Below are 52742 nucleotides of genomic sequence, written 5' to 3' on the forward strand. Positions count from 1 at the left end.
CGGGCGGTGCAGTGGTCGCTGGACCGGACGCTGTGGCCGCTGCTGATGGGCGGCTGCCACACCGGCCGGGATCCGCTGGGCGAGATCCGGACCGCCGGATTCGAGGTGCTGCGGGTGCGCCGCCTCAAGGTGCCGGAGCGCGGGCCGACGCTGCCGACGTCACCCGCGGTGCTGGGCGTGGCGCGGCGGCCGGCCGGCTGACCGGGCGCGCCGCGGCGTCACACCGTCCAGGTGCGCAGCTCGTCCGCGATGGTGCGGAGGTCGGCCGTACCCGTCTTGACGAGCCGGGCGAGGTCGCGGACCTGCTCGGGTGCGATGGTGATCTTCAGCCCGCTGGCGACGAGATAGCCGTAGGCCACGGCGGTCGCGAACATGGCGTTCGAGCGCTCCAACGCCGGTACCTGGAGCAGGAGATGCAGGAGGGAGGCGGCCCGGTCCTGGGGGTCGGTGTAGACGGGGACGCCGAATATCTCGGCTTCGTGCCGGCTGACCGCGGCCACCAGCGCGCCCCAGTCGGTGACCTGGGGGTCTCCGGGAGTGTGCTGTTCGGCGATGAGGAGGAGCCAGGCGAGGTCGATGCGCAGCGTCACGTGGTGCCCGGCAGTCCTTTGTGGTGGGTGGGGGCCGCGGCGCCCTCGGCACCGCCCGGCTCCAGGCCGAATTCCTCGGCGAATACGCGCTCGTACTGCTTCATGAAGTCGGAGGCGGCCTCGACGAAGGTCTGGCCCACCTCGCCGGCGTCCTTGAGGACGAGCTCCTCGATATAGCGGTTCATGCTCACTCCCCGCTGCAGGGCGCGCTCCCGCGCCGCTTCGGCGGTGGCCTCATCCACGCGGACGTTCAGCTGCGTCTTCGCCACCCCTCCAAGCTAGCGCGCATCCGCTAGCATCGGCAAGCGACGGCCGGAGGCGGCGGGAGCCCGGGGCAGGAGCCCAGCGGCAGGAGTCCGGGGGCGCGGGGCGCCGCCCGCCCGGATGCCGCGCGGTGCGGTCGTCGGGCGGGCGGCGCCCCGCGGGCCGGGTCTACTTGTAGCCGAAGTCCTGGGTCCAGTAGGCCCGGAGCTTGCCGCCCAGGGCGACGCCTATGCCGGTGGCCTTGGAGTGGCAGCTGAGGATGTTGGCCCGGTGGCCGGGGCTGTGCATCCAGGCGTCGAAGGCGCCCTGGGGCGTCCTCGGCCAGGCGTCGATGTTCTCGGCGGAGGCATCGTCGTAGCCCTGAGCCTCCATGCGCGCCTTGGGGTCCTTGCCGTCCCGGTTGGTGTGCGCGTAGAAGCCGTGGGCGGCCATGTCCTGGCTGTGCAGCCGGGCGGCCTTGTCCAGGCGCGGGTCGCGGTGCAGGGGCGCGCAGCCGTGCTGCTTCCTGGCGTTGTTGACGAGCCGGTTGATCTCCGCCTCGTAGCGGTCGACCTTGCTGGTGCCCCGCTGGGTCGCGGCCGGTGTGGCCGCGGGCGCGGAAGGCCGCTCGCCCGGCGTGGCCGTGGCGCTGCCGTGGGGCGAGGCCGGCGGGAAAGCTTCGTCGGCCTTCGCGTCGTCCTGGGAGTGGAAAACAGCCAGCGAGCCGGCGAGCACTCCGGTCGCGGCCACCACGCCGAGCGGAATCATCCTGGCACGGCGTCGGTGCGCACCACGCGTCTCACGCTTCGACGAAGAGAATTTCACGTTCAACTAAATCGTCTCCATGGGGGATACCGGAAGGGAAATGAACAGACCCACGGAGGGGGCCCGTTCACCGCCCACAGGCTCGCCCGGTGAACCGAACTGCCTTTCCGAGAGCCGGATTACCGTAACAAAACAATTGACCTTCGATGCCCGGCCCGAGGAGGTGGACCGGTCCGCCCGGTGCGGCCGGAATGCCGGAACATGCCCGCTTTTCCCCACCCTTCGACCGCCTGGCGTTTCCCCTCTCCCGCACTCCTGCCACCTCACACATATTCCAACTCCGCGACTCTCGGGGTGAGTTCATCGACGACTGCATCTCGGAGATCCGATATGCGCGAACAGTTCATCGAGGTCATCGGTGAAAAACCGCCGCCACCAGGACCCTTGTACCGAAGATCCGACGGCTCCCGGCGCCTGGCCGGAGGAAATCCGCGCACTGCCGAACCGTCTCCACCCGCGTCAGAGAAAGAAATTCGCGGGCCCAGCCACAGAAAAAGTCCGCCTCGGCGGCGACCGGGAACCCCGCGCAGACATCGCGTTTCCTGTGATATCCCGGGGTTCATTTCCCCCGCACCGGACGGGACTTACGGGCGGCGCGACGCATCGACGGTCGGACTCCTCCTCCCCCCGGAACCCGCGTGACGCGCCGACCAGGACCGGCTTCGCGCTTGTGCCTCAGCGACGGGATCCGCCCCGGCACGGCTCCGTGCGGAGAAAGCGGTCGACGCCGCGGCCGGGCCGGTGATGGGATTCGATCATGAGTGATTTCCTGGTCCGGGCCGGAACGCCGGACGATCTCGATACGGTCCTCGCCTTCTGGAAGGGTGCCGCGGAGGGCACCAGCATCAGCGACGACACCGACGGCGTGGCCCGGCTGGTGGCCCGCGATCCCGAGTCCCTGCTCCTCGCCGAGCGGGACGGCGAACTGGTGGGCACGGTGATCGCCGGGTTCGACGGCTGGCGCTGCCACCTCTACCGGCTGGCCGTGCACCCCGGGCACCGCAGGCAGGGCATCGGGGGCGCGCTGCTGGCGGCCGCCGAGGAGCGGTTCCGGGCGCTGGGCGGCCGGCGCGGCGACGCGATGGTGCTGGACCGCAACGAGTCCGCGCAGCACGCTTGGCGCGCCGCGGGGTACGCGCCCGAGCCGCAGTGGAGCCGCTGGGTCAAGCACCTCGACCGCATCGAGGACTGAACGGGGCGCTCGCCGCCGCGCGGAGCCCGTCCCGTGCCCCCCCCCGGCCCGGGGCGGGCTCGCCCCCGACCCGTCCACTTTGCTGATCCTTTACCATGGAGGCTCCCTTCCCCGAGTGAAAGGTGCGTGAGCGTCCAGCCATGGACGAGCCTCCTAGTTGCCGGTCATCCCTCCGGCAGAGCGCGAACCTCCCGATCCTGTTCGATCATGGGACGGAGGTGACCCGATGACCGACCTGCTCTTCCTGGGCGTGGCGCTCCTGCTGACCCTCGCCTGCGGGGTCTTCGTCGCCGCCGAGTTCTCCCTGACCACCGTCGAGCGCAGCGACCTCGAACGTGCCGCCGAGCGCGGCGAGCGGGGCGCGGACAGCGCCCTGAAGGCGGTCCGCGGCCTCACCTTCCAGCTCTCCGGCGCCCAGCTCGGCATCACCGTCACCGGCCTGGTCATCGGCATGCTGTCCAAGCCGGCCATCGCCACTCTGCTGGCGGGTCCGCTGGCCGCGATGGGCCTGTCGCGCGCGGTGGCGGACTCCGCCGCCCTGGTGCTCGGCACGGCGGTCTCGACGGTCGTGCTGATGGTCGTCGGTGAGCTGGTCCCGAAGAACTGGGCCATCTCCCACCCGCTGGGCATCGCCAGGAAGGTGGCCACCGCCCAGCGCGGCTTCAGCGCCGCCTTCCGGCCGCTGATCCGGCATCTCAACAACGCCGCGAACCGGATGGTCCGCCGGATGGGCCTGGAGCCCGCCGAGGAGCTGGCCTCGGCGCGCGGCCCGCAGGAGCTGGTGGCGCTGGCGCGGCACTCCGCCAAGGAAGGCGCCCTGGAGCCCGACACCGCCGAGCTGTTCGTCCGGACCCTCAACCTCGGCGATCTGACCGCGGAGAACGTGATGACACCGCGGGTGCAGGTGATCGCGCTGGAGGTGCAGTCCACCGCGGAGGACGTGGCCAATGCGACCCGGGCGACGGGCCTGTCCCGCTTCCCGGTCTACCGCGGCAGCCTGGACAGCGTCGTCGGGGTGGCGCACATCAAGGACGTCCTGGCCGTCCCGGCCGAGCGCCGGCACCGGTACCCGGTCTCCGAGCTGGTGCGCGAGCCGCTGCTCGTACCCACGACGCTGACCGTGGACCGGCTGCTGGACCGGCTCTCCGGCAGGCGCACGATGGCCGTGGTCATCGACGAGTACGGCGGTACGGCCGGCGTGGTGACGCTGGAGGACATCGTCGAGGAGGTGGTCGGCGAGGTCCGCGACGAGCACGATCCGATGGAGACCCCCGATCTGGCGCCGGCCGGCAGCGACGCCGAGGGCCGCAGCGTCTACCAGGCCGACGGCGCCGCCCGCACCGACCAGCTGGAACGGATCGGCCTGCGGCTGCCGGAGGGCCCGTACGAGACCCTGGCCGGCCTGATCGCCACCGAGCTGGGCCGGATACCGGTCGCCGGCGACACCCTGGAGGTGGCCGGCTGGTGGATGGACGTCCTCGACGCGTCCGGCCATCGCGCGGCGCGGGTGCTGCTGCACGCCCCCCGCCCCGGCAGCACCGGTGAGCAGGAGAAGGAGGCCGGCCGATGACCGCCCTGCAGTTGTTCGTGGGTCTGCTGACGCTGGTCGTCAACGCCTTCTTCGTGGGCGCCGAGTTCGCCCTGATCTCGGTGCGCCGCAGTCAGATCGAGCCGTACGCGGAGCGCGGTGACCGCCGGGCGACCAGCGTGCTGTGGGGTCTGCAGCACGTCTCGGCCCTGCTCGCGGCCGCCCAGCTGGGCATCACGCTGTGCACCCTGGTGCTGGGCGCGGTCGCCGAGCCGGCCATCGCGCACCTCCTGGAGCCGGTGTTCCACGCGGTGGGGATCTCGCCGGCGCTGATCCACCCGATCTCGTTCGTGATCGCGCTGTCGCTGGCGACGTATCTGCACATGCTCTTCGGCGAGATGGTGCCGAAGAACGTCGCGCTGGCGGAGCCGGTCCGCAGCGCCCTGCTGCTCGGGCCGCCGCTGGTCGCGCTGACCCGGGCGCTGCGCCCGGTGATCTTCGCGATCAACGCGCTGGCCAACACGCTGCTCAAGCTGCTGCGGGTGGAGACCCGCGACGAGGTCGCCGCGACGTTCTCGGACGCCCAGCTGGCGAAGATGGTCGAGGACTCGCGGGCGGCCGGGCTGCTCGACGAACGGGCGCAGGAGCGGCTGCGGGACGCCCTGGATCTGGGCCGCCGCCCGGTGCGGGACGTGGTGCTGCCGGTGGAGAAGGTCGTCTCCGCGCGGATGGGGGCCACCCCCGAGGAGCTGGAGCAGCTGGCCGCCGAGTCCGGTTTCTCCCGCTTCCCCGTCGTCGACGACACCCGCCGCATCCTCGGCTACCTGCACGTCAAGGACGCGCTGGACGCCACCCCCCGCACCGAGCCCTTCCCGGTGTCCGCGCTGCGCCCGATCGCCCGGGTCAAGGCGTCGACGCTGCTGGACGACGTACTGACCGCGATGCGCGGATCCCGTACGCACCTGGCCGCGGTGATCGGTGACGACGGGCGGCTGGCCGGGCTGGTGACGATGGAGGACGTCCTGCGCGAGCTGGTGCTGCAGCGGCCCGCGGCCTGACGCGGGACGGGATTCCCGGCCCGCGGCCCGACGGGGGCGGGATTCCCGGGCTCTGACCGATCGGTTAGATTGTTGACCGATCGGTCAGACGCGGTTGCGCGCCGGCCGGTCGTCATCGCATGGGTGCGCGACGAGGGGGGCTGGGGCGTGGACCGTACAACGTGCTGCATCGTGGGCGGCGGGCCGGCGGGGATGATGCTCGGGCTGCTGCTGGCCAGGGCCGGCGTCGAGGTGACCGTCCTGGAGAAGCACCGCGACTTCCTGCGGGACTTCCGCGGGGACACCGTCCATCCGTCGACCCTGCGCCTGCTGGACGAACTCGGCCTCGGCGAGGAGTTCGCGCGGCTGCCGTTCGCGAAGCTGGCGGAGATGCGGGCGCGCATCGGCACCACCGAGGTGGTGATGAGCGATATGCGGCGCATCCCCGGCCGGCACAAGTACTTCGCGATGGTCCCGCAGTGGGACTTCCTCGACCTGCTCGCGCGGGCGGCCGCGGAGGAGCCGGGCTTCACCCTGCGGATGCGCACCGAAGTGACGGGGCTGCTGACCGAGGGCGGCCGCGTCACGGGGGTGCGGTTCCGCGACGAGCACGGCGCCCCCGGCGAGCTGACCGCGGATCTGACGGTCGCCTGCGACGGCCGGCACTCGCGGGTGCGACAGGCGGCCGGGCTGCGGCAACGGCTCTTCGAGGTGCCGATGGACGTCTGGCAGGTACGGGTGGAGGCCCCGGCCGACACGCTCAAGAGCGGCCGGATCTTCGCGCGTTTCGGCGACGGACAGGCCGCGGTCACCATGGACCGCGGCACGTACTTCCAGACCTCCTACCTGATCGGGAAGGGCCGGGACGCGGAGCTGCGCGCCCGGGACGTCCAGTGGCTGCGCGACCGGCTGGGCGCGCTGTTCGACTGGGACGACGCGGTGACCGGCCACATCGGCTCCTGGGACGACGTCAAGCTGCTGGAGGTGACCTTCGGGCGGCTGCGGCGCTGGTATCGCGAAGGTCTGCTGTGCATCGGGGACGCGGCGCACACCATGTCGCCGGTCGGCGGGGTGGGCGTCGGCCTGGCGCTGCAGGACGCGGTCGCGGCGGCCCGGATCCTGGCGGCACCGCTGCGGCGCGGCAGGGTCGGCGTGGCCGACCTGGCGCGGGTGCAGAAGCGTCGGCAGCTGCCGACGGCCGTGCTGCAGCAGGCCCAGCGGGCCGAGCACACGATGATCCGGTCCGCGCTGGCCGGCACCCTCGACGCCGGCCGGCTGCCGGTGCCGATGCGGCTGCTGCGGCGGGTGCCGCCGCTGCGGACGGTGGCCGGCACGCTGGGCGGCTACGGGATCCGCCCCGAGCGGGCCCCCGGTTTCGCCCGGGTCAGGCCCGGCGCCCGATCGCGTTGAGGGTGAACTCCTCCAGCTCGCCGGCCGCGGCGTCCAGGTCGAGTTCCGGGTGGGCCAGCCAGTGCGCGATCACCCCGTCGATCGCCCCGCCGATGGCCAGGGCGACGGTCTGGACATCGAACTCCCGCAGTACCCCCGCCTGCTGACCTGCCGTCAGCAGTTCGGCCAGGTGCTGCCAGCGGCCGTGGGTGTCGTGCGATCCTGGCGTCTTGAGGCGGGTGCCCCCGTCGTCGTCGAGGAGCATCTCGGTGATGACGCGCACCTGGCGGCGGTGGGCCTGCTGATAGCCGATCATCGCCCGCACATAGGCGACGATCGCCGCCCGGGGGCCGTCCGCCCGCACCAGGCACGCGTCCACGTACTCGCGGAACTGCGCCATCACCTGTTCCAGCGCCGCCCGGGTCAGGTTGTCCTTGGAGGAGAAGTGGTAGAGCACCGCGGCCTTGGAGACCCCGGCGCGCTCGGCGATCGCCGAGAGCGAGGTCGCTGGGTAGCCGCGGGTAGAGATCAGGTCGACGGTGGCGTCGATGAGCTGCTGGCGGCGGGCCCGTTCGGTGAAGGTCGGCGCGTCGGGGCCGGCGCCCCGGCGAGGAGTCATCGCGCTGCCACCCGTACCTTTCCTCGCCCTCTCGACGAGATCAGACCGTACACCGGGGGCGCCGGGCGCAGCGGCGGGGACCGGGCCATACCGCGCGGTATGGAGCGCGGTAGGATCACCGCGCCATGGAGATGAATGCTCACTGCACCAGTTTCATCGCGGTCGGCGACAGCTTCACCGAGGGCATGTCGGACGGGCTCCCGGACGGCTCCTACCGCGGCTGGGCCGATCTGCTCGCCGCCCGGCTGGCGGCCGCCGCGCCCGGTTTCCGGTACGCCAACCTCGCGGTGCGCGGCAAGCTCATCGGGCAGATCGCCGACGAGCAGTGCGGTCCCGCGGCCTCGATGGGCGCCGATCTGGTGACACTGGTCGGCGGCCTCAACGACGTCCTGCGGCCGCGCTGCGACGTGGACCGGGTGTGCGCGCGGTTCGAGGAGGCGGCGGCGCTGCTGGCACGCGGCGGCGGGCAACTGGTGCTGATGCGCAGTCCGGGCCGGCAGGGGCCGGTGCTGGAGCGCTTCCGGCCGCGGATGGAGCGGCTCTTCGCCTGGATCGACGAAGTGGCCGCGCGGCACGGCGCGCTGGTCGTGGACCTGTTCGCCTCGCACGCGCTGTCCGACCCGCGCATGTGGGCCGACGACCGGCTGCATCTGAACGCCGAGGGGCACCGCAGGGTGGCGGAGGCCGTGTGCCAGACGCTCGGGCTGCCCGCCGCGGCGGACTGGAACGCGCCGCTGCCGGCCGCCCCGCCGCCGGGCTGGGGTGCCCGTCGCGGCGCGGATCTGCGCTTCGCACGCGAGCATCTGGTGCCGTGGATAGGCCGGCGCCTGTCCGGCCGCTCCTCCGGGGACGACCGGACAGGCGCCCACTTCAGCGCCGAGCTGGGCAAAGCCTTCTGGACCACCCCCGCGGACCACACGAACCCGGGCCCTGTGACGGACTGGCGACGGGTGCAGCCTTGACCCGATCCCCTGCCCGGCGCTGACGCGATCCACGACCAGCTGGCCGGACCCGCTCGAGGCGGATGCCGTAACTCGTGGCCGGCCAGGACCTCAATCCGTTCCCTTGCGTAGCAGCCTGAATATTTGTTGGATGACGTGAACTTAGGCAGGTCGTTGCGGAAAAATAGATGCCCCCCGACTTGCTCCACTACAGATTTCATTAGCGGCTGCCTGAAATAATCAGCTGCATGCCCCCCACCTCCTCGCTTTCCTCCATTCATGCACTATGCCCGTCCCGCTCCGGTCCTCGCTCTCCGGCGGCGCGAGTTGGCCGTCCACGAGCGCACGCACGGGACTCGGACGGAGCAGTCAGCGCGCACTACTGGGCGAACCACCCTTCTAGCGCAGCGTCCGCTACGCCCCACTCGCGCACACCGGACTCCTCGTCCAGGAGAGCCAGGAGAGCGCGGAGGTGGTGGTCGCCAGTTCTCTCTGGCAATTCACCGAGGGACCGGCCGGACAGCCCGGTGCGATATTCCCCCTCGCCGGCGAGATGACGCAGGCCGGCCACACCCAGGAGCTGCTGGTCGCGGCAGAACGGGAACGGGGCGCCGCCGGCGCCTTCGTGGCCTCCGCCGGGTGCAGGGGCTGTCCCGTAATCCCCGGCGGGCGCACGACGAGCTACGACACTCCCCCGGCTAACGCCGGGAGGCACCCCCACGCCGCGTTGTCGGGTCGCCCGAATAAGCCCAGTATGAGAATGCCCCTCCGCCTTGCGATGCAGCTCGGCATCCGTACGGAATGCCAGGTCGGCCGGGAGGCGACATCGCCCGGCCCACCGGCACCAACAGGTATGGAGGCGCGGAGTCCGGCTGCCACTCGATGACTGCGGATATTCTTTTCCAGCGCTGCACAGGAATCCAGCATGCATATATCTCATGCCGCACGCGGTGCGACTTGCTGCGCTGTTCTGACCTGCCTGGTGTCCGCGCTCACCGTTTCCGGCGCCGCCGCCCCTCAGCACCGAAAGAGTGTGTGCCGGACCCCGGACAAGGGCGGAGGCGACAGCGGACCGGATCGGTACCGGTACAAGGTGCGGAACGTCTATCCGCACGATCCGACGGCCTTCACCGAGGGGCTGATAGCTGACCATGGTTCGCTCTACGAAAGCACCGGGCGTTACGGGGAATCCGAGGTCCGCCGGGTGGACGTACATTCCGGCGAGGTGATCCAGCGGAAGGCCCTCGATGCACAGCACTTCGGCGAAGGAATAACTGATTACAAAGGGCAACTCGTCCAGTTGACCTACAAGGGTAAGCAGGGGTTCATCTACGACAAGAGGAGCCTTGAGGAGACCGGCGAGTTCTCCGTCTCGGCCGAGGGATGGGGGCTCACCTCCCTCGACGATCGGTTGATCATGAGTGACGGTAGCTCCACCTTGTACTCGATCGACCCGGAGACGAGCCGCCAAAAGCCGCTGTTCCAGGTTACCGAGAACGGCAGGAAGGTTGACAAAATCAACGAGTTGGAAACCGTGGACGGGTGCATCTATGCCAATATTTTTCATTCGGACAGAATCATCAAGATCGATCCCCGTACGGGAAAAGTGATCTCTTCTGTTGACATGACCGGCCTGAACCCTGACCCTTCACGCCCGTACTCCGCAGTCCTTAACGGCATCGCCTTCGATGCGCGGACCCGAAAGATGTATGTGACCGGAAAACTATGGAATCACGTTTACGAAATAACTCTGAAGAACGTGTCCTCCTCCGGCTCTACGGCACCTTCTCCCCCTGCCCCGGAGCCGCAAGGCGCACGCCGTTGCAAGGTGCAGAGGCATGGGCGGTAGAGATGAGGGCGACGCGGTGGTGCCTACCGGGCCGAGTGCGGCCCTCGAAGCGGGCCAAGCCGCGCGCCCGTTTCATCTCGCGGTGGTCGTGCTCGATACGCCATCTGAGCTTCGCGTTGCAGGCGAGGGTGGCCGGCGGAGCGCAGGTGCGTTGCGAGAGTGACCTTGCCAGTCACCGTTGAACACGGTGTCGCCTGAGGTTCCGTCCGGCGGATCATGTGACCGTCTTGCCCCGGGCCTGTCCTGTTCGTGAGGTGGGGCGGGGGCCCGGGCGGGGCGATCTGACGAACGATGAGTGGGCACGACTCGTACCGCATCTACCGAAGACCGGTCGCCGGGCCGACGGTTGAGCGCCACCGGAACGCTGGTCGGCCACTCGCTGCGCGGCATGAAGTTGCTGTGAGTCGAGGGCCGACGGCAGGCGCCAAGTGCGGCGCCCCGGAACAGAGTTGCCGTGCGCTGAGCGAGTGCGTTGGACCAAGTTATTTTCCGTTCATGCTGCAACCATCTCGGTTCCGTTTCTATCTGTCTCTGCGGCACCTCTTCCGTCCCACCGGGCCCACAGCCCAGGGGGACGGTCGAGGGGCGATCGATGTGTTACCCATTGGAGGATTTGTGCGCAACCGAACCAGGAGCATGGTGGCCGGCGCTCTGGGCGCCGCCGTGGTCGCGGCCGCGGCCGGCGGCGCCATGGCAGCACCGACGGACGGCAACGGGCGGGGCCAGGACCAGCTCTCCACAAGTGCCGCCAAGCGGAGCAATACCACCCAGGGCGACCTCGACGGGGACGGCCGCGCCGACCTCGGAGTGGGCGCGCCCGAGGGCACCGTCTCCGGGAAGTCCAAGGCGGGCTACGTGGGCGTGACCTACGGCGCCACGGGCGGCGTCGACACCAAGCGGCACAGCACGCTGACGCAGGCCAGCCCGGGTGTGCCCGGCACCCCGGAGGCCAAGGACGGCTTCGGCTCGGCCGTGGTGCGTGGCGACGTGGACGGGGACGGTTACGCCGACCTGATCGTCGCCGCGAACAACGAGGCCATCGGCAGCACTGCGCAGGCCGGTTCCGTCACGATCGTCTTCGGCTCCAAGAGCGGCCTGTCCGGCGACGCCATCGCCTTCCACGCGCCGAAGGTCACCGCCAACGCGCACTTCGGCGACCAGATAGCCGTGGGCGACCACAACAAGGACGGCCTCAGCGACCTCGCCATCTCCGACGGCGCGAAGGTGCAGCTCGTCAAGGGCGCGAAGAACCTGCGGCAGACGGCCACCCCGAAAATGACCAGCGTCACCCCGCCCGGCGGCGGGGTCAGCGTCGAGCACCTGGCCTCCGGTGACATCAACGGGGACGGCTACGCCGATCTCGTCACAGTCGCCTCCGAGGACTCGCCCTCCGACGAGGGCACGCTCGGCGTGCTGCCCGGCTCCTCCGGGGGCCTGAAGAGCATGCCGCTGGGCAAGGGCGTCCCGCTGCCGTTCGCGCAGTACCGCCCCGTGGTCGGCGACATCAACGGCGACGGGAAGGACGACGTCGTCACCGACACCGGCTTCTCGGACGGCCCGCAGGAGCAGAAGCTGCGCACCTACCCGGGCACCGCCGGCGGGCTCGACTCCGACAAGCCGGTGGACTGGAAGGGCAAGGAGCAGGAGGGCGAGGCGATCCGGCTCGCCGACTTCGACGGCGACGGCCACGACGACCTGGTGGTCAGCAACACCGGCGCCGAGGCACCGGGGGGCTACAACAACGCCGGTGCCATCACCGTGCTCAAGGGCACCGCGAACTGGCTGACCGACGAGGGGGCGCAGACCTTCTCGCTCGACACCGAGGGCGTCCCCGGCTCCATGGAGGGCAACGACAAGTTCGGTACCTCCGTCTCGCCGGCCGATTACAACGGCGACGGCAAGGCGGACCTGGCCGTGGGCATCCCGAACCGCGCCGAGGGTGTCGGCGCCGTGGCCCTGCTGTACGCGGGCACCGACGGACTGAGCGCCAAGGGCTCGTCCCTCATCGGCCCGAGTGACCTGGGTTCCCCGGCGACGAAGGGCCGCTTCGGCACGGAGCTGACGAACCCGGCGAACTAGGCCGCACGCCAGGGCTGTTCGGCAGATCACGTGCCTGTCGGCCGGCGGGGCGTGCTGATGAGTGCAGCACACCGTGGAGCCGACGCTCAGATGCCAAGTGATCGCACCCTTGGCGTCGACCTGGCACTTGGTACCGGGTAAGAACCCGGTGCCAAGTGCCAGCCCGCCGCCATCGGCGGAAGAGGTCGTGGATCCGGCCCACGGCCCGTACTCGACGGGCCTGTCTGGCCCCGGCACACCGGTACGTACCCGGAACCTTAGGCCGTCGATCAGCTGCCGCCGGGGCCAGACGGGTGGACGCCCCGCCTTCATCCCCTTCGGCAACAACGGCTCCAGCATTGCCCACGGTTCATCCGTGAGGTCTCCCCGACCCATGAACCGTGATCGTCCCGCCCCCAGGCCCGGTCGCGGCGTTCGAACAGCCCGCGGCCACGGACCAAGATGAAGAGGTCGCGTGGCTCCGCCAGGTGGCCAGGGAAAACCGGAAGAGCAGCACGGCCCAAGTGCAGAGCCTGCTCACGACTATGGAGGCAACTGCATGAGCGAAACCACAACGGCCCGGACCGTCACCGACATTCTCCAGCCGCGCAACACGCTCGTGGCCGGCATGGTCGGCATCGGTCTGGCTGCGGCAGGCGACTGGACGGGCATCCCCTGGGGCCTGCTCGGCGCGCTCTGCGCCGGACTGATACCGGCGGGGTACATCGAGTGGGAGCGGTCGCGGGGAACTTGGGGTGACCGGCACGTGGTGGACCGTACGAAGAGGGCGCCGATCTTCTTTGTCATCTTAGGGTCGATCGGCCTTGGCTCGCTCGGCATGGTCCTCGGTGATGCGCCCACCGGCATCCTCGTCGCGATGCTTGCGCTGTGGGCCATGACTGCCGTCCTTCTGGTGGTGAACAGCTTCTGGAAGATCAGTGTCGACTCGGCGGTGGCGTCCGCGGTTCCGGCACTGCTCGCTGTCGTGCACTCGCCCTGGTGGCTGCTCGCCTACGTGTTGACCATCGCGGTGTGCTGGTCCCGGGTGGCGCTGACGTACCACACCGTCGCTCAGACCGTGGCGGGCGCGTCCCTGGGCGCGGCGACCGCGGCGGCCTTCCTGGTGGCGTGAACCGGCCTTTTCTGGCAGGGAGGTGGGCCCGGACTAGGACCACGTCCGGCCGGGTCCGCGGTCTTCCGCGGCGGCGGGGAACACGTAGGCGGGCCATGACATCCGTGAAGGCAGGTGCGTCACCGGCCTGTCCGGCGGTGAGAACGAAGACCAAGGGCCGGCAGCAGTTATCAGCTGCGGGGTGGATCCTTGTGCTCTGTCCGCCGCGGGACCGGCCGATGGCGTGATCGGCCGGTTCTCCGGCCGGGGCCCCTTTTTGCGGGCCCCGGCGGCGTGCTGGTGTGCTCGCACGATTGTTGAGTCCACCGACACGGCCCAGGTCAGGTCCTCGTCGGGCGTCGGCCTGGGTCATCAGCACGGTGAACACTCGCTCCCAGGTGCCGTCGAGGGCCCACGTCCTCAGGCGGTTGTAGACGCCTCTCCAGTTGCCGTATTTCTCCGGCAGGTGGACCCACTGCGTTCCGGTCTGGGACTTGAAGGCGATCGCGTCGATCACCTCCCGATTGTCACGCCAGCGTCCACCCCGCTTCGGTGCCCGGTCCGGGAGCAACGGCTCAATCCGGGCCCACTGCACATCACTTAACGGCACACCCGGACCGACGACCGACTGATCCAAACGAACCTTCCTAGGTCCGGGCTTCAGCAGGGACGTGTCCGGTCTCGCTCACCACGTGGTCGGGTGATCTGGATGCGCACACCAGGACAGCGCACCCCCGCCTCCGCCCCGCCCGGTCCCTGGCGACTTCGCACCGGAGACGCTCGACTTCGGCTGACCGACGACAGCGGGGCCAGACAGGGGCACCCGGCCCGGCCCCGCTGTCCGTTCCCGGCTGCCCACTGGCTGAGGCGGATACGCGGACCTCTGCGAACTCAGAGGTCGTCCAGCAGGACGGCTTCCACAACTTGTGCCACCGGTAGAGCGCTACATCGATGGCCCTGGCGCGGGAAATGCCGAAGCGGGCCTCGGCTGATCATGCTGTTCCTGGGCCGGCAGATTCCCATCGCTGCGGCTGCGTCTTCTGTAGGTCAGATATGCGATGTGAGCCGGTGGCGCACGGCTCTCCCCACCAGGGGATTCATCTGTTGTGTATCGACGGCTGGTGAACTTCTGAACTTCCGCACCAGGGAGCAGCCGCGTGCTGTTCAAGGGGCCGTGAGGCGGCTATGGAGGAAGATGTGTTGACCGAGAGGCTGTTCCGGACTGACGACTTATCGCCGGCCGACCGGTTCGACTGCTGGCGGGATCTGATGGCGCAGACCCTGTGTCCCATGGACATGAGCAGCGATCGCGCGGCGCAGTTTCAGGCTCAGACACGGCTGTTGGAATTGGGACCGGTCAGCGTGTGGCCAACGATTGTCGAGCCGATGAGTTGGCGGAGAACGCCTCTTCTGATTCGGCAGTCCGATCCAGAGAACTACCACGTCACGCTCCCGATCGCCGGGTCGGTCGGCGTCACCCATGCGGGCCGGGAAGCCGTCCACGGCCCCCGGGGGATACATGTGGCGGATACCTCACAGCCGTTCCACTGTGTCACCGGCGCCCTGCACGCGGTGGGCCTGGAGGTGCCCAGAAAACTGGTGCCCCTGCGCAAGGAGCGGGCCGACCTGCTGCTCACCCGGCGGCTGCCGGCAGAGGAGGGTTACGGGAGCCTGCTGGCGCAGTTAGCGAAGGGCACCGGATCGTACGGCCCTGCGGACGGCCCCCGGCTGGGCTCGATCATCGTCGACCTGCTGTCGGCACTGTTCGCCCACGCCCTGGACGCCGACAGGTCGCTCCCACCGGAAACTCACCGGCAGGCCCTCGTGCTGCGTATTCGGGCCTTCGTCCAGCAGCACCTGCACGATCCGCAACTGACCCCACGCAGCGTCGCCACCGCTCACAACATCTCCACCGGCTACCTGCACCGTCTCTTCGGGCACGAAGAGGAGACGATCGCGGCCTGGATTCGCCACCAGCGTCTGGAGCATGCCCGCCGCGACCTTGGTGACCCCGTACTCGTCACTACCCCCATCCGCGCTATCGCCGCCCGCTGGGGCTTTTCTCGCGCTGCCGACTTCACCCGAGTCTTCCGTGCTGCCTATGGCATGCCACCCAGCGACTACCGGAACCACGCACTCACATCGGTCCGAGTAGACGCATCTCTAAGCCATTGATGACCCATTGCTAACGACATCTCATGGTGTGCACCGGCAAGCTGGTGATGTCCTCGCCGCCGACGAAATAGGGCAACGGTGCGGGGCGATCCACATCACGAGCCGAAGGAGCATGTTTTGAAGATGCGTATCGGTCGGGTCGTCGCAGGCACGGTGGCGCTTGCCGCCGCCACCACCATCATGGCGACCTCAGAAAGCGCCGCTGCCGGCGTCACACCCCGCATCGGATCGGATCACACGTATTCCGGGCGGCAGAACACATTATCCGTTCCCCTGCACAAGAGCGGTGTGGCTCAGCACCAATACCGCGTTGCCGTGTACACCGGCAACAAGGCAGGCGCTGGCACCGACGCGAACGTCTACATCACCATCTACGGCACCAGGGGCTCCGTAGGACCGATCAGACTCGACAACTCCGCAAACAACTTCGAGACCGGCAAGACCGATCGCTTCACTCTCGGTCTCCGCGACCTCGGCCGACTCAAGAGCATCAAAATCCGCCACGACAACAGCGGTAAGAAACCAGGCTGGTACCTGAACAAGGTCACGATCGACGGCAACGCCTCGTTCAGCGCCTACCGGTGGCTCGCCAAGGACGAAGATGACCACAGGACCTGGGTGAAGCTTCCACGCCGCTGAGCACCACTTTCCGAGACCCTCACTGCACTGGGGCGTGAGCGACCTCTGCGGATCGGGGGCGCGCCGCCGCAGGCCATGCGGTGTTCTCGTACGGTGCGTAACGCAGTTGGCGGCGGAGCTACGGGAGGACGATAACGATGCCCCCTGGGACCCGATGGCGGCCCCGGGGGGCATCGTTCGTGGTCGGTGACGTAGAGGTGCGCCGTCCAGCCGTCGGTGGCGTTGAAGGACCGTTCGAGGACCAGGAGGCGACCGTCGCCGATCGCCACGATCTCCGAGATGCCGTAGCCGGTGTCACCCATGCACGCGAATTGGCTATTGACGCGGTACTGGCCCCGGTGCCCGCCCTGCCACGTCTGGAAGCGACGGGTGTCGGTGCCGTCCTTCGTCGACCACCCCTCCATGCTCGCGACGAGGGTTCGGCCATCCACCGTCAGGCCCTCGAAAGTCCGGTTGGCGATCTTGTACGCCTTGAGATTTTCGGGGACAGGGAATTGCCCGAGGAGCCGCCCGTGGCGGTCGTACCGCCGCACGGACGTGGCCTCGTCGAGTTCGATGTCGACGAGGCCACCTTGGACGAGGTGACAGCGGATCGTGCCGACGCGGGTGGCATGGGGCATGGGGGCGGTTCCGTCCTTCGGGACGGGGCCGGCGCTCTCCGGCCCCGGGTGCAAACGAGCGCGCCGTCCAAGGCGCCGTTCCCGGGCTGGGCGAGCCGTGTACGGCGCGTGGCAGTGCCTACTGGGAGTCGCGGCTTTGAGGGGCGGCGGGGGCCCGCCGTACGGCCTCCTGCGCCATCGCCCGCACCATGCGGATACCGCTGCCGGCCGCGCCGCCGCCGGGCCGGGGTGCCCGGCGCGGCGCGGATCTGCGCTTCGCGCGCGAGCATCTGGCGCCGTGGATACGCCGGCGGCTGACCGGCCGCCCCTCGGGCGACGGCCGCCCCGCCAAGCGTCCCGAGCTGCTGCCGTAAGAGGGCTGACTCCCCGGCCAGCACCCGCGGCTGCGGCTTGGAGGATCGTACAGCCGGGGCCGGGGCGCTGGCCTGCGTAAATCGCCAGTAGACTCTGACCACGTGACTGCTGTGTCTGCGAAGCCTCGCATCCCCAATGTCCTGGCCGGCCGCTACGCCTCCGCGGAGCTGGCCGTGCTGTGGTCCCCCGAGTACAAGGTCAAGCTGGAGCGGAAGCTGTGGCTCGCCGTGCTGCGCGCGCAGAAGGACCTGGGGGTGGAGGTCCCCGAGCAGGCGCTGGCCGACTACGAGCGGGTCCTGGAGACCGTCGACCTGGCGTCCATCGCCGAGCGCGAGAAGGTCACCCGGCACGACGTCAAGGCCCGCATCGAGGAGTTCAACGCCCTCGCCGGCCATGAGCAGGTCCACAAGGGCATGACCTCCCGCGACCTGACGGAGAACGTCGAGCAGCTGCAGGTGCGGCTGTCCCTGGAACTGATGCGGGACCGTACGGTCGCCGTGCTGGCGCGCCTGGGCTCGCTGGCCGGTCAGCACGCCGAACTGGTGCTGGCGGGCCGCTCGCACAACGTCGCCGCGCAGACCACCACGCTGGGCAAGCGCTTCGCGACCGCGGCCGACGAGCTGCTGGTGGCGTACGGCCGGCTGGAGGACCTGCTCTCCCGCTACCCGCTGCGCGGCATCAAGGGCCCGGTCGGCACCGCTCAGGACATGCTCGACCTGCTCGGCGGGGACGCCGGCAAGCTCGCCGAGCTGGAGCAGCGGATCGCCGGGCACCTCGGCTTCGGCCAGAACTTCACCTCCGTCGGCCAGGTCTACCCGCGCTCGCTGGACTACGACGTGGTGACCTCGCTGGTGCAGCTGGCGGCCGCCCCGTCCTCGCTGGCCAAGACCATCCGGCTGATGGCTGGGCACGAGCTGGTCACCGAGGGCTTCAAGCCCGGCCAGGTCGGCTCCTCGGCGATGCCGCACAAGATGAACACCCGCTCCTGCGAGCGCGTCAACGGCCTGATGGTGATCCTGCGCGGCTACGCCTCGATGACCGGTGAGCTCTCCGGCGACCAGTGGAACGAGGGCGACGTGTCCTGCTCGGTGGTGCGCCGGGTCGCGCTGCCGGACGCGTTCTTCGCGCTGGACGGGCTGCTGGAGACGTTCTTGACCGTGCTCGACGAGTTCGGTGCCTTCCCCGCCGTCATCGCCCGCGAGCTGGACCGCTACCTGCCCTTCCTCGCCACCACCAAGGTGCTGATGGGCGCGGTGCGGGCCGGGGTGGGCCGCGAGGAGGCGCACGAGGCGATCAAGGAGAACGCGGTCGCCTCGGCGCTGGCCATGCGCGAGCAGGGCGTGGAGCGCAACGAGCTGCTGGACAAGCTGGCCGCGGATGCGCGGATCCCGCTGGACAAGGCGCAGCTGGACGCCCTGATGGCGGACAAGCTCTCCTTCACCGGCGCCGCGGCCGACCAGGTGGCGTCCGTCGTCGCCCGGATCGAGGAGATCGCCAAGCAGCACCCGCAGGCCGCGGCGTACACCCCCGGCTCGATCCTCTGACCCGAGGGCCCGTGCGCTTCACCCCCGAAGAGCTGGAAGCCGCTCGCGACCGCCTCGTCCCGGACGTGGCCGCGAGCGGCCTTCACGTGCTCTTCTGCGGCATCAATCAAGACCTAGCGATGCACGCGCGCTGACCTGCACAGGAACACGGTCCGAAAGATCAACTGGGAGAGGACTGGGAACAGGTGGCAGCCACATGTTCCCTTCCTCGCCCACGAAGTTCTCCCACCGCTCCTGCAGCGATTCTGCGATCCGCAGCTCCATCCCCGGTGTCACGTTGGCATACACGCCCTCCACTCCCCCGATCTCGTGCCCCATCCGCGCCTCGGTCGCAACCCGCGGGTGGCCATCCTCGTCGAGCCACTCTTTGTGGCCGTGCCTCGTGAGATAGATCCGCTTCCCGGTCATCTCAGGCACCGCAGGGATCTCCGCCCGCGCATACCGCCCTGTGCGCGCCGGGCTCCCATCCCGGATCGGCTGCCAATACGCCTCCTCGAAGTTCGTTCCGAGCAAGGGCCCTCCGCTGTGCGACCGGAACACCCACTGCGAGTCATGCGAAGCCAGCAGCGCCTTGTGCATCTCATGCAGGAACGGCGGCACCACCAGCGTCCGCCATGAGTCGTATTTCGGATCCACCAGCGTCCGCTCCCCCTCAACCCACTGGTGCTGGTACTGCACCCGGAGCGCCGGCATTCTCGTATACCGATCCAGGTCTGCCTCACGCTTTTCGTCGTGCGGATCAAGCGGGTCTGAGGCTGGCCAGCACGGTGAAGCGAAGCACCGCTGCAGTCCCCACATCTCCTTCGGTCGCATACCGGTGAACGCTGCGGTCCAGATATAGGTCCAGCCGGTGTAGCCCCACACCTGGTAGGCGTTGACCGCGAGGCGATGGAGTGTGGCCATCTCCTGCGGGCGCTTCTTCTCGCGCACCTTCTTCTTGTACTTGCCGCGGCCGCGCTGCTCACGCACCACCGGCGAGGTCGTGCGGAGTTGGTAGCGGGTCACCGAATCGTCCATCATGGCGCCGAAGATCATGAGGATCTGCTTCACGTACCCGGCCGATAGCTCGCCGCGCTCGGCGGCCGCACGCAGGGCCTTCCTCCATGCTTCGTACTCGAATGCGGTGATGTCGCCGACGGCCCGGTTTCCCCAGTAGGGCTCAATCCGTTTGTTGATGACGGCTTTGTAGGACCGCGTTGATGACGGTCGCAGATCCTGCGCCTCGTACCAGTCCCAGCAGTAGGACTTCATGAGGGTCTTGCTGTCACGATGCTTGATCGCAGTGCCGTGACGCACTTCGTACTCGCGGTCGAGGCCGTAGTCGCGTGCCGCATCTTCGTCGTCGAAGCCGGACTTCCACTCGTACTTCTTGCGACCGTTCGGCAGGTACTCGCCGGCCCACCACTTGACTCGACACTTGTTGCCGCGCCACTCGATGTAGGGCATAGGCACTCCTTGGGGTCTCCCGCGACGGCTCAGCAGGTTCGTTCCCTGTCCGGTCACGCCTGCGTGGCCTGCTAATCACGCCCACCTACGGGGCGGTTGCACCGCAACGGGCAGCCGCCCCCTGGTGCTTGATCCTCCCACCGTTCCCCCGACAACGGGTTCATTGCGGCAGAAGCCGGCCCCGGGCCACCCACTTGGGAGGTGGGATGGCGGCCCGGGGCCGGCGTACATGAGGCGCGGCCCGCCTGAATGCGTGCACGCGCCAGCTATCCGTCTTGATATATCAAGCGGACTCTGTCGTTCCTACCCTTGCGATCACATCAGAAACAAGATCGCTAAGGACGGGTTGCGATGGAGGCTGCGCACCGCCGCGTCGCAGCCGACCTCGCCGACCAGATCGCCGCTGGCCTTTGGGCCCCCGGCGACCAGCTCCCCTCACGAGCTGCGTTAGCTCGCCACTACGGAGTTCACGAGCAGACCGTGCGGCTCGCGATGATCCTCCTCCGATCGCGTGGACTCATTGAAGGAGAGCGGCGCAGCCGCCTCTACGTGGCGCATCCTCCCGTCATGCGCGCCCTCATAGCTCCCGACCGCGACTGGCCGTACCAGGCAGAGCGCATCGCCAGCGGCGCCTGGAAGGCGGGCGAGCAGCTCGCCGACCGGCTCGGCGTTCCTGTGGGCGCCACACTCAACCACGAGGTGCTGGAGTGCCTCGACCCGGGCGGTAGGTCGGCTCTCATCGTGTGCACCTGGTGGCGCGGACGCCGCCGACCGCACGCCAGCCATGTTGCCGAAGTTGAGGTCATGCACCTCGACGAGACTCAGGCCCACGCGCTCGGCCTGACGGTCGACAGTCCGGCCTACCGGCTCGTGCGCACCCGCCTCGACGACGCCAGCAGGCCGGTCGAGACCGCGGACCTGATCCTGCCGATGGACCGCTGGACGATCCGCCTCTAACGCCGGCGCCCCGCTCCGGGCGCTGTTCCGGGGCGGGGCGGGGAGTGCAGCGCTACCAGCATGAGCGCACACAGTGAATGTGATGCTTCAACTTTACGGTCGGCCACTGACAAACAGCGGGCCCGCGAGGGGCTACCCGGGATTCGACGCCGACCGGGACGCGGATTGGCCTGGGCTTGCCCCGGGATTCTAGAATCGAACTCATGAGCGAGTTGCCGCCGGACCTACCCCGCCTCCGCACACTGGAGACCTGGCTGCAGCTCACCCTCGAGCAGGTGCGGCAGCACATCGTCATCGCCGAGCAGCAGGAGGCCCAGCAGCAGCGGGCCGTCCCGCCCCCGCCGCCGGACTGGGTGGTGCAGCTCGGCGTCGGCCACGACGCGCATCCCGTCGCAGTACACGTCGGCGGCTGCGGGACTGCTGGCAAGCGCGCCCGCCCCATCAGCCGCCAGGAGGCGATCCGCGCGCTCACCGAGGGCGTCGAGGCGTGCGGCCTCTGCCGGCCCGACAGCGAGCTCGGCATCCTTTGACCTGCAGACCGCGGCCCGGCGACGCACCCTAGAGGGATGCGGGACCACGCACCGATCGTCGTCCACCAGCTGTCCGCCACCGGCGGTCGGCGCGTCACCGCGCGCGGCCAGATCCTCGGGCTCGCCTACAGCGACGACGACGTGATCGAGTTCCTGCGCCGAGCCGGACTGCCCGCGGCCGAAGAGCTCCTCGACGACGACGCGTGGGTCGAATGGCGCGGCGGCCACCCGCACGACTGGGGTGACACGTGACAGCGAAACGCCCCTCCCGAAGGAGGGGCATCTGCGCGGGCCCCGGGGGCCTTGGCCGTCAACGTCCCCTGGACGCTGGGCATCGGCGTGCACGGCCTGCTGTAGCTGCTGCACCTGGACAACGGACAGGTGCAGCAGCAGCTCCAGTGTTCCACGGGGTGCAGTAAACGGGCCCCGCCGCGACGGGGGATGCGCGGCGGGACCCAAGAACAGTGTGGCAGGCGGTGGCGACGGTTTGCGGCAATCAGGCAGAGCGTCGCACGCTCAGTTCCCGTCCTCGGTAAGGCTGTCGAGCATCTTCTGCTTGTCGAATTTCCCGTCCTCGTCGGTCCAACCCAAGCCGTCGATGGCAACGCTCGCCACAAGGGCCGTGTAGTCCTTGCGCTTGAGGCCCTCACACTCCGACGGCTTGGCCTTGTCGCCGTCTGGGCGCGCCTTCAACGCGGCGAGACAGTCGGTGGCCATCTCGTCATAACTCTGCGAGCAGCCGGCGGTGAGCCCGGCCAGCAGGATGACGCCAACAACAGCGGCACGGATACGCATGAATCCCCCAAGGGCTGGTGTGGGGCGACATCATCCCGCGCCGGCCACCGCCGCGGGGGCAGAACAGCGAAGCGCCCCGCCGGCGAGGGCGGGGCGCAGGAGCCGGTGCAACACCTTGGGGAGGTAGCGCCCGACACCCACAGCATGGACCTCGGTGCGCCTCGAGGGGAAGGGGGCGGACGCGGATCATCCGGAACGCAGGTAGCGCATAACGTTCCCTTATGCGCTGACTCCCCGCTGCACCCGGTAGTGCCGGACCTTGCGTCCGACGTCTACCAAGGTGGTATCGCCGACGAGCAACCAATCTCGCCAGTAGGCAGCGCCCCCATGGTTCTCGCCCGCACAGGCGCAAGTGCAGTCGTCGCCCTGGGCGCGCTCGCAGTTGGTATCACATCGCTCCGTGGTCGAGAACTCAAGATAGACGTCGACATCACCGAACCGCTCCGCCAGAGCGGTGGTGATGGCAGCCAGGTGCGGTCTGGCTATCTCCCACCGCCGGGCTTCCCTGTTCCAGTCCGGGCGGATCCGATCCCCCAGCTCGTCCAGGAGCCAGCGCCGGTTCGATCCTCCCTCGAAGGGCATCCAGACCCAGAGGCGTGTCTCGTCGTAGTTCCGGCGAATCCATGGCCTGCTCACAGCCCAATGCCCTCCGATGCAGCGTCGGTCCACCGCTCCTGCTTAGTTTCCGCAGTTCGCGGAGGGGCGTAGTCGTTGATGAACGGATCCCAGTACCGGATGCGAAGCCCCAGCAGGCTAGTCGGATGCCGCCGGCGGTATCGCCCGAACAAGGTGTTGCTGTCTTGGTAGACGCCTTCCTGGGTGTTGCATCCGCGGCACAGGTATCCACGCGTCAGGCCGGTGAAGTGGTCGTGATCCTCCACCAGCTCGCGGCGATGCCCGCAGATGGCACACCGGCCGTCCTGCCAGTGCCTGAGTATCGCGCTGGCCCGAGACTCCGGATTCCCCATGATCATGGCGAGTGCCGTCTCTGACAGTTGGTCGTTGATGTCTCCTCCTTGCGGGTACGTCCAGTTGTCCCAGTCGTCCGGGACGGGCCATCCCCAGCAGATCGGATCGGCAGCTAGGTACGCCTGCCATGCTTCTTCGTCTGCTCGCTTGCGAGCGTCTTGGGCTTCTTGGAAGGGCTGGCTCATGTGGCTCCAGCAGCCGTCGGCGTACTGGAAGTCAAAGCCCACCATCCAGGAGTGGAGGCTCCGCGTGCACGGTCTCCCCTTCTTGGTGGGCTTGCCGCAGATGTAGTCCCTGGCGTGCGAGGTCACGAGTTTCCCTTTTGTGGTCGACGAAGGCCCGCTGCTGCGTTGTCGTCCCATTCATCGGCGAGCTGCATGTAGCCGAGCATCGCTTTGCTGCCGGGCGCCCAGCCGCCCTGCTTGGCGATGTTGACAGGGTCCTTGCCGTTCTTCCTGCCTTCGGTTGCGAGTCCGGAGCGCAGGGAGTGCCCAGTCCAGCGGATGGGGATGCCTGAACGGCTGGCGACACGGGCGACGGCGGCTGTGACGGAGTCGGGGCTCATTGCGTCACCGATGTGGCCCCACCGGTCGATACGGGGGAAGGCCGCCGCTCGCGGTTCCGTGCACGCGTAGGCGTCGCGCCAGCGTTCCCAGGCTCGGGCTGCGCAGATCTCCGGTTCGTCATTGTTGTAGGGGATGGCGACCGTGCGGACGGAGCGGGCGGTCTTGCCGGTGACCACGGCGACCTTTATGCCGCGGGCGTGCGTGGTGATGTCGGCGAGGAGTAGCGCGGAGACCTCTGAGGCGCGGGACGCGAAGTGGAAGCCGACGAGGATGAGGGCAAGGTCGCGCCGGCCGGTGAGGGTGTCGTCGCATGCGGCTGCGACGCGGTGGAGGTTGTCGAGGTCGGCGGCCGGCGCTTTGCCTCGACCGCGCCGTTCTTTCGCCTTCGCGAGCTGGGTGGCGATGGCTTCGAGTCGAGCGCGTGCTTCGGAGTGGATGTCCTTGCCTACTGGGTGGCCGCGTTCTCGTAGTCCGACGATGGCTGCTGTCAGGTGGGAGTGGGCTGAGGTAGGGGCGTAGCCAAGGGTGCCACCGGGGCCGGGGCTGGTTCGCCCTCGGTCGAGCATCCAGGCGGTGAAGGCAACGAGGGCGCCACGGCTGCCTTCAGTCTCGGGGAGTCCCTGCTCGGCGCAGAATCGGCGCCACACCTTCCAGCCCTTGGCGTAGGTCTCGGTGGTGTTGGGTGGGATGGTCGCCTCTTTGATGGCGTCAGCGAAGTCTTCAGCCGCTGCCAGGCGTTCAGCGGCCTCTTCGCCATGGCGGGCCGCCCATGCGTTGCGGATCTCTACGGGGACTCGGCTGATCCTTTCAACTGATCTATCCACTGGTCTCCTTGATGCCTCATCGGGCCCGTTTTGTCGCCCAGGATATGAAGAGTGTATCCCGAGTGATACGAACCGCACTACAGAATGATGCGCGATCGATCAGCACGTACATTCGATGCCGCCGACACTCAACTCCCTCTAGGTAAACGAGCATTGAGGCTAGACAGACGAGCGGCCCCGCGCTACCTTCATCTCGCCAATGCGGCATCTAACCCACGTCTAATGAAAGGAGCGCGCGTTGCGCATCGTCGTCACCGTCGAGGACCCCGAACCCGGCTTCCTCAACAAGTTCACAGCTCTGCTCGCCGAGCACGGCGCCAAGGTCGAACTCGACACCACGTGGACCGTAGAACGGGCCACCCGCTACTACCGCGAACTCCCCCCACGGGCCCAGGACATCGTCCGCCTCGCCGCCATTCAGGACGGACTGGTGAAGGCCGACGAGCTCCGCAAGGATGGCGACGGCAGCCTCCGTGGCCACAGTGGCGCCCTCAAGCGCACCCTCGAACGAGGCGTCCGCAACGGCTGGTGGCCCGAGGGTATGAAGCCGCCGATCGAACCCCAGGGGCCCGGCTTCGGCAAGGTCCAGGGCTACCTCATGCCGCTCGAACTCGTGGACATCTTCTCCGCCGCCACCGACAAGACCGAGAAGAGGAACTGACCATGCAGCTCACGGACATCAAGAAGGACGGCACCACGACCGTCGAGTTCACCGACGCGGAGGCGCACGCCATCCGTGACGCGCTCGCCGCCACCAGCGGCGGCGACAGTGCGGCCTGGACGCTCCAGCGGCTCCTGTCCCACGCCCACGGCGACACTGAGAAGTGAGGAGTACGGCCATGAGCAGCCCGCGAGGAACCGTCGCCCGAGTAGCGGAAATCGACCTGATGAGCCCTGCTGATCTGGCCGAGCTCACCGCAGCGGTCGACCGTGGAGACGCAGAGACCATCCGCAGCATCGGCCACCACTGGTCCGGGTTGATCGCCCTGGACATCTTCAGCGTCGCCGACGCCATCGACCCCGAGAAGTGAGGACACGACCATGAGCACGCCCGCCGAACTGCGCGCCCGCGCCACCGAGCTGGAGGACCGAGTGTCTCCGGCAACCGCCGGGCCCCGTACCGACGACGAGCGCATGTGGCTGGAGAAGGCCGCCGCGCTCCGGGCCGAAGCTGACCGGCTGGAGAGCGACGCCGAGAACGCGGCGAAGGCCGTAGGTCAGGGGCTCGGGAACCTCTTCCTCAGGCCCGGCCCACCTGCCGACAGCGCCCCCGAGAAGTGAGGAGCACAGGCGTGAGTAATTCCCCTGCAACGTGCCGCTGCGGCTGCGGCGAGACTCCCTCCCCCGGCAGCGAATGGCCGCCCGGCGGGCACGACCACCGTGCCGTCCACCAACGCATCGCCCGCATCGGCTCCACGGTCGAGTTCTGCGACTGGTTCGATCAGCAGGTGCCACCCGCCGCCCCCAGCTCCAGCGACCAGCCCCGCGAAAAGTGACCGCCTGACCCTGCACAGACCGACGCCCCGCCTGAGGAAAGCAGGCGGGGCGTCGGCATGTGAGGCTACACGCCTCGGGTCGGCCTACTTGAACCAGTACCGGACGCCGTGGTGACGGGAGCAGGTGCCGGAGAAGTGCTTCGAGCGGGACCAGGTGCCGTCCTTGCACTTGGCCATGACGCCGGCCGGGTGCTTGATGTGGGTGCCGCAGACGCCGGTGGTGTGCCGTGCGCAGTGGACGGTGGCGGCTTGTGCGGTGCCGGCGCTGATGGTGATGGGCGCGATGACCGCGGCGGCCAGTGTGGCGGCGGCGATGGCGCTGCGGATGCGGCGGGCCGGACGCGCGAGTGTGCTGGTCAAGAGTCCCCCAGTGCGGTGGTTCGGTTGATGCGCCGAGCATGGCGTGCCAGCATCCGGCGAGTCCGACACTTCGGCCGTCCGTGACGAATCTGTGACGATCGGGCGGTACGGGGTGTCTGGGACGTGCGGGGTTCCCTCAGACGGATCCTGCGGGCGGACGGGTCTACCGGGTACCCCCGGGAAGACCCGTCTGCTGGTCGAGGAGCCAGTCGCAGTCCCGCGCGAGCAACTGCACCTTCACCATCGCCGCGAACGGATCCCCGGCCAGCGGCTGCTCCAACTGTCGGGTGATGCAGTCCAGGCGGGCCGCCCGCTCATACCAAGCCCCGCTGCCCCGCCACAGCTGGTCGGCGGCAGTCCGGGCGCCCGGCAGCAGCAGGGCGACGTGCCCGCGCAGCGCCTCGTGCAGCCCGGCCATCGCGTCGCGGTCGAGGGGGCCGGCGCCCAACAGCAGGGCCAGGCGGACCGTCTCCCGGATCGTGGCGGTGTCGATCGGCTCGGCGTCGGGAGATGCTGGCGGGGACACCTGCGGGACTGGTTGCACACTGAACCCCTAGCGTCAGAAGTGGCTGCACCTCTAACGCTAGGGATCATTGGGTGACGGAAGGGCTACAAGCCGTAGCCCCAGAGGGCTCAGACCACTCCGAGACGAATCCCCAGCTCCACCAGCTGCCCGCGCTTCTGAGTGCGGATCATCGTGCCCACCGTTTCGCGCACCCCCGCGTGCATCCTCGTGGCCTGCGGCGCCAACCGCTCCGCCTGCAAGAACGCTCCCAACGCGGCGTCCCGCTGCCCGTTGTAGAAGTGGGCGCGCCCCACATCGATGAAGTGGTGCGACCTGCGCTCCCGGCTGTACGAGTCGGGCAGCTTGACGTCCCGCGCCCGCTCCACCGCCACCCGGCCCTGCCCCAGCTCCACCGGAAGGCTCACGCCCCAGATCGCCACGTTCGTCGGCCCGAACTGGAGGTGCCAGTCGTCACGGTCCTCGCCGAGCAGATCCGCAGACTTCGTCGCGCGTCGCCAGTGCCGCTCAGCCGCCGCCTTCTCCGAGGCGCGGGCATGGTTCAACGCCGCCTTCAGCTCGAACGCCCCGCGCAGCGACACCGCCTCAGGCGACACATCCTGCCGCCGGGTCAGGTCGGCCAGAGCCTCGTCGATGATGGCGCCCGCCTCGTCGTGCTCCCCGATACTCAGGAACTCGCCCGCGTCGTACCAGCGCGCGGCCAGCACCCTCAGCGGATCGCCCGTCGCCTCCGCAGACCACAACACCCGCTCGGTCGCCAGCGTCGCGTCGCTGACGTGGCCAAGCTTGTACAGGTACTGCATGGCGCACTCGTAGGCCGTGGCCAGCAGCCCGTACACGTCGCACCGTTCACTCCCGGCCGTCACCTCGGCCGCCACCTGCAAGTCCCGAAGCAGCGCCGGCAGAGTCTCGCCAGCCTGCGCCAGCCGTGCACCATGCCGGTCCGCATTCGCCGCGGCAGCCCGCACGCGCAGCTCCGGCACATCGACGGCCGCGACCTCGGCGTCGTCGGCGCGCGTCGGCCGGCCGTGGCGCAGCAGAGCCCGCCGCACCGAGGCGACCGCGGCCACCGCCGTCTGCCCATCACGATCCGCCTGGGGAGGGATGATCGGACCTCCGGTGATTTCGGTGGGGTGGCAGCCCAGCGCCCGGCACAGCGGCAGGATCGTAGCGGGCCGGTCCAGTGCGCGGCGCCCCTGCTCGAACGCCTTGATCGCTGCCAAGCTGAAGCCTGCCTCGGTGGCGAGCCGCTGCTGCGTCCAGCGGCGCCGCATCCGTAGACGCGCCAGACGCTGGCCGTTGCTGTCGCCCTCGTGAGAGTCACTGAAGTACGCCATAATGGGCCTCCGTTCCAGAACTCGACATTCGGAACGGTACGCCTGCCAGGCGCCAGGGCGTGCGGCGATCGGCCCCCACCATTCCGGCGGGGGCCGATTTCGTGGCCGGCTGTCAGTGCCCGGCCGTACCATCGGCGGCATGGCGACCCCCTGCGTGCCCGACGCCTCCGCTGAGGCGAACAAGGCGATACGCCGGTTCATGGCCGCCCGCACCGGCCGACCCCTCACCGCGGACGAGCAGGACGAGTACGAGCGGCTGCTCGCCGCCTGGGCCGAAGCCACCCGTCGCTGACACGACGAAGCGCCCCGCCGCCTGCCGAAGCAGGGGCGGGGCATTCGCTCGGGGGCTCCGTTAGGGGGTAGCGCTCGAAGAGGGGCCGGGCGTCGGTGCGTTAGCGCAGATCTTGTCGGCAGCCCTCCGCATCGCGGCGCCCAGCCGCTTGGCGTTGTCGTCACGGAGGATCGCCCACAAGGCGCAGGTGAGCTGCTGCTGGTCCGTGCGCTGCGCCTGGCCGGTGGTCTGCCCGGACCGCAGGGTGGTGAGCCCGGTCTGTGCGTTGGACTGCATCCATATGAGGACGCCCGCCAGCACGGTGACGGTGACGAAGACAACGGTGATGATGGCGTTGCCGCCGACGGGGCGGCGGCCCGGTAGTGGCGCGGTCATGCTCCGCCCCTTCTGGTCAGCCTGCTGCCCAGCAGGCTGGGCAGCAGGGGTGTTTCGCTGGGTGACGAGGTGGGGCTTGGGCTGACTGTCTGCGGCTGGTCGCTGCTGGCGCCCTTGCGGCGGCAGACGAGCGTGTCAGGGGCCTGCGGATCGGGCTCAAGCACGTATCCGTCGGGGCAGGTTTGGCCGTCGCGCCCGCTCTGCCCGTCCGTCCCGTCCTTGCCGTCGGTGCCATCTCGTCCGCTGGGTCCGGCGGGGCCTGTTGGCCCGGGGACTGTGGAGTCGGCTCCTGGCTGGCCCGGCTGCCCGTCCTTCCCGTCCGCGCCGGGCGATCCGCTGGGGCCTGGCGATCCGGCGGGGCCGCGGGGGCCGGGGACGGTGGACTTTGCGCCCGGCCCACCGCGGTCTCCCTTGTCACCCTTCTGGCCGGGCGCGCTGGTGCCGTTCTTCCCTGGGTGGCCGCGCGGCCCGGCCACCGGTACGGCACCCAGATGGCGCACCTGCTTGGCGAGGGCATCCCGATCCGCGAGGGCCTGATGGAGCGAGGCGGACAGAGTCTGGATGGTGATGACGATCCAGGCGAGGACCGCCACCAGCAGCACGACGCCCGCGGTGTACATGAGGTCGGCCCGGCGCTTACGTCCACGGTCAGACCGGTGAAGTCCCATGCCTGTCATTTCGTCCCCCTGCTAGCGAGGTAGACCTGCAGGAGCAGCAGGAGAAGCGGCACGACCAGCGAGGTGAGAATGAGCCGCCGGTCGGAGGCCCGCTGCGCCTCGGCCTTGCGGGTCTCCTCCATCCGGGCATCCGACTCCTTCTGGCGGGCATCCTCGAGCGCGGCGACCCGCACAGCAATCAGCTGAGCGCGTTCGTCCTGGGCCTGCTGCTGAAGCGTCAGCAGCGAGGCGTCGACTTTGGTGTCGAGGCGCCCGGCCAGAGTCCGCATGTCCTCTTTGATGTCGTCGAACCCGGCGTCCAGGCGACGGGCCAGCTCCCCGTTCGTCGGCTCGTCGCCCATGCTGGCCTCCGGTTAGCCGGCCACCGGTGCGCCCGGGCGGGACGGCGAGACCTGTGGCCGGGTCAGCAGTGTCAGCGTCGCCAATACGACACCGTTGACAGCGCCGATGGTCGACTGCGACACCTCGTAGCCGAAGGTGGCGACAAACACCGCCGCTGCGGCCACGACAGTGGTGAACGCCTGCGGGGCGACCGGCCGGGTCATGGCCGCAGCAACCGCGCCGAAGACCGCAGTGACGACACCGACGATCGCACCCGCCTGCGCTGCGGTAAGGCCGGTGAAGCCGAGACTGACGAGCAGGCCGAGCGCAGCCGACAGCGCGTTGAGGACTACCACGGGCTCTCTGCCGAAGATCTTCATGCTGATTCCGTTCTCTAAAGGACGCCTGAGCGCCCGAGGGTTAGGCGACAACAACGAACCCGTGGCGGGCGCCGAGCCGGGTGAGGGATCCCTTGCCGGGGATGCCGTCAGCGTCCTTGCCGGTGTAGCCGCCGCCGGCCGGGGATCGCTGCCAGCGGGCGTAGGCGTCGCGGGTGGTGGTGCCGTAGCTGCCGTCGCCCGCGTAGGTCTTGGCGAGGAGTCCTTCACTGACGAGTCCGGCCTCGACCAGGTTGACGCCGGACCGGTAGGTGACGTGCCCCTGCTTTGCAGGCGGGTCGGCCTTCGCAGCGGCTATGAGCTGGGACAGGTCGACGCGGGGCCGGGACGGGGTGGGCGAGGGCGTCGCAGGCTTGCCAGGCTTCGTCGCGAGTTGTTTCCGCACGTCGGCACGGAAGACATCCATGTCGAAGGACGGGTCGACCTTGCCGGGCTGTGCTTCCTTGTGCCCGGCGACGCTGCGTTCGCTCCAGCCGTGGGCGCGGCACAGGGCTGTTGCCCACAGGACGGCCTGCCGGTACTGGGTTGCCGGGTAGGCGTCCTTGCCGTTGCCGAGATTTTCGATCTCGAGGCCGTACAGCACGTCGTTGCCGTCGTAGTTGGCTTGATCGTCGTGCGGCAGTGCGGATTCGGCCCGGAGGGCGGCGATCACATCCGCGTCGACCAGGCCGGCGTGGTTGGCGCGCTTCGAGGAGATCATCCACAGGCCGTCGGTCTTGCCGAGCCAGGAGTGACAGAGCGGGCCGGGTAGGTCGGAGCGGCCGTTGTAGCAGATTTCGCGGTCGCCGTGTCCAGCGGTGTGGTGGATGAGGACGCCGTAGACGGGGCCGAAAGGCTTGCCGGTCGCGGCGTCGCGCTCGTGTGTTCGCCATCCGTCGTGCTCGTGGACCGTCAGGCCCTCAGACCGAAGCACGGACAGCAGGCGGTCGGCGGAAAGTGGCGTGGCCATGGGGCCTCCAGATATGCAAAAGGCCCCGGCCATCTGGCGGGGGCGTAGGGGTGGTTGAGGGTCAGGTATCGGCGCCGGGCGGGGGCGGCGGCTCGGGGGACGGTTCGGGCGGCGGGTCCACCAGCCCCAGATCGGCAAGCGTGTCGAGGTCCCCGGCACTCTCATCGACGCGCGGCTGGATAGGCACGGGCGCCGGCTGGTCAGGCATTCAGTGGCTCCTGGTCAGAGGCTGTAGAAGAGGCCGTTGAGACTGACCCACGGGGGCGTCACGCGGTCGCTGGCTGTCGTGGAACTGGTGCCGATGACCTTCAGATGGCCATCCGACTGGGCGTCGATCTTCAGGCTCAGGCTCGACGAGTTCGAGGCCGAGCAGGCCGCGGAGACCGTGCGGAGGGACCCCGGGCGCGCTGCCGCCGGCAGTGCCGTGTTCGTGATGATGCCGCCGTTGGCGATGTTGCCGGGACTGCCGGGATAGGTCAGGTTGAGGCCGCCCTGCAGCATCACCGTCAGTTCCCCGAAGAGGTTCACGATCCGGTACTGGGCGGTGCCGTTCGAGTTGCCGTCGTGCGAATAGCCGGACGCGAGGGGGATCGTCGTCCACGCCGAGGTGCCGGCCGCGACGACCACCCAGGCGGTGCCGTCGAAAACCGTCAGCAACTTCTCGGTGGTCAGGAATGCGGTCATCCCGGCCGCCGGGCTAGCGATGGTGGCGTTGCGAGCGGACGCCGATGAGAACCGCATCACCGACCGAGGCACCAGGCCGGCAGCGAGGTTCGCCGCCAAGACCTGCTGGTTGGGGGCATCGGTCAGGCTCGCGACCTGCACACCCTGCCCGTAGCTGTCGGTGGTAGGCATCAGGCCTCCGGATCGGGCAGCAGGACCACGTCGCAGGCGCCCGTGTAGCTGAGGGACGCCCGGATTTCCTGGTCGCCGCCGGCGTCAGCGAGCTGCTCGGCCGCATAGTCGGCGATGGCCTTCGTGACGCGATCCAGCAGCTCGGGGGTGACGCCCTGCCCGCGGCCGTCGAGCTGCAGCTCAGCCGTGTAGGCGAACATCTGCGAGTCCATTTCCAGGTCCACGACGCGCACCTGGTGCAGGACGCTTTGCGGGTAGTAGCCGGAGTCAGGGTGCGGCATGGGGCCTCCTAGGTGAGTCGGTATTGCACGCCGTCCAGGCCCGCCCATCCGGCGTTTCCTGAGTAGTCCTGGATCTGCAGAGCCCCGCTGACGTTGATGTCAAGGGCCCCGTGGACCCCATTCGCAACCTCGGTCGGGAACCGCGACTTGGACGTGGGGGTGATGGCTGCGGGGAGCGTGCACAGGGTTTGCGGGGTGGCGGCGGAAGCCGGCGCCTTCGCCAGTCCGGACAGGCTGACGGTGCCGTCGCCGTTGATGCGGTAGCTCGGCGTCCAGTACGGCGAGCCGAACGTGGTCCAGCCACCGGAGAGGGTGAGTGTCTGCCACGTGCCGGCTGTCGTGACCGGTGCGATGCGGCCGTGCGCCAGCCAGTTCCCGGAGCTGGAGATGCTGACGACGATCGTCTCCCCGGCAGTGGGGGTGACGTAGGTGGCCATGCGGCGGGCGATGATGCCGTCGCTGGTCACCACCGTGCCGTCGGTGCCGACCGTCGAGACAATGGCCTGCCGCCAGTCAGAGCCACGCACGTCAGGACTATTCGCGCCTGCCTGGAGCGCTTGCTGGCGCATGGCGTCGGCAAGGTCGGCGTGGATGGCCAGCTCGGATCCGGAGGACATCAGGCGTCCTCCTTCGCCGAGATCGTGGTGACCGGGAAATCCCCGCCCTCGTCCAGAGGCACCGAGAAGCTTTGAATCTGGTGCAGTTCCCCGGTGCCGTCCGGGTAGATCACGCGCAGTACGTCGCCTGGCTCCAATGCAGGATTCGGCAGACTGGACAGGTCGCCGCTCGCGTTGGGCGCCTTGCTGGCCCGGAGCTTGAGTGTCGCCGCGCTCGTCGCGGCATTCACCGTCGTGAGCGTGCTGGACGTGTAGAACGCCGGCCGGTGCCCGAATGGCCCGGCCCAGTAGGTGGGGCTGGTCGGATCATCGTCCGTGACGAGCGCGCTGACCGGTGCCGTGCCGGTCTCCGTGTTCTCGCCGCGAGCCAGCCAGCCGTTGCTGACGCCGTCGGAGCTCATCCCCCGCGACGCCCTGATGTAGGCGCCTCCCTCCCCCGCGGCCACCGTCCACGACGGGGCGACGGCGAGCAGGTCAGGAAGCTCCGAGACGATGAACACGCCGTCGGCGTCCGCGTAGCATTCGGCGCCAATCGCCGCCGCGCATTCCTGCACGGCAGCCCACGGGTCGCCCTCAACGTCCCAGGTGCGAGGTCCGATCGGCGCGTCCGTCGCGCGATTTACGACCGCCGCGTCTGGGATGGACCGCTGGATCAGGGCCGTGACCGCGCCCACGGCCGTCCCGCTCACACGGTACGGCGAGGTGAACTTGTCGTCGGCGACGATCGCCTCGAGGCCCTTGCCTGCCAGAGTCACCGGTCCTTCGTCGACATCGCCATCCACGGCGTCCAGGCGGAAGACGCCCAGCGGCACCAGCTCGGTGCTGCCATCGGCAAACTGGACGCCACGGGCTATTCGCAGGCGAGAGCCGTAGGTGCTGAGCTTGTCGCTGGCCGTCCGCGGGATCAGTTTGGTGTCCGTGATCGTGACAGAGCACGTGCGGCGGATCGCCTGCCCGCGGTCCACCGTGACGCTGCCGCCCGTGATTTCGATGGTCTCTACACGCCCATCCGCGCGCAGCAAGGTCACCTGGGAAACCGGCGTGTGCGATTCCGTGAGTGCTGCCAGGAAGCGGCTGCTGACCGAATACACGATCACCCCCGCTGGTCGAGGAGCAGATCCTCGCCCGTCTCATAGGCAGCCAGCACGTCAGTGCCGGTAGCGAACCCACTCAGAACGTCCTGCCAGGTGCGGCCGGCCGATCCCCCGACGCCCGTAGCGGTAGGCATGTCGGCCTGCGTGAGCGGCAGCTTCCAGGCCCGCCACAGTTCCGGGGCGTAGCTGGAGACCCGCGCCTCGTCGATCGAGCCGACATTGACGTACATGTCCGCGACGCCCATGCCCGGAGACGCCTGCCACAACAGGACATCCCCGGTGTCGAGGAGCCAGTGGAGCGCCTCCCGCTCGTCATCGTCCCGCGTCCAGATCGACAGGTCCCCCTCCAGCCCTCCGCGCCGTCCGGACAGGACGACCGCGTTGCGGCGGCACCGTACCTGGTAGGTGGACTGTTGAATGGGGCGGGACCAGTCCGGTGCCCGCTCCACCAGCACCTTCAGGTTCCGCTGGGGCTGGCCGGGATCCTTCAGCCACGCCTCGTTCGGGTCGCCCGCATCGATCGTGACGGGCCCGGCCGACCTGGTACTGCTGAGAGCCCCGGCCGCCGTGTAGATCTCGATCGAGTACGTAACAGGGACGCCGAGGGGCGCCTCGTAGTCCTCGATCACCATCACGTCGCTGGATAGCGTCGTCTTGCTGAGGAGCCCGGATGTGCCGCGCACCAGGGTGCGGGCGCCGTCCTGGCCGACGCGGTAAACCGTCAGCAGGTAGCCGACCGGCAGCTCCCGCAGCGTCAGGGTCACGGAAGCCGTGCCTGCGCTGGCGGTAGCAGCTGCCAAGGGAAGTGCCGGCCACAAAGAGACGGAGTCCATGCGCAGCACCGAGCTGGTGCTGGTCGCTGTGAGGGTCCATTCGATCGCAGCCTGAGTGGCATTCGCCGGCGCCGTGACGTCGGTGGTCAGCATCCACCATCCACTGGTCGGCACGGTCGCCGATGTGGTGGCGTCCAAGCTGATGCTGTTGTTCGCCGCGTCGTAGAACCGCACGCCTCTCGTGGCAGTCCACCCGCCGGCGGTGACCTGACTCGCCCACTCGGCCCGCCAGTTCAGGCCGGCTCCGGGCGTGAGAGGGAACCGCGCGGAGCGGAGAGTCGACGTGGTCGCTGTCGCGCTAGTGATCGTCAGGCTGTAATTGCCGTCCACACCGTAGGCGCCCCACGGCGTGGACCTCGCCACGGTGGCAGCACCGGACGTGATACTCCAGCCGCCGACGCCCTGCTCGAAGCTGTAGGCGTCATAGGTAGTGATGCTGCCCGAGCGGGCATCCGTCGCCACGGAGACCACTGTGTTGTCCAGGCGCATGACCTGGCCGGCGGTTGCCGCATCCATGCCCGCTGCGACCGCGCACGACGTCGCCCCAGCAGGGGCGACAGCTGACACACGCTGCCGGAAATATCCGGTGCTCGGGGCCGCCAGTGCCCCGCGGGTAGCCGACAGCTGGGTGCCGCTCGCGTCGTAAAACCGCAGTTCAATCCAGGAAGTGATCGAGGATGTGGGCGGCGATAGATAGGTGTAGGCCAGATACTCGACGCCGGGGGTCACCGCGGGCCGCTCGGTGCCGAGGACGCTGACGTTGCCGTTCGCGACTGCGGTGAGCGTCAGCATGTGACCGCCGACCGGGTAGGCGTCGACAGCCCATGAGATCGCCGGCACCGAGCGGCTGATGGTCACATTGGTCTCTACCGCCCAGGCGGACGTGTCCAGCTCAGACGTCTCGGCATTGGCCGTCAGCAGGTTGCCCAGCGTGAACCGGGCATAGCCGAGATAGACGTTCTCCCAGAAGTGGTTGACGTTGGCTGCTGCGGGCGTGGACGACACCAGCACCTGGGCGCGGGCTGCACCGGCCGGCGCCACCCCGGCCACGCTCACGCGATGCCACGACGCCGACGCAGCCGCCGTCGACACCGCCCACGTTACCGAGATTTCGACGCCTGCCGAGGTCAACCAGCGGATGCCGATCCGCTCGGCAACCGTGCCGGAGGCGTCCGCGAAAGTGGCGTACACCGTGCCGGGCACGACGGCATAAGAGGAGACGGTGCGGGCCTGCATCTCGCCCGCAGCCGCCGACTTGAGCACCAGGCAGCCGTCGCCGTTCCGGCCGCCTGAGCCGAGGCTGATGCTGCAGTTGAGCTTGGCCGTCCACCCGGACGTGTTCGGGTCGACGGCCTCCGTGGTGGAACTCAGCAAGTTGCCGGGGATCGCCATGGTTCACCCCCTCCGGCCGGCGCGCAGAACGCCCGCGAGCTGAGTGTTGGAACGGCGGACTTCCGCCTGCGCGATCTGGGTTGCCTCGCCCCGCACCCGGCCAAGGAACTCGCCGGAGTCCAGGTAGAGGTCGCCCTCGAAGCGGGCAGGTCCACCCGCTACCGCGCCGCCGGCCAGCGACACCAGAGCGTTGGCCTGCCGCGTGGTGAACACCGGCTCGGGCCGGCCTGTGCCGTTGTAGGCCAGGTTGAGGCCGGGCTGCAGGAGGCCGCCGGAGTCGTACCAGTTGACGCTCTGGGAGTGCCTCCAGGCGGCAGCCGGGCTGCCGTAGCTTCCCTTGATGTATTTCAGCCCCCACTTGATCTGGGTGGCCGGGTTGGTCCGCCAGTCCGCGCCCGCCGACTTCATCTTCGAGCCGGGCAAGGCCTGCGGAATGCCGTAGGCACCCGACGGGTTGGCTGCGTTCCATCTCCAACCCGATTCCTTCGTCCACAGCTTGTCGAGCGAAGGCCACTGCTTCTGAGACCAGCCGAACTCGCCCAGCATCTGCCGGGCAGTCGCCTTCGCCGACCCGCCGCCACCGCCAGAGGCGATGGCCGACGCGAGGCCGTACCAGTTGCCGTGGAAGAGCGGAGCGTTGTAGCCGCGGGCCCGCGAGCCTACGACGACGCCATCCCCGCCCCTGGACTCGACGTTGGTGCCGGCCAGGGTTCCCGCGGTGTGCCCCTTGCCGGCGTTCGTGACGCCGATCTGGAAGGGGCTCTTGAGGTGGCGCTCCCAGCCTGCCGGGGCCTTGTTTCCTTGGAATCCGAATGTGGACCAGATGCGGCCCTTGGGGTTCCGCCCCTCGATCACCTTCTGGATGGCGCCCATGAATCCGGAGCAGTCCCAGCTGGGGTTGCCGGTGCCTCCCCACTGGTACGGCTTGCCGGCCTGGGACTTCGCCCAGGTCAGGGCCTTGGCGACGTTGGCGCCGCCCATCGACTTCTCGTCCTCGCCTCGGAGGAAGGACAGGATGCCGTCGGCGACCTTGCTGGGGATGGCCCGCACGACCTTGCCCAGGCCCGTGTCGGCGCCCGGAATCCGGGAGAGCGTCCCGTTGATCGCCTTCAGTCCCAGGTTGAAAGCAGGGGCGAGGGCGCCGGCCGCGAACTTTCCGGCCGCTTTCAGGGCTCCTGTGGCCTTGTCTGCGACCCAACCACCAGCGGACTTAATGCCGCCCCAGATGTCGCCGAGGATGCCGCCATCCGCCATCAGCTGCGTGCCGGCGGCCTGGTGGAGAGCCACGGCCCGGTTCCGGTACTTGGGATCCGTGGGGATCACGTATTCCGGGTAGCGGGGGTTTCCCTCGCCGACGATGGCCGTGGGCCGTCTGACGCGCATCGGCGTCGCCTTGCCGAAGCCGTCGCCGACAGCGCCACCGGCGGCAAGGAGCTTGGGTGCGGCAGGCAGTTTGCCCAGTCCGACCCAGCCAGCGACCTTGTCCCAGAGGGCCTTGATTCCGTTGGTGTACACCCACTTGATCACGAAGTTCACCGGCTTCTTCGTGACGTTGACGACCTGATCCCAGGACTTCTTGATGGCGTTCTTCGCTGCGCCGAAGGCCTCGCCCACGAGGCTGACAGCTCGCTTGATCGCGTCGAACGGCGGCTTGATCAGGTTCTTCCAGACCCAGCCGATCCGGTCACCGATCCACCCGAAGACCGGGCGGACAATCGTCTTCCAGAGCCAGGAAAAGATGATCCCGAGGCCCTTCACCGCCAACTTGAGCGACGTAAAAATGGGGCTGACGACGTTCCGCCAAACCCAGCCGATCACGGTGCCGATGCCGTTGAATACCGGCTTGATCACGTTCTGCCACAGCCACCTGGCCACGGCGCCCACGGCCCGGACACCGGCCTTCAGTAGTTCGAACGTCGGCTTGACCGCGTTGTTCCACAGCCACTGCGCGACGAACGCGATGCCCTCAAACGCCGGCTTGATCGCGGCAGTCCAGAGCCACGAAGCAATGGCACCCAGGGCCTTTACCGCTAGCACGATCGGCGCGAACACCGCCACGACGAGCACCGCGAACAGGATCCGGGCCGCCGTCGAGATGAAACTGAACACGGGGCTGAGGACGTTCTGCCACAGCCACGTCGCAGCAGTCGCAATCGCATGGAACGCGGCAGCGAAGGCCGCGAAGATCGGCTTCAAGACGTTGTTCCACGCCCATATCGCAGCCGTCTGGATGCCAGCCCACACCGCCTGCGCAACCGACCGGAACCACCCGAACCGGTTGTAGGCGTAGATCACCGCAGCGACCAGCAGGCCGATCAGCATCGCGATCCTGACCAGCGGGTTCTGATTCAGGACGAAGTTGAAGGCAATCTGTGCCAGTGTCCACAGCTTGACGGCGACGATGATCCCGTAAATCAGCATGATCATCCACGGGGTCTTGTCCGCGATGATGCCAATAGCCTCAGCCACCGCGCCCAGAGCAGCGAGGAGCGGGCCCGAGAGCGGAGCAAGGGCCGCCCCGATATTGCCAGCAGCCATAAGGATCTTGCCGACCACGTCGGCTACCCGCGGCCCCATCTCCGCCGCGTACCTCAAAAACGCCTCGAACGCCGGGCTCCCCTTGAGGTTGGTGCCCCAACTCGCGAACTGTTTCGTGACCGACTGCAAGCGGGACGAAACACCGTCCACCTGCGGCAGGAAGGCGTCAACGACACCCGCCATTCCCTTAAACACGTTGCCGAACGAAACACCCAGCCCCGTGATGGCCGGACCAACCTCCCTCGTCAGATCCGACAGGAGGGTCTTCCACCACGGCGACTTGAAGTCACCCGACATCCTGTCCTGCAAGCGCTTGATCGCGCCCGCCGCGGCCCGGACGATCGGAGTCAACGCAGGCAATGCGCCCCTCAAGCCATTCAGGGCTCGGGTGAAAATGGGCATGACGGCAGGCTGCAGCGACTTAGACCAACTCGCGAACGCGTCCTTGAGCGACGTAAACGCAGTCATGGTCTGCCGCGCCGACGGCGACAACTTCGCCAGCGCCGCCGCGTACTTGGCCTGGGCCGCACTCGCCGTGTCCGCACCGCCAGCTGTCGACAGCTGCGCCGACTGGATCTGCCTCTGCGCCGACGTGATGCTGTCCGCCGCCGACTGCTGCGTGGCCACCAGCTGCTGCTGGGCACGCGCCACCGACCTGGCGCCATCCTCCTGCACCTTGGCCACATTGCGCTGGGCAGCAGCCACCTTGTCCTGAGCTGCAGCAATGGCCTGCTGGTTCTGGATCTGCGTCTTCGCCGCGTCCTGCTGGGCTTTCGCCAGTCCAGCCTGCTGCCCGCTCACGTTTCGTTGGGCAGCAGCAAGACGCTCCTGGGCAGACCGGACCACGTCCGAGCCCTCAACGCCGGCCTTGTCAGCCGCGGACTTCTGCGCGGTCAGATTCTTCGTCTCGGCCTGCTGCTCCTTGAGCCGCTGCACCGCCTGATCGAATCCCAGCTGCGCCCGCTGCTGCTCCAGCAGCGTCGCCTTCGACCCGACCGCCTGCGTGGCCAGCAGCCGCTGACGGGCCTCCTGCACGCCCAATGCCGCATCGCGCTCACTGAGCTGAGCATCGGTAACCCGGGTCGACAGCTCCTCCAGCTGCACCGCGGCCTCGTGCCGGGCCTGCGTCAGATCCTGCTGCGCCTGCCGTGCCGTGCGCTGCGCGTCCGCCAGCGACTGCTCGGCCTGCGTCACCCGGTCGTTCGCAGACTGGGTGCGATCCGCGGCCTGCTGATAGGCGTCGGCGAGGCCCTTTCGGGCCTGCTTGACCTGATCCGCCGCCGCCAAGTTGTTCTGCGCCGCCGTTCGGACAGCATCCGAGATGCCCTGTTCGGCCTGCGCGATCTGCCGGGCCGCGTTCCGGTGAGCCGCCGCCAGGGCCTGCTGCGCACCGGCCATCTGCAGCGCCTTCGACGCGGCCTGCGAAGCCGCCTGTCCGCCGCTCGCGGTGGCGCCCGTCGCCGCGTCCTGCGCCTGCTTCTGCGCGCCCAGAGCACCCTTGATCCCGGTGAACGCAGGAATCGCCACAGCCGCGAGGGCGCCCACGCCCGCGCCCGCCGCCAGACCGGCTGCCGCGATGGAGCCGATACCGGCAGCAAGCACCGGAATCGCCGGGAGCGCAGCCACCCTGCCCAAAGCCATAACCAGCTGAAGAACGGCCTCCATCGCACCCGACGTATCCACGTCGACCCGCGCAGTATCGCCATCCAGCGCATCCACCTGCGCCTGGATAGCGGCCAGCTCCGTGGCAGCCGCAGCCGAATCCACCCGCAGCGCTACATCCGCATTCGACGCCGACAGCTCCGTCAGCCGAGCACGGATACGGTCGATAGCCGCCGTGGCGTCAGCCGAACTGATGTCAACGCCGATCCGCAGGTCGCTGATCGCCTGCAGTTCGTGCCGCAGCCGGTAGATCTCCCGCTCCGCATCCGACGAGTTTGCGGTCAGCCGGACCTCCGGCAAGTTCCGCATCGCAGCCTGAAGCCGCGCCTGCAGCGACCGGGCGAACGCACTACCGGTCTGCTCGCCCTGCCGGGTTGCAGACGCCCGCGCCTGCGCACCGCCCTGGGCAACCCCCTGCTGCAGAGATGTGCGGATCTGCGCCGTGATCCGGCTGGCGATCTGTCGGCCGATCTGCTGCCCAATGGAGGTGCCGATGTCGCCGACTTGGGCCCGCATGGCCGGCCCGAAGGCTCGCCCTGCGGCGTTGCCGGCATCGGTCCCAGCGCGAGTGGCGGCAGGCACAAGGTCCGCACGCAAACGCTGGTAAATCCCCCGCGTATTGGGGATGACATCGACCTCGACGCTGCCGACACTGATCGCCACAGGAGGCCTCCCTCCTGCGCTACGCCGCGCCTCCGTTGATCAGCTCGAAAAGCCTCTGCGCGCCGGCGTCAGACAACGCCGACTTCTTTCGCCGCGGCGCGGCACCCGGGCGCCGCATCGGCTCCGGCCGATCCGGACGCTGGGACTTCTTCTCGGTGTTCGCGCAGATCAGCACATATTCGATCCGCGCCAGCCGGTCACAGGACGCCGCCACCAGCTGCTCCAGCTGCGACCAGCGCCCCTCCTCCGGCTTGCCCTGCTCGGCCTGCTCGTCGAGGTCTTCCTCCGGCATGGCGTTACGGAGCGCCGTCATCGTGCGGGACTCCGGCGGCAGGCCCTGAATGATGACCCGCAGCCGACGCCACGTCATCCGGCCCGTGTGCACGTCAAGGACGTCGAGCCCGCGGTCCAGCAGATCAGCTTCTACCGCTTCCGGGTGTTCCTCGAGGACCGAGACGGTCCACTGGATTTCCCCAGGGACTCACCCGCAGCCTCGGCGGCCCGCTCTGCAAAATGCCCGATGCCTTCCTGGTCCGGGTCGAGATCCTCGTAGGTCTCGTAGTCGTCCTCATGCAGGACGCGTTCCATGAAGCCGTCGACGTCCCCGCTACGCAGGGCGCGCATCGCGGACGCCCTCCAGCGAGTGGCCGGCAGCGTCCGGACATCCTTGGTGACACCGTCGTAGCCGGCGAGCGGCACGGTCACGTAGCCGTCGTCAGCAGCTTCCAGCTCCTGCGCCTCCGCAGCGCTGGTGTCGGTCTTCGTTGTGGTCATGGCGCGGGCCTCCTACGGCACGTGGTCACGGCGCGGGCACTCACAAGGGGTAGGGCGGGCGGGCCGGGCCCGCGCCACGGATGCGGCCCGCCCACCCAGCTCAGGACACCGTCTCGCTCGGCGTCAGCGGCAGCTTGTCGACGTGGTAAACCGTGTTGCCTGCCTCGTCGGGGTAGGTCGTGATGGTCCACTCGAAGCCGCTGATCTCGTCCTGCTTGTACGAGACGTCGCTGCGGTCCGAGATCTCACCCTGCGGAACGTAAAAGCCCCTGGCAGAGTCGCCGTCCATCACCAGGAACCAGAACGCACGACGGTCAGGAGCCGGACTGGCGGTCTCGGCGAACTTGGTGATGCCGCCGACGTCGGGCGTCAGGTCCGCCTCGTCCAGGCGGAACTGAAGGCCCTGCACCGCCAGTCGGGATGTCTCCCACACCGTCAGGCCGAACGTCCGCACGCTCTTGGTGATCTGGGTGCGGAACGGGCTAGTGAGGCCCCACGGCGTGAACTCCTGCGAGTCCTCATCGAAGCCATAGGTGAGGCCGTCGTCGCTGATCGCGCCGAGCGCCTTCCACGGCGAATCGGGCTGGGTCAGCGGCGAGTCGGGAGCAGCCGTACCGACCGGAGCCACCCACCCCCCGCCATTAGCTCCGACGACCGTCAGGTCCGCTGCGCGGGTGATGTTGACCATGATGTCTCCAGACATGCGAGAAGCCCGCGCGGGGCGGGAACTAAGGGTCCGGCGCGGGCCCAGCCGGTCAAGAGACCGGATGCAGATACAGGGAGTACGTGCCGCCAACGCGGCGAAGCCCGAGGTTTTCGTAGGGGCGAGAGATGGGTGCGGCCTCGGTCCGCACGCGGCCAATGACCGCGCCGCCAACCGTCGAGCCAGGCAGCCCGAGCAGCAGTCCGCGGATTGCGGCGGCCAGGTCGGCGGCGTCGCCGCGCGTGGCCGCGTACACGTCGATGTCGACCAAGGTGTGGTCAAGGCGCAGGCCGTCGTCCGTACCGCCAACCCGCTCAACCTGCACCGTCGGCAGCTCGTCGAGGAGGTTGTTGTCGAGCTCGTCGCGGATCACGATGCCGTCGCCGAGCTGCTCCTGCAGCCAGCCAATCAACAGCACCTCGACGTCCACGGAGCCCACGGCCGCCATCAGTGGCCACCCGCACGGGCGGCACGCAGCAGCACATGGTGGGCAGGCACCCTCTCGGTGCCGTACTCCACCCAACGGGCGTAGTAGGCCGTGTTGGTGACCGTGGCCGTAGCCCGGTCCCGTCGCCGCCCCCCACGAGCGGTGGACGACGCCTCGAACGACGCCTTGTATTGGCCCGGCGTCGCGTTCCACGTCCCTGTGTAGACGGGCGCGATGCTGACTGCAACCGTCTTGATGATCTCGGCGCGACGCAGCATCTCCGCCTCCACCATCGGAGACTTCAACAGCTGTCCGACCCCTTTCCGGGACATCTTGAACCGTGCCGCCATATCCTCAGCTCCTCACACACGTTGGGGGCAGACATGGACGTCAAGGGCGTACTCGGCAGCATCAGTTTCGACGGCGAATGGATCACCATCACCAAGACGCCTGTCGGGCCCAGGCCGGCACCGGTGCGGATCCGGGCCGCAGACGTCACCGGGACCCGCTACAAGGAGGGCACCAGGCTCATGCACGGCTACGTGCAGTTCGTCCTGCCCGGCAGCGTCGCCGCAGCCGAGAAGGGTGGGGTGTTGGCCGCGGGCCGGCCGCCCTACGAGGACCCGCACAGCCTGTCCGTCCCCCGCAAAAGCAACGACGCTGCAGCGAAGCTCGTCGCCGCTGTGGAGCAAGCGCGGGCTAGCCGGTGACCCGGTCCGCGGCGAACTGCATCGGACCGCGGGTGCCGGTGAACGGGGACCGTCCCCAGTCGCCTGGCTCGCCCGTGATCTCGCAGACCTCGCCGCGGATACGCACCTGATCCGTCGTCCGCCAATCCGATCCAGCCGGGGCGTAGACGGTGTAGCCGACGATGACCGTGTCCCGGGCCTGCTGCTCCGCGCCACCCACAGCCGGAGACTCCGAGCGAGGCACCACCACACAGCCAGCCACAGGCAGCTCAGCGACCGTCCCAGGGATCGGCTGCCCGCGAGGATCCCGGCCAGGAGACGGGCCGCGACGCATCCGCACCACCGTCTCCCCAAACGGGTACGGGGCCGGCATCAGGGATACTCCCAACCCGGCTCGTACTCGCCGTCCACAAGCAGTGGATCAGCATCGAGCGGCCACGACGCCCAAGGGTTGGCGTCCGCCGGCGTCGGGTCCACGGTGAATGCGCCACCGCGGCCGGCGAGGCTCTTCAACGCCGCCTTGTCGGCCTTCGTTAGGTACAGGCCACCGCTACCGCTGGGCCGCTGTACCGACATGGGGCCGATCGTCTCGTAAGACACCTGCTGCGGGTTGACGTAGGCTCTGCCCGCAGCTGACAGCACGATCGCCGTCGCCTGATCCGGCAAGGGCTTCACCACGGACTCAGCGAGCGCAACGGCTTGGAGGATCAGTAGATCCGCGCGGTCGCCCTGGATCTCGTCGAGTCCCAGGTACAGGCCGAGTTGTTCGGCGGTAGGAGTCACGAACGCCATGGCGGTACTCCTCTCAGGCCAGTGCCTCCACGGCATCGCACCAAGCCGCAAGCTCCGCAGTCGGGTCGAGTTCCGCTGAGCGCGCCTTGGCCCGCTTGCTCGCGAGCCGGTACTCGGCGGGCGTCCGCAACTTACGGATCACCGCCTCGTAGCCTGCGGTGTCGTTGCGATCGACGAAAATACCGGCCTCACCAAGGGACTCTGCGAGGCCCGGCGTAGGGTGCGCGACGACCGGGATGCCAGAGGCAAGCGCCTCAGCTCCCGCCCTTCCCCATGACTCGTAGGAGCTGGGCATCAGCAGCACGCGGGTGCGGCTGTAGACCTGCTCCCGCATGTCCTCGCCGCGGACGTGGTCGAGGACCGTCAGGTTGGGCAGGTCTGGAAGGATCTGCTCACCATAGGCGCCCCGCACCGCCAGGAACTCCTGATCCGGCATGCGCTTGGCCAGAGACTCCAGGACGTGGCCGCCCTTGGCCTCATTGCAGTTGATCAGCGTGATGGCCTTGCCCGGCTTCGTCGCGTACTCGTCGGCGAACACCGGCGGACGCACGATCAGCGACTGCTCGGGGCGAACCGACTTCGGGTACTCAGCGAAGAACAGCTCGGCCTCCGCCTCCATCCACCGGCTGTTGTACACCGCAAGCGCAGTCCCACCAGCCGCCATATGACGAAAGGTTGGCGCATGCGTGTTGTGGCACACCACGACGACCGGCTTGCCGTAACCGCGAGCGAGAGCCGACGTCGACGGCACACACTCCAGATGCGATACCAAGACATCCGCCCGGCGCACAGCCGTCGCGAAGTCCAGGCGGGCCTCCATCGGCACCACCTGTATGCCCCGGTACTCGTAGACCTCGTGGGCCCGCCCGTACCGGGACAGCCAGACGGACACGTCGTGACCGCGATCCACTAGAGGCCTCAGCATCGAGACGAGCATGTGCTCGGCCCCAGCATTGTGCTCCGGCGGCATCGCATGGACACGGGCCACGATCTTCAGCGGGGTGGCCGTCCCGCCCGGCGCGGAAGCCGGGACAGCCCGCCCCATCAGCTACCGCTCGGGGTGCCGGTGAACTTCACGAACGCGTCCGCGTCACCCATCACGAAGCCGTAATAGGCCTCCGCCAGGATCAGCACCAGGTTCTCCTGGAAGGCGCTGTGCACGCCGCCCTCCTCGTCCACGTAGGTGGCCTGGTCGCTGATCCGCACGGTGATGTCCATGCCCACGCCGTAGGCGGCCTGCGACCAGTCGCCGCCCAGTGCGCGCAGGCCGGAGTCCACAGACGTCGCCTGGCGGCGCTGCTTACCCGACACCGACCGCGAGTACGCCAGCGGCTCGCCGATCAGCGTGCCTGCCGCCGCCATGTTCGTGCCCGGCGTCTGCGTGTCCACCAGGATCGGCCGGCCCGTGGTGTCCGTCGCGAGCAGCAACTTCGGCTTCAGGCGGTGGTCCGCGACGGTGCCGGTGTAATCCCAGTCGGAGTCGATGACCTCCTCCATGCCGGTGACCAGGTCGGCCCATATGCCACCCTGCCCCTGCGACTTGGTGCCCAGCGCCACGCTGTTGCTGGTCGCGGCAAGGTACTCGGTGAACGGGCCCGCCGCGCCCTTCATGGTCTTGCCGTGGATCGTCGCGTGGTCGAAAGCCCGCGCGAATGCAGTCGGCAGATCCTTCTGCAGCTGGTCGTACAGGCCACCGGCGTTGGTCTTCGCGACCTCCATGGCGACCGGGATGAGCACGGCCAACTTCTTGGCCTGCATCTGCTTGACGTCGACGCCACCGGTCGACAGAGGCTTCTTCGCCGCCTGCCCGACCCAGTCCGCGGTCGGCACATCCATCGGGATCGGGACGCTGGTGGTGGCGTCCAGGGCCAGCGGCGCCGGCCGCGCCAGCGCCATCACCGCCGACTGCTCAACGCTCTTCTCGAAGATCGGCGCAGTGATCGTGCGGGGCAGAAGCGCGCCATCCACATTGGACAGCGTCAGAGGGGCGGTAACCGCCATGACAACCTTCTCTCAGCGGCTACTGCAGCCGCGTATTCAGCCACCCGGCGAACTCATCGCGGGGGTTGGGGGTCCTGGTCTTGTTGGCGCCGGACGCCTGAGTACGGTCCGGTGCCGGACGCCGCGGGCCCTCCGGGGGCTGGACTCGCGCCCAGTGCGGCTTGCGCTCCAACAGCGCCTGAAGGTCCGCCTCGATCGCGGCCTCGTCGATGTCACCCGACTCGTCGATGTACGAAGAGAGCTCCAGCTGACCGACTGCGTCCTCGGGGTCCGTGAACGCCTTCCGATCCCCTACTTCCGAGCCGGCCAGGGCCTGCACGCGCGCCTCGACGAGGCGGGTGCGGGTCTTGGTGATCTGCTCGTTGGCGACAGCGAGCCGGTCGTTGAGACGTTCACTCTCCGACTTTTGCGCGTCCTCGAACTCCTTGGCCTTCCGGGCAAGGGGCTCCAGTTCCTTCAGGCGCTTCCGGAGATTCGCGGCCTCGCTGTTCGCCTTCCGGATCTTCGCCTCGGCCTGCTTCCGGTCGAACGGCTTCTCCTCGACCTCGGCCTCCGCCTCCTGGGCGTCATCCGTAGTCTCGGCGCTTCCGCTCTCCTCGGTCGCCGTCTCCTCGACGGTCTCCTCGGTGCCAGCCTCGGCCTGCTGCTCAGTGCTCTCGGTCTCTTCGGGCATGACGAATCGGCCCTCCAGGGGCTGTGGAAATGAGAAAGGCCGCCACCAGGGCAACCTCGTTGAATCAGCGTGTGCCGGGCAGCGGTTGCTGATCGTGCTCGGCTAGCGCGCGCCGGAACAGGCGAAGCTGATCGCCTGGATGCCCGGCGGCGTACTCCCGGTAGATGCGGTCCCACTCCGCCGCGTGCGGCGACAGTTCGAACCGCTGGCCCCGGAAGACAGGGATGATCGCGCAGTGGCAGTCGTTGTGGAACTTCACCACCGACGCGTCGCCAGAGAACCGGTCGTTCGCGTCGCGACCAGCAGACTCGGCCGTCTTGTAGATCATTCCGCGGGAAGCCATGAGCTTGCAGAAGAAGCAGCCACCAAGGGCTGCCGCCCGCGCATACCCCACCGCGCCACGGTCCTGCTGCACCGCCTGACGCAGCGTCTGCCGACCCTGATCGGTCACGAGCCGTTGAGCAGCCTGCTCGGCCTTCACCTGGGCTGCCGCCATCCGTTCTTCGAGCGGCCGGCTCTGCACTTCCGTGGCCACATCTGCATCCCGCGGCCACAAGTCCTTCGTCGCCCACCGCATCGACTGGTCGACCTGATCGTCCGGAGGCGAGTCAGCGAGCGGCACCGTGAAGCTGCCAGGCGCCCCGGCCGCCTCACGCTGAGCATCGTAGAAGTCCGCAGCGGCAGAGGCGGCGGTCTGGCCGTACTGATCGACCAGCACCCGCACCGCATCGACCCAAGCCGGCACACTGTCCTTCAGTCGAGAAGCAATGATCAGTCGCCGAATTTTCCGCATGTCCCTGAGCAGAAGACGTGTCAGGCCGCGTTGGACAGCCCGCTGCCGGGCCGCCGCCGGGGTGTCATCCGAGAGTGTCGCCACCGTCGGCCCCCAGCGTCAGTCCTCCCGGCGCCGCCGCCCCCTCGGCACCGAGCGCGGCAAGATGATCCAGTACGGCGGAGCTGGTCTGCCGGCCCGCGCTTCGACGCCGGTCCGCAGCCACGCGCTGCCGCTGGCCCTCGGTTAGCCCAGCCATTTCCAGGGCCACGTCCGAGTCGGGTGGCAGGATGTTCGCCTGCACGAGCTTGACCACGGCATCCGTCTGAGCGGCGATCGTCGGCGTGGCAGGGTTCCGCCACACGCACTCGATGCGCCGCCCCTTGTCCGGCGGCTCGCCGTCCCGCACCCACAGGGCGAGGCGCATGGCCTGCTGCCAGGCGGCACCGAATCGGCGGCTCCGTCGCTCGGCGCGCTTGACGAGCTTCGCTTCCGTGGACCGGATCGCGTCTGCGCTGGCGGGGTTGTCCGTCGTGTAGCCGAGCATGTGCGGCGGCAGGCCGAACTGCGAGGCCATGATCCGCGCATACAGGTCAATGATCTTCGTCTGGCCGGAAGGGTCATGGGCAGGGAACTGCCCGACGGTCGGCACATTGCCGTCCTCATCCCGCTCCAACGCGAGAACGCGGCCGATGTACGTCTCCCACGCGCTCTTGGTGTTGCCCTCAGCGTCCTGGAACGCAGACTCACTCGCACCCAGGATGTAGCGAGCCGGCGCCCCGAAGAACTCAGACGCGACCTCAATGCCCATCAACCGCCGGCATGCCGCATCGGTGATGCTCATGACGTCCGGGGTGATCTCGCTCTTGCCGACGCGGTCTGCCGTCCGCTGGCGATTCGCCATCCTGACCACCGGCACAACACCAAGCTGGTGAATGTCCCGGTCCACAACCTCCCAGCCGCCCGACGCGGTCGGCACCGCGTGAATCGTCTGATCCGGCAGGTACAGCACCAGCATCCGGTCATCGCCGCCAGCGTCATACAGGTCGCCGGCCGCGCACTCACGCAGAGCCGCGGTACCCATCCGCAGGCGGGCATCCCACATCAGCGTCATGTCCAGAGGGGACTCGATGCTGATCAGCGGCGGGCAATCCTCGCCGCAGTCCCCCGAGCCGACAGCCAGATACTCGCGACCGTAGGTCAGGGCATCCAGATGCGCCAGGCTCGACTCGTCCAGCAGGTCGTTCGCGTCGACGATCTCCTGCAGGTCAGACGAGTCCGAACCGTCAGCCCAACGCAGCGCCTCCAGATCAAGGCGCTCCTCCAGCGACTCCACACCGATCCGCGGCCAACCGATGACCGTATGCAGGCCCTTCAGCTGCGGCGGGATCGAGATGCCCAGATCGCGCACCAGCTGCTCGCCGTTGAAATAGGCGTCGCGGAGCTGGAGCCGCCACCGGTCCGACAGCATGTCCTGCCGCAGCACCTGGATCAATGCCAACTCGCCATCCGACAAATTCAGCAGAGGCAGCTCGGGGATGGACAGGGTCATCGCAACACCACCACCCTCCCCTTGCCCGGCGTCTTCTTCTTCGGCCTCTTCGGCGAGTTGAGGATCATGCGACGGAGCATTCGGGCCCCGATCGCGCACACCGCAAGGTCGATCTTCCTGGCAGACTCACGGTGCTCCTTGCCGATCGTGATGCCCCAACGGTTGGTGCGCCGTCGGGCGTTGATCACATGGGTGCGCAGCACCTTGTGCCCGTCGTGGACGAGTGTCCGCTCCAGGACATCCGCATGAGTGCGCTTCACTGCGTCCGTGAACGTCTCTTGGTTGCGGGGATCGCGCATGTCCCAGCGGACCGCGTGCGCCTTCGGGCCGGACAGGACGGAACGGAGCGCCAGCTTCGGCCCCCACGTCTGACCCCACGTGTCGATGTACGTGTCCCAATACATCTCGCCGTCGTCATCGTCCTGGCCAGAGCCTGGGTCAGCGAAAAACGCCAGCACCTTGAACCGGGCGAACGCGCCCTCGACGACGCCATGGACCTCGTCACGCGGCACCCGGTAGGGCACGAAGCCCGGAGTGTTCGGCGCCGGCCAGTTCGCCGGCTTCTGCCACACGCCGAGGGCGGACACCAGACCGTCCGACATCCGGCAGGCCGCCAGGCCCGTCGCGTCGTCGCTCTTGGAGCCGTCGAAAAAGAGGACAACCTCGTCGCCGTCGGTGAGCGTCAGATCCTCGCGCTTGCAGGCATCCCACTCGTAGCGGGCCATCCATGCGTCCTCAGCTGCGGCGATCTGGTTGTACCAGAAGCGGCGCGACCGGGACGGCGGGTTACGGACGTCCAAGATCGACGCCTTCAGCCGGCCGATGTCCAGCCACGTGGAGTCCCCGCGGACCGCACGAAGTGTCGGTTCGATCCACGCCTCCGTCAGCTTCGCCTCAGGCGGCGCCTCCAGCGTGTCGTAGAACAAGCCCGTATCGGCAGCTCGACCGGCCTCCGCCGCCTCGTAGGCGTCCCGAGTCCGTTCAGCCACCGAGTCTTCACCCGGCTCGAACGCATTCGTGTCCGCCAACGTCCGGGACTGCCCGTCCGCCGACTTCGTGGCGTTGCGCTCGATCACGGCCGCCATCTCGTGGCCCGAGTTCGACTCCAGCCAGTGGTGCGTCTCGCCCATCGACGTGAATGTCGGCCGGCCACCCTCAAGGGCGCGCGGCGACGACGTCACAGCCTCAGTGCGGGCCCGCCCCTTATCGGCGTAGATGATCTCCTTGCCGAGGTCGATGCGGTACTCCTCGATCGCACGCTTCGAGAAGATCAGCGGGAAGAGCGTCATCGTGTTCCGGGTCTGATCCTGCGACACCGCAGCGATCTGCACCCACGCCGCCGGATGCTGAATCCCCAGCGGCTGGCCCGGCGTGACACCCCACTCGTTGCCCTCGTCCGCGACCCGATCGAAACGACACGGCCCCACGAACTCGAACGCCGCCCACGTTGCCTTCAAGGGATCCTTGCCGTGGCCCTTCAGTCGTTGAATCACGCCGTCGCGCCACAAGAAGCGGTTCGTCGCCGGATCCATGGCGTACCACCACAGCGTCAACCGGGCCTGCTCGGGCGTGTACTGCCACGGCTTGCCGACGTAGTGCTGCAGATACGTCTTCGTCCAGGCGAGACATTGCCAGCCGAGCGTGTACTCCGGCAGGACGAACTTGCCGTCCGGGCCACGCTTCCACGTAGGGCCCAAGGTGAAGGGCTCGACGACGTCGGGGGCCTGCTCGTCAGCCTCCTGCGATGTCACGGTACGAATCCAGCGGGCTCACCGATGCCAGCTTGGGACCGTCGGGCTTCTTCCGCTCCAACTCCATGCGCGCCCGCCGGCGATCGCCCTCGGTCGTCAGCAGAGACGACATCACCGAGTTGAGGGCGGCAACGAGCTGGCCGTTCGGGCCGCGCTCTGAGCAGTCCAGCACTCGCGACATCAGCTCTGCGGCGTACCGGGCCACAGCCCAGTCCGACGGCTCGTAGAAGGCGGCCTGCCCGGACTCGCGCAAGGACATGTACCAGTCCGTGGCGATCGGATCCCACTGCGCACTCGGCTCAGGCAGGTCCGGAAGTCCTTCCGGTTGCCCCGATGGAGCCTGGATCAGTTCAGGGCCGTCATCCTTGTTACGGCGACGGCGTTCCTCGGAACGCTTCGGGATAGGTCCGTGCGCGCCCATGACGACCTCCAGGGTCAGAGCACGCCACCAGGGCGCGCGAAGGGCTGGAAACGACAACGCCCCGCCAGGGACGCCGCCGGGGCGTCAGAGCGAGGCGACCAAACCGGCTGCGTCAGGCAGCTCGGCAAGACTGAGAGGCGTACCCGGCACCCGGTCGCCCACGATCATGTACCGGCGGTCCGAGTACACCTCAACCGCCAACTCCCCCCGCCGGATCCGCCGGCCGTGCGGCACGGCGCCCCGGAACCACAGGTGCAGGCCGGTTCCGGACCGGCCGCGCTCCATGTACGTCGGCGGCAGCTGGTCCACGATCGCCTGCGCCCACGGCAGCACGCGACCGTCCTCGACCGCGTGGTCCAGGTCGAGGACGACGATGCCGTCGCCGGCCGTCAGGACGAAGCCGATGCCGTCGCCGGTGCGGGACGCCGCAACCGCGGGGAAGTCCGACCAGGATGATGGGTCCTTCACCGAGGCGAAGCGCCCATCGGTGCGCAGCGGCACCTTGTCCTTATGCCGCACCCAGCGAGGACGCGACGTCAACTCGGCCGGGACTCTGGCCTGCTGGTCCACCCGCACCCGGGCGCGCTCCGCCTTACAACGTGCCCGGTAGGCAGCCTGCCTGCACGGTGACGAGCAGTACTGCGCATCGGCCCTGGCGGCGGCCGGCATGGGGCCGGAGCATCGCTCGCAGGTGAGACGCAGAGTCGTGGACATGAGGCAAGC

61 protein-coding genes and 5 pseudogenes (1 of these 66 running past the window's edge) are annotated in these 52742 nt (G+C 68.7%); 25 read left to right on the forward strand and 41 right to left on the reverse strand.

The features are described 5' to 3' along the window. Nucleotides 1-201 carry the end of a class I SAM-dependent methyltransferase gene (locus tag K7396_RS02290; protein ID WP_086716754.1) on the forward strand. Its footprint begins 471 nt before the window's first position, so only the last 201 of its 672 coding nucleotides appear in the window; the start codon falls outside the window, past its left edge; its stop codon occupies nt 199-201. Nucleotides 202-218: 17 nt separating this feature from the next. On the opposite strand, the gene K7396_RS02295 is transcribed toward K7396_RS02290, so the two are convergent. The 3 genes from K7396_RS02295 to K7396_RS02305 all read right to left on the reverse strand — a co-directional run bounded on the left by K7396_RS02295 (nt 219) and on the right by K7396_RS02305 (nt 1601). Next, nucleotides 219-590, reverse strand: a complete 372-nt coding sequence (locus K7396_RS02295) for a fic family toxin-antitoxin system, toxin component (protein ID WP_086716755.1) — start codon at nt 588-590, stop codon at nt 219-221. Next, nucleotides 587-859 (reverse strand): toxin-antitoxin system HicB family antitoxin, encoded by a 273-nt coding sequence (locus K7396_RS02300; protein WP_086716756.1) that lies wholly within the window; start codon nt 857-859, stop codon nt 587-589. The genes K7396_RS02295 and K7396_RS02300 overlap by 4 nt, the downstream gene beginning before the upstream one ends. Before the next feature lie 163 nt (nt 860-1022). After that, nucleotides 1023-1601 carry a CAP domain-containing protein gene (locus tag K7396_RS02305; protein WP_086716757.1) on the reverse strand — a complete coding sequence of 193 codons (579 nt, stop codon included), beginning with the start codon at nt 1599-1601 and terminating at the stop codon, nt 1023-1025. 814 nt (nt 1602-2415) lie between these two features. On the opposite strand from K7396_RS02305, the gene K7396_RS02310 reads away from it, so the two are divergent. The 4 genes from K7396_RS02310 to K7396_RS02325 all read left to right on the forward strand — a co-directional run bounded on the left by K7396_RS02310 (nt 2416) and on the right by K7396_RS02325 (nt 6825). Beyond that, complete coding sequence (locus K7396_RS02310; RefSeq protein ID WP_086716758.1) at nt 2416-2850, forward strand: GNAT family N-acetyltransferase; 435 nt, start codon at nt 2416-2418, stop codon at nt 2848-2850. A 226-nt stretch (nt 2851-3076) separates the two neighbouring features. Beyond that, on the forward strand, nt 3077-4420 hold the full coding sequence (locus tag K7396_RS02315; RefSeq protein WP_086716759.1) for a hemolysin family protein: 1344 nt from the start codon (nt 3077-3079) through the stop codon (nt 4418-4420). Continuing rightward, complete coding sequence (locus K7396_RS02320; RefSeq protein WP_086716760.1) at nt 4417-5436, forward strand: hemolysin family protein; 1020 nt, start codon at nt 4417-4419, stop codon at nt 5434-5436. Before K7396_RS02315 ends, K7396_RS02320 begins: the two co-directional genes overlap by 4 nt. Before the next feature lie 147 nt (nt 5437-5583). Then, complete coding sequence (locus tag K7396_RS02325) at nt 5584-6825, forward strand: FAD-dependent oxidoreductase (protein WP_086716761.1); 1242 nt, start codon at nt 5584-5586, stop codon at nt 6823-6825. On the opposite strand, the gene K7396_RS02330 is transcribed toward K7396_RS02325, so the two are convergent. Beyond that, nucleotides 6800-7423 (reverse strand): TetR/AcrR family transcriptional regulator, encoded by a 624-nt coding sequence (locus K7396_RS02330; RefSeq protein WP_086716762.1) that lies wholly within the window; start codon nt 7421-7423, stop codon nt 6800-6802. The genes K7396_RS02325 and K7396_RS02330 overlap by 26 nt on opposite strands. Before the next feature lie 125 nt (nt 7424-7548). Here K7396_RS02330 and K7396_RS02335 point away from each other — a divergent pair, with 125 nt between their 5' ends. The 3 genes from K7396_RS02335 to K7396_RS02350 all read left to right on the forward strand — a co-directional run bounded on the left by K7396_RS02335 (nt 7549) and on the right by K7396_RS02350 (nt 12292). Next, nucleotides 7549-8385 (forward strand): SGNH/GDSL hydrolase family protein, encoded by an 837-nt coding sequence (locus K7396_RS02335; RefSeq protein ID WP_086716763.1) that lies wholly within the window; start codon nt 7549-7551, stop codon nt 8383-8385. 961 nt (nt 8386-9346) lie between these two features. Then, nucleotides 9347-10213, forward strand: coding sequence for a glutaminyl-peptide cyclotransferase (locus K7396_RS02340; protein WP_158101101.1), 867 nt, complete (start codon nt 9347-9349; stop codon nt 10211-10213). A gap of 636 nt (nt 10214-10849) precedes the next feature. Then, nucleotides 10850-12292, forward strand: a complete 1443-nt coding sequence (locus tag K7396_RS02350; protein WP_086716765.1) for an FG-GAP-like repeat-containing protein — start codon at nt 10850-10852, stop codon at nt 12290-12292. 207 nt (nt 12293-12499) lie between these two features. Here K7396_RS02350 and K7396_RS02355 read toward each other — a convergent pair. Beyond that, a pseudogene (locus K7396_RS02355) lies at nt 12500-12667 on the reverse strand (transposase); the annotation flags it as partial. Between the two features lie 163 nt (nt 12668-12830). On the opposite strand from K7396_RS02355, the gene K7396_RS02360 reads away from it, so the two are divergent. Beyond that, nucleotides 12831-13403 carry a hypothetical protein gene (locus K7396_RS02360; RefSeq protein WP_086716766.1) on the forward strand — a complete coding sequence of 191 codons (573 nt, stop codon included), beginning with the start codon at nt 12831-12833 and terminating at the stop codon, nt 13401-13403. A gap of 58 nt (nt 13404-13461) precedes the next feature. Here K7396_RS02360 and K7396_RS35865 read toward each other — a convergent pair. Beyond that, a pseudogene (locus tag K7396_RS35865) lies at nt 13462-13992 on the reverse strand (IS5 family transposase); the annotation flags it as partial. Between the two features lie 587 nt (nt 13993-14579). Here K7396_RS35865 and K7396_RS02370 point away from each other — a divergent pair. Together K7396_RS02370 and K7396_RS02375 are read left to right on the forward strand one after the other, a co-directional pair. Then, on the forward strand, nt 14580-15557 hold the full coding sequence (locus tag K7396_RS02370; RefSeq protein WP_086716786.1) for an AraC-like ligand-binding domain-containing protein: 978 nt from the start codon (nt 14580-14582) through the stop codon (nt 15555-15557). 123 nt (nt 15558-15680) lie between these two features. Continuing rightward, complete coding sequence (locus tag K7396_RS02375; RefSeq protein WP_223660352.1) at nt 15681-16196, forward strand: PLAT/LH2 domain-containing protein; 516 nt, start codon at nt 15681-15683, stop codon at nt 16194-16196. Here K7396_RS02375 and K7396_RS35870 read toward each other — a convergent pair. After that, a complete protein-coding gene (locus K7396_RS35870) occupies nt 16133-16816 on the reverse strand; it encodes an esterase-like activity of phytase family protein (RefSeq protein ID WP_086716768.1) in 684 nt (227 codons plus the stop codon). The two genes, K7396_RS02375 and K7396_RS35870, sit on opposite strands and share 64 nt — an antisense overlap. Before the next feature lie 191 nt (nt 16817-17007). Here K7396_RS35870 and K7396_RS02385 point away from each other — a divergent pair. The 3 genes and pseudogenes from K7396_RS02385 to K7396_RS02395 form a co-directional block, all read left to right on the forward strand. Continuing rightward, nucleotides 17008-17169 (forward strand): annotated as a pseudogene (locus K7396_RS02385) (SGNH/GDSL hydrolase family protein); the annotation flags it as partial. A gap of 111 nt (nt 17170-17280) precedes the next feature. Then, nucleotides 17281-18714, forward strand: a complete 1434-nt coding sequence (gene purB, locus K7396_RS02390; RefSeq protein WP_086716769.1) for an adenylosuccinate lyase — start codon at nt 17281-17283, stop codon at nt 18712-18714. 11 nt (nt 18715-18725) lie between these two features. Continuing rightward, a pseudogene (locus K7396_RS02395) lies at nt 18726-18830 on the forward strand (mismatch-specific DNA-glycosylase); the annotation flags it as partial. Here the strand turns inward: K7396_RS02395 and K7396_RS02400 are convergent. After that, nucleotides 18817-20160: a tyrosine-type recombinase/integrase gene (locus K7396_RS02400; protein WP_086716770.1), complete on the reverse strand. Its 1344-nt coding sequence runs from the start codon at nt 20158-20160 to the stop codon at nt 18817-18819. The pseudogene K7396_RS02395 and the gene K7396_RS02400 sit on opposite strands and share 14 nt — an antisense overlap. 351 nt (nt 20161-20511) lie before the next feature. Between K7396_RS02400 and K7396_RS35875 the strand changes: the two are divergent. The 4 genes and pseudogenes from K7396_RS35875 to K7396_RS02420 all read left to right on the forward strand — a co-directional run. Next, nucleotides 20512-20700, forward strand: a pseudogene (locus K7396_RS35875) (winged helix-turn-helix domain-containing protein); the annotation flags it as partial. A gap of 27 nt (nt 20701-20727) precedes the next feature. Continuing rightward, on the forward strand, nt 20728-21117 hold the full coding sequence (locus K7396_RS02410; protein ID WP_223660461.1) for a GntR family transcriptional regulator: 390 nt from the start codon (nt 20728-20730) through the stop codon (nt 21115-21117). A 203-nt stretch (nt 21118-21320) separates the two neighbouring features. Then, the gene (locus K7396_RS02415; protein ID WP_086716772.1) at nt 21321-21647 is read left to right on the forward strand and encodes a DUF6233 domain-containing protein; all 327 of its coding nucleotides are present in this window, start codon (nt 21321-21323) and stop codon (nt 21645-21647) included. A gap of 36 nt (nt 21648-21683) precedes the next feature. After that, nucleotides 21684-21899: a hypothetical protein gene (locus tag K7396_RS02420; RefSeq protein ID WP_086716773.1), complete on the forward strand. Its 216-nt coding sequence runs from the start codon at nt 21684-21686 to the stop codon at nt 21897-21899. Between the two features lie 264 nt (nt 21900-22163). Here K7396_RS02420 and K7396_RS02425 read toward each other — a convergent pair whose 3' ends face one another. The 3 genes from K7396_RS02425 to K7396_RS02435 all read right to left on the reverse strand — a co-directional run bounded on the left by K7396_RS02425 (nt 22164) and on the right by K7396_RS02435 (nt 24801). Beyond that, nucleotides 22164-22442, reverse strand: coding sequence for a hypothetical protein (locus K7396_RS02425; protein WP_086716774.1), 279 nt, complete (start codon nt 22440-22442; stop codon nt 22164-22166). Between the two features lie 632 nt (nt 22443-23074). Further along, the gene (locus tag K7396_RS02430; RefSeq protein WP_223659575.1) at nt 23075-23722 is read right to left on the reverse strand and encodes an endonuclease domain-containing protein; all 648 of its coding nucleotides are present in this window, start codon (nt 23720-23722) and stop codon (nt 23075-23077) included. Beyond that, nucleotides 23719-24801 carry a tyrosine-type recombinase/integrase gene (locus tag K7396_RS02435; RefSeq protein WP_223659576.1) on the reverse strand — a complete coding sequence of 361 codons (1083 nt, stop codon included), beginning with the start codon at nt 24799-24801 and terminating at the stop codon, nt 23719-23721. Before K7396_RS02435 ends, K7396_RS02430 begins: the two co-directional genes overlap by 4 nt. 238 nt (nt 24802-25039) lie before the next feature. On the opposite strand from K7396_RS02435, the gene K7396_RS02440 reads away from it, so the two are divergent. From K7396_RS02440 to K7396_RS02460, 5 genes are read left to right on the forward strand one after another with little or no spacing between them, the layout of a single operon-like run. Next, nucleotides 25040-25462, forward strand: coding sequence for a hypothetical protein (locus tag K7396_RS02440; protein ID WP_086716776.1), 423 nt, complete (start codon nt 25040-25042; stop codon nt 25460-25462). 2 nt (nt 25463-25464) lie between these two features. Continuing rightward, nucleotides 25465-25629 (forward strand): hypothetical protein, encoded by a 165-nt coding sequence (locus K7396_RS02445; protein WP_158101103.1) that lies wholly within the window; start codon nt 25465-25467, stop codon nt 25627-25629. An 11-nt stretch (nt 25630-25640) separates the two neighbouring features. Further along, the gene (locus tag K7396_RS02450; protein ID WP_086716777.1) at nt 25641-25832 is read left to right on the forward strand and encodes a hypothetical protein; all 192 of its coding nucleotides are present in this window, start codon (nt 25641-25643) and stop codon (nt 25830-25832) included. 10 nt (nt 25833-25842) lie between these two features. Next, entirely contained in the window at nt 25843-26082 is a 240-nt protein-coding gene (locus tag K7396_RS02455; RefSeq protein WP_086716778.1) for a hypothetical protein, read from the forward strand. A gap of 11 nt (nt 26083-26093) precedes the next feature. After that, on the forward strand, nt 26094-26297 hold the full coding sequence (locus K7396_RS02460; RefSeq protein WP_143589057.1) for a hypothetical protein: 204 nt from the start codon (nt 26094-26096) through the stop codon (nt 26295-26297). Nucleotides 26298-26381: 84 nt separating this feature from the next. On the opposite strand, the gene K7396_RS02465 is transcribed toward K7396_RS02460, so the two are convergent. The 3 genes from K7396_RS02465 to K7396_RS02475 all read right to left on the reverse strand — a co-directional run bounded on the left by K7396_RS02465 (nt 26382) and on the right by K7396_RS02475 (nt 28517). Next, nucleotides 26382-26657, reverse strand: a complete 276-nt coding sequence (locus K7396_RS02465) for a DUF3761 domain-containing protein (RefSeq protein WP_086716779.1) — start codon at nt 26655-26657, stop codon at nt 26382-26384. Between the two features lie 163 nt (nt 26658-26820). Further along, the gene (locus K7396_RS02470; protein WP_143589058.1) at nt 26821-27183 is read right to left on the reverse strand and encodes a DUF6415 family natural product biosynthesis protein; all 363 of its coding nucleotides are present in this window, start codon (nt 27181-27183) and stop codon (nt 26821-26823) included. Nucleotides 27184-27290: 107 nt separating this feature from the next. Then, entirely contained in the window at nt 27291-28517 is a 1227-nt protein-coding gene (locus tag K7396_RS02475) for a helix-turn-helix domain-containing protein (protein WP_086716781.1), read from the reverse strand. A gap of 139 nt (nt 28518-28656) precedes the next feature. Here K7396_RS02475 and K7396_RS02480 point away from each other — a divergent pair, with 139 nt between their 5' ends. Beyond that, nucleotides 28657-28809, forward strand: a complete 153-nt coding sequence (locus K7396_RS02480; RefSeq protein WP_167392728.1) for a hypothetical protein — start codon at nt 28657-28659, stop codon at nt 28807-28809. Between the two features lie 60 nt (nt 28810-28869). Here K7396_RS02480 and K7396_RS02485 read toward each other — a convergent pair whose 3' ends face one another. From K7396_RS02485 to K7396_RS02565, 17 genes are all read right to left on the reverse strand, one after another. Next, nucleotides 28870-29184 carry a hypothetical protein gene (locus K7396_RS02485; protein ID WP_086716782.1) on the reverse strand — a complete coding sequence of 105 codons (315 nt, stop codon included), beginning with the start codon at nt 29182-29184 and terminating at the stop codon, nt 28870-28872. After that, nucleotides 29181-29804: a collagen-like domain-containing protein gene (locus K7396_RS02490; protein ID WP_143589059.1), complete on the reverse strand. Its 624-nt coding sequence runs from the start codon at nt 29802-29804 to the stop codon at nt 29181-29183. The genes K7396_RS02485 and K7396_RS02490 overlap by 4 nt, the downstream gene beginning before the upstream one ends. A gap of 53 nt (nt 29805-29857) precedes the next feature. Continuing rightward, nucleotides 29858-30202: a hypothetical protein gene (locus tag K7396_RS02495; protein WP_086716783.1), complete on the reverse strand. Its 345-nt coding sequence runs from the start codon at nt 30200-30202 to the stop codon at nt 29858-29860. 12 nt (nt 30203-30214) lie between these two features. Further along, entirely contained in the window at nt 30215-30562 is a 348-nt protein-coding gene (locus K7396_RS02500; protein ID WP_086716784.1) for a hypothetical protein, read from the reverse strand. A gap of 40 nt (nt 30563-30602) precedes the next feature. Next, on the reverse strand, nt 30603-31529 hold the full coding sequence (locus K7396_RS02505; RefSeq protein WP_086716785.1) for an N-acetylmuramoyl-L-alanine amidase: 927 nt from the start codon (nt 31527-31529) through the stop codon (nt 30603-30605). Nucleotides 31530-31590: 61 nt separating this feature from the next. Continuing rightward, on the reverse strand, nt 31591-31737 hold the full coding sequence (locus K7396_RS02510; RefSeq protein WP_170314248.1) for a hypothetical protein: 147 nt from the start codon (nt 31735-31737) through the stop codon (nt 31591-31593). A 14-nt stretch (nt 31738-31751) separates the two neighbouring features. Beyond that, a complete protein-coding gene (locus K7396_RS02515) occupies nt 31752-32384 on the reverse strand; it encodes a hypothetical protein (RefSeq protein ID WP_086718656.1) in 633 nt (210 codons plus the stop codon). Then, nucleotides 32384-32665 (reverse strand): hypothetical protein, encoded by a 282-nt coding sequence (locus tag K7396_RS02520; RefSeq protein ID WP_086718657.1) that lies wholly within the window; start codon nt 32663-32665, stop codon nt 32384-32386. Before K7396_RS02520 ends, K7396_RS02515 begins: the two co-directional genes overlap by 1 nt. Nucleotides 32666-32673: 8 nt before the next feature. After that, nucleotides 32674-33282, reverse strand: coding sequence for a hypothetical protein (locus K7396_RS02525; RefSeq protein WP_086718658.1), 609 nt, complete (start codon nt 33280-33282; stop codon nt 32674-32676). Then, nucleotides 33282-34373 (reverse strand): DUF5047 domain-containing protein, encoded by a 1092-nt coding sequence (locus K7396_RS02530; protein WP_086718693.1) that lies wholly within the window; start codon nt 34371-34373, stop codon nt 33282-33284. The genes K7396_RS02525 and K7396_RS02530 overlap by 1 nt, the downstream gene beginning before the upstream one ends. Before the next feature lie 2 nt (nt 34374-34375). Next, a complete protein-coding gene (locus K7396_RS02535) occupies nt 34376-36601 on the reverse strand; it encodes a hypothetical protein (RefSeq protein WP_086718659.1) in 2226 nt (741 codons plus the stop codon). 3 nt (nt 36602-36604) lie between these two features. Then, complete coding sequence (locus K7396_RS02540) at nt 36605-41464, reverse strand: aggregation-promoting factor C-terminal-like domain-containing protein (protein ID WP_086718660.1); 4860 nt, start codon at nt 41462-41464, stop codon at nt 36605-36607. A 19-nt stretch (nt 41465-41483) separates the two neighbouring features. Beyond that, nucleotides 41484-41834, reverse strand: coding sequence for a hypothetical protein (locus K7396_RS02545; protein WP_167392776.1), 351 nt, complete (start codon nt 41832-41834; stop codon nt 41484-41486). A gap of 53 nt (nt 41835-41887) precedes the next feature. Next, nucleotides 41888-42238, reverse strand: coding sequence for a hypothetical protein (locus tag K7396_RS02550; RefSeq protein WP_086718661.1), 351 nt, complete (start codon nt 42236-42238; stop codon nt 41888-41890). Nucleotides 42239-42338: 100 nt separating this feature from the next. Further along, entirely contained in the window at nt 42339-42926 is a 588-nt protein-coding gene (locus K7396_RS02555) for a phage tail tube protein (protein ID WP_086718662.1), read from the reverse strand. Nucleotides 42927-42993: 67 nt separating this feature from the next. Beyond that, complete coding sequence (locus tag K7396_RS02560; protein WP_086718663.1) at nt 42994-43389, reverse strand: DUF3168 domain-containing protein; 396 nt, start codon at nt 43387-43389, stop codon at nt 42994-42996. Continuing rightward, nucleotides 43389-43718, reverse strand: a complete 330-nt coding sequence (locus K7396_RS02565) for an HK97 gp10 family phage protein (protein ID WP_086718664.1) — start codon at nt 43716-43718, stop codon at nt 43389-43391. Before K7396_RS02565 ends, K7396_RS02560 begins: the two co-directional genes overlap by 1 nt. A gap of 33 nt (nt 43719-43751) precedes the next feature. Here K7396_RS02565 and K7396_RS02570 point away from each other — a divergent pair, with 33 nt between their 5' ends. Then, nucleotides 43752-44078, forward strand: coding sequence for a DUF4429 domain-containing protein (locus K7396_RS02570; RefSeq protein WP_086718665.1), 327 nt, complete (start codon nt 43752-43754; stop codon nt 44076-44078). Here the strand turns inward: K7396_RS02570 and K7396_RS02575 are convergent. From K7396_RS02575 to K7396_RS02620, 10 genes are all read right to left on the reverse strand, one after another. Further along, complete coding sequence (locus K7396_RS02575) at nt 44068-44277, reverse strand: hypothetical protein (protein WP_223659580.1); 210 nt, start codon at nt 44275-44277, stop codon at nt 44068-44070. The genes K7396_RS02570 and K7396_RS02575 overlap by 11 nt on opposite strands. A gap of 152 nt (nt 44278-44429) precedes the next feature. After that, the gene (locus K7396_RS02580; RefSeq protein ID WP_086718667.1) at nt 44430-44849 is read right to left on the reverse strand and encodes a hypothetical protein; all 420 of its coding nucleotides are present in this window, start codon (nt 44847-44849) and stop codon (nt 44430-44432) included. A gap of 13 nt (nt 44850-44862) precedes the next feature. Continuing rightward, a complete protein-coding gene (locus K7396_RS02585; protein ID WP_308686884.1) occupies nt 44863-45741 on the reverse strand; it encodes a glycosyltransferase family 4 protein in 879 nt (292 codons plus the stop codon). Between the two features lie 152 nt (nt 45742-45893). Then, nucleotides 45894-46850, reverse strand: coding sequence for a phage major capsid protein (locus tag K7396_RS02590; RefSeq protein ID WP_086718669.1), 957 nt, complete (start codon nt 46848-46850; stop codon nt 45894-45896). Nucleotides 46851-46869: 19 nt separating this feature from the next. After that, a complete protein-coding gene (locus K7396_RS02595; protein WP_086718670.1) occupies nt 46870-47523 on the reverse strand; it encodes a hypothetical protein in 654 nt (217 codons plus the stop codon). A gap of 64 nt (nt 47524-47587) precedes the next feature. Further along, nucleotides 47588-48400: a VG15 protein gene (locus K7396_RS02600; protein WP_086718671.1), complete on the reverse strand. Its 813-nt coding sequence runs from the start codon at nt 48398-48400 to the stop codon at nt 47588-47590. After that, the gene (locus K7396_RS02605) at nt 48381-49847 is read right to left on the reverse strand and encodes a phage portal protein (RefSeq protein ID WP_086718672.1); all 1467 of its coding nucleotides are present in this window, start codon (nt 49845-49847) and stop codon (nt 48381-48383) included. The genes K7396_RS02600 and K7396_RS02605 overlap by 20 nt, the downstream gene beginning before the upstream one ends. Next, on the reverse strand, nt 49844-51598 hold the full coding sequence (locus tag K7396_RS02610) for a terminase (protein WP_086718673.1): 1755 nt from the start codon (nt 51596-51598) through the stop codon (nt 49844-49846). The genes K7396_RS02605 and K7396_RS02610 overlap by 4 nt, the downstream gene beginning before the upstream one ends. After that, entirely contained in the window at nt 51579-52019 is a 441-nt protein-coding gene (locus K7396_RS02615) for a phage terminase small subunit (protein WP_107421192.1), read from the reverse strand. Before K7396_RS02615 ends, K7396_RS02610 begins: the two co-directional genes overlap by 20 nt. Before the next feature lie 84 nt (nt 52020-52103). Beyond that, a complete protein-coding gene (locus K7396_RS02620) occupies nt 52104-52688 on the reverse strand; it encodes a bifunctional DNA primase/polymerase (RefSeq protein WP_208629121.1) in 585 nt (194 codons plus the stop codon). Between the last annotated feature and the right edge of the window lie 54 nt (nt 52689-52742).

Source organism: Streptomyces angustmyceticus (genome assembly GCF_019933235.1).
GTDB lineage: Bacteria > Actinomycetota > Actinomycetes > Streptomycetales > Streptomycetaceae > Streptomyces > Streptomyces angustmyceticus.

Bases quoted from the DNA above. Each gene is read 5' to 3' on its own strand.
- K7396_RS02305 (WP_086716757.1), bottom strand. From the start codon at position 1,601: ATGATTCCGCTCGGCGTGGTGGCCGCGACCGGAGTGCTCGCCGGCTCG.
- K7396_RS02310 (WP_086716758.1), top strand. From the start codon at position 2,416: ATGAGTGATTTCCTGGTCCGGGCCGGAACGCCGGACGATCTCGATACG.
- K7396_RS02315 (WP_086716759.1), top strand. From the start codon at position 3,077: ATGACCGACCTGCTCTTCCTGGGCGTGGCGCTCCTGCTGACCCTCGCC.
- K7396_RS02320 (WP_086716760.1), top strand. From the start codon at position 4,417: ATGACCGCCCTGCAGTTGTTCGTGGGTCTGCTGACGCTGGTCGTCAAC.
- K7396_RS02330 (WP_086716762.1), bottom strand. From the start codon at position 7,423: ATGACTCCTCGCCGGGGCGCCGGCCCCGACGCGCCGACCTTCACCGAA.
- K7396_RS02335 (WP_086716763.1), top strand. From the start codon at position 7,549: ATGGAGATGAATGCTCACTGCACCAGTTTCATCGCGGTCGGCGACAGC.
- K7396_RS02350 (WP_086716765.1), top strand. From the start codon at position 10,850: ATGGTGGCCGGCGCTCTGGGCGCCGCCGTGGTCGCGGCCGCGGCCGGC.
- K7396_RS02360 (WP_086716766.1), top strand. From the start codon at position 12,831: ATGAGCGAAACCACAACGGCCCGGACCGTCACCGACATTCTCCAGCCG.
- K7396_RS02375 (WP_223660352.1), top strand. From the start codon at position 15,681: ATGCGTATCGGTCGGGTCGTCGCAGGCACGGTGGCGCTTGCCGCCGCC.
- K7396_RS35870 (WP_086716768.1), bottom strand. From the start codon at position 16,816: ATGCCCCATGCCACCCGCGTCGGCACGATCCGCTGTCACCTCGTCCAA.
- K7396_RS02400 (WP_086716770.1), bottom strand. From the start codon at position 20,160: ATGCCCTACATCGAGTGGCGCGGCAACAAGTGTCGAGTCAAGTGGTGG.
- K7396_RS02410 (WP_223660461.1), top strand. From the start codon at position 20,728: ATGCGCGCCCTCATAGCTCCCGACCGCGACTGGCCGTACCAGGCAGAG.
- K7396_RS02415 (WP_086716772.1), top strand. From the start codon at position 21,321: ATGAGCGAGTTGCCGCCGGACCTACCCCGCCTCCGCACACTGGAGACC.
- K7396_RS02420 (WP_086716773.1), top strand. From the start codon at position 21,684: ATGCGGGACCACGCACCGATCGTCGTCCACCAGCTGTCCGCCACCGGC.
- K7396_RS02425 (WP_086716774.1), bottom strand. From the start codon at position 22,442: ATGCGTATCCGTGCCGCTGTTGTTGGCGTCATCCTGCTGGCCGGGCTC.
- K7396_RS02445 (WP_158101103.1), top strand. From the start codon at position 25,465: ATGCAGCTCACGGACATCAAGAAGGACGGCACCACGACCGTCGAGTTC.
- K7396_RS02450 (WP_086716777.1), top strand. From the start codon at position 25,641: ATGAGCAGCCCGCGAGGAACCGTCGCCCGAGTAGCGGAAATCGACCTG.
- K7396_RS02455 (WP_086716778.1), top strand. From the start codon at position 25,843: ATGAGCACGCCCGCCGAACTGCGCGCCCGCGCCACCGAGCTGGAGGAC.
- K7396_RS02475 (WP_086716781.1), bottom strand. From the start codon at position 28,517: ATGGCGTACTTCAGTGACTCTCACGAGGGCGACAGCAACGGCCAGCGT.
- K7396_RS02480 (WP_167392728.1), top strand. From the start codon at position 28,657: ATGGCGACCCCCTGCGTGCCCGACGCCTCCGCTGAGGCGAACAAGGCG.
- K7396_RS02485 (WP_086716782.1), bottom strand. From the start codon at position 29,184: ATGACCGCGCCACTACCGGGCCGCCGCCCCGTCGGCGGCAACGCCATC.
- K7396_RS02490 (WP_143589059.1), bottom strand. From the start codon at position 29,804: ATGTACACCGCGGGCGTCGTGCTGCTGGTGGCGGTCCTCGCCTGGATC.
- K7396_RS02495 (WP_086716783.1), bottom strand. From the start codon at position 30,202: ATGGGCGACGAGCCGACGAACGGGGAGCTGGCCCGTCGCCTGGACGCC.
- K7396_RS02500 (WP_086716784.1), bottom strand. From the start codon at position 30,562: ATGAAGATCTTCGGCAGAGAGCCCGTGGTAGTCCTCAACGCGCTGTCG.
- K7396_RS02505 (WP_086716785.1), bottom strand. From the start codon at position 31,529: ATGGCCACGCCACTTTCCGCCGACCGCCTGCTGTCCGTGCTTCGGTCT.
- K7396_RS02510 (WP_170314248.1), bottom strand. From the start codon at position 31,737: ATGCCTGACCAGCCGGCGCCCGTGCCTATCCAGCCGCGCGTCGATGAG.
- K7396_RS02515 (WP_086718656.1), bottom strand. From the start codon at position 32,384: ATGCCTACCACCGACAGCTACGGGCAGGGTGTGCAGGTCGCGAGCCTG.
- K7396_RS02520 (WP_086718657.1), bottom strand. From the start codon at position 32,665: ATGCCGCACCCTGACTCCGGCTACTACCCGCAAAGCGTCCTGCACCAG.
- K7396_RS02525 (WP_086718658.1), bottom strand. From the start codon at position 33,282: ATGTCCTCCGGATCCGAGCTGGCCATCCACGCCGACCTTGCCGACGCC.
- K7396_RS02535 (WP_086718659.1), bottom strand. From the start codon at position 36,601: ATGGCGATCCCCGGCAACTTGCTGAGTTCCACCACGGAGGCCGTCGAC.
- K7396_RS02545 (WP_167392776.1), bottom strand. From the start codon at position 41,834: ATGACGTGGCGTCGGCTGCGGGTCATCATTCAGGGCCTGCCGCCGGAG.
- K7396_RS02550 (WP_086718661.1), bottom strand. From the start codon at position 42,238: ATGACCACAACGAAGACCGACACCAGCGCTGCGGAGGCGCAGGAGCTG.
- K7396_RS02555 (WP_086718662.1), bottom strand. From the start codon at position 42,926: ATGGTCAACATCACCCGCGCAGCGGACCTGACGGTCGTCGGAGCTAAT.
- K7396_RS02560 (WP_086718663.1), bottom strand. From the start codon at position 43,389: ATGGCGGCCGTGGGCTCCGTGGACGTCGAGGTGCTGTTGATTGGCTGG.
- K7396_RS02565 (WP_086718664.1), bottom strand. From the start codon at position 43,718: ATGGCGGCACGGTTCAAGATGTCCCGGAAAGGGGTCGGACAGCTGTTG.
- K7396_RS02570 (WP_086718665.1), top strand. From the start codon at position 43,752: ATGGACGTCAAGGGCGTACTCGGCAGCATCAGTTTCGACGGCGAATGG.
- K7396_RS02580 (WP_086718667.1), bottom strand. From the start codon at position 44,849: ATGGCGTTCGTGACTCCTACCGCCGAACAACTCGGCCTGTACCTGGGA.
- K7396_RS02590 (WP_086718669.1), bottom strand. From the start codon at position 46,850: ATGGCGGTTACCGCCCCTCTGACGCTGTCCAATGTGGATGGCGCGCTT.
- K7396_RS02595 (WP_086718670.1), bottom strand. From the start codon at position 47,523: ATGCCCGAAGAGACCGAGAGCACTGAGCAGCAGGCCGAGGCTGGCACC.
- K7396_RS02605 (WP_086718672.1), bottom strand. From the start codon at position 49,847: ATGACCCTGTCCATCCCCGAGCTGCCTCTGCTGAATTTGTCGGATGGC.
- K7396_RS02615 (WP_107421192.1), bottom strand. From the start codon at position 52,019: ATGGGCGCGCACGGACCTATCCCGAAGCGTTCCGAGGAACGCCGTCGC.
- K7396_RS02620 (WP_208629121.1), bottom strand. From the start codon at position 52,688: ATGCCGGCCGCCGCCAGGGCCGATGCGCAGTACTGCTCGTCACCGTGC.